This is a genomic window from Acinetobacter piscicola (genome assembly GCF_015218165.1).
GTDB classification, from domain to species: domain Bacteria; phylum Pseudomonadota; class Gammaproteobacteria; order Pseudomonadales; family Moraxellaceae; genus Acinetobacter; species Acinetobacter piscicola_A.
This window is the reverse complement of the sequence record NZ_CP048659.1, coordinates 1,499,462-1,557,132: the sequence shown is the minus strand read 5'-3', so window position 1 is coordinate 1,557,132 and position 57,671 is coordinate 1,499,462. Positions and strand designations below refer to the sequence as shown.

Annotated in this window: 68 protein-coding genes and 1 pseudogene (1 of these 69 cut by a window edge); 24 read left to right on the top strand and 45 right to left on the bottom strand. The window is 38.4% G+C overall.

All coding sequences use genetic code 11. The features are described from left to right. On the bottom strand, positions 1-40 hold the start of the coding sequence (locus tag G0028_RS07540) for a phage regulatory CII family protein (protein WP_130075340.1). 461 nt of this gene lie to the left of the window's left edge; the window shows 40 of its 501 coding nt (coding positions 1-40); it begins with the start codon at positions 38-40; the stop codon falls past the left edge of the window. A 68-nt stretch (positions 41-108) separates the two neighbouring features. Next, on the bottom strand, positions 109-297 hold the full coding sequence (locus tag G0028_RS07535; protein WP_180045377.1) for a Cro/CI family transcriptional regulator: 189 nt from the start codon (positions 295-297) through the stop codon (positions 109-111). Positions 298-413: 116 nt separating this feature from the next. Between G0028_RS07535 and G0028_RS07530 the strand changes: the two genes are divergently transcribed. From G0028_RS07530 to G0028_RS07515, 4 genes are read left to right on the top strand one after another with little or no spacing between them, the layout of a single operon-like run. Beyond that, the gene (locus tag G0028_RS07530) at positions 414-1,169 is read left to right on the top strand and encodes a S24 family peptidase (protein WP_180045376.1); all 756 of its coding nucleotides are present in this window, start codon (positions 414-416) and stop codon (positions 1,167-1,169) included. A gap of 51 nt (positions 1,170-1,220) precedes the next feature. Further along, positions 1,221-1,523 (top strand): hypothetical protein, encoded by a 303-nt coding sequence (locus tag G0028_RS07525; RefSeq protein WP_180045375.1) that lies wholly within the window; start codon positions 1,221-1,223, stop codon positions 1,521-1,523. 38 nt (positions 1,524-1,561) lie between these two features. Next, entirely contained in the window at positions 1,562-1,783 is a 222-nt protein-coding gene (locus tag G0028_RS07520) for a hypothetical protein (protein ID WP_180045374.1), read from the top strand. A gap of 44 nt (positions 1,784-1,827) precedes the next feature. After that, the gene (locus G0028_RS07515) at positions 1,828-2,001 is read left to right on the top strand and encodes a hypothetical protein (RefSeq protein WP_180045373.1); all 174 of its coding nucleotides are present in this window, start codon (positions 1,828-1,830) and stop codon (positions 1,999-2,001) included. On the opposite strand, the gene G0028_RS07510 is transcribed toward G0028_RS07515, so the two are convergent. Next, a complete protein-coding gene (locus G0028_RS07510) occupies positions 1,998-2,177 on the bottom strand; it encodes a hypothetical protein (RefSeq protein ID WP_180045372.1) in 180 nt (59 codons plus the stop codon). The genes G0028_RS07515 and G0028_RS07510 overlap by 4 nt on opposite strands. Before the next feature lie 127 nt (positions 2,178-2,304). Between G0028_RS07510 and G0028_RS07505 the strand changes: the two genes are divergently transcribed. After that, positions 2,305-2,508: a hypothetical protein gene (locus G0028_RS07505; protein ID WP_180045371.1), complete on the top strand. Its 204-nt coding sequence runs from the start codon at positions 2,305-2,307 to the stop codon at positions 2,506-2,508. A 1-nt stretch (position 2,509) separates the two neighbouring features. Here G0028_RS07505 and G0028_RS07500 read toward each other — a convergent pair whose 3' ends face one another. Then, positions 2,510-2,725 (bottom strand): hypothetical protein, encoded by a 216-nt coding sequence (locus G0028_RS07500; protein ID WP_180045370.1) that lies wholly within the window; start codon positions 2,723-2,725, stop codon positions 2,510-2,512. A gap of 141 nt (positions 2,726-2,866) precedes the next feature. Here G0028_RS07500 and G0028_RS07495 point away from each other — a divergent pair, with 141 nt between their 5' ends. From G0028_RS07495 to G0028_RS07455, 9 genes are all read left to right on the top strand, one after another. Beyond that, positions 2,867-3,628 (top strand): pentapeptide repeat-containing protein, encoded by a 762-nt coding sequence (locus tag G0028_RS07495; protein WP_180045369.1) that lies wholly within the window; start codon positions 2,867-2,869, stop codon positions 3,626-3,628. 61 nt (positions 3,629-3,689) lie between these two features. Continuing rightward, the gene (locus tag G0028_RS07490) at positions 3,690-4,154 is read left to right on the top strand and encodes a hypothetical protein (RefSeq protein WP_180045368.1); all 465 of its coding nucleotides are present in this window, start codon (positions 3,690-3,692) and stop codon (positions 4,152-4,154) included. After that, positions 4,154-4,519, top strand: coding sequence for a hypothetical protein (locus G0028_RS07485; protein ID WP_180045367.1), 366 nt, complete (start codon positions 4,154-4,156; stop codon positions 4,517-4,519). The genes G0028_RS07490 and G0028_RS07485 overlap by 1 nt, the downstream gene beginning before the upstream one ends. Next, the gene (locus G0028_RS07480) at positions 4,519-5,250 is read left to right on the top strand and encodes a DUF1071 domain-containing protein (protein WP_180045366.1); all 732 of its coding nucleotides are present in this window, start codon (positions 4,519-4,521) and stop codon (positions 5,248-5,250) included. The genes G0028_RS07485 and G0028_RS07480 overlap by 1 nt, the downstream gene beginning before the upstream one ends. Before the next feature lie 10 nt (positions 5,251-5,260). Next, positions 5,261-6,859: a hypothetical protein gene (locus G0028_RS07475; RefSeq protein WP_180045365.1), complete on the top strand. Its 1,599-nt coding sequence runs from the start codon at positions 5,261-5,263 to the stop codon at positions 6,857-6,859. Then, on the top strand, positions 6,856-7,059 hold the full coding sequence (locus tag G0028_RS07470) for a hypothetical protein (protein ID WP_130073635.1): 204 nt from the start codon (positions 6,856-6,858) through the stop codon (positions 7,057-7,059). The genes G0028_RS07475 and G0028_RS07470 overlap by 4 nt, the downstream gene beginning before the upstream one ends. A 9-nt stretch (positions 7,060-7,068) precedes the next feature. Further along, positions 7,069-7,413 (top strand): hypothetical protein, encoded by a 345-nt coding sequence (locus G0028_RS07465; protein ID WP_180044823.1) that lies wholly within the window; start codon positions 7,069-7,071, stop codon positions 7,411-7,413. Positions 7,414-7,550: 137 nt separating this feature from the next. Beyond that, positions 7,551-8,345 carry a hypothetical protein gene (locus G0028_RS07460; protein WP_180045363.1) on the top strand — a complete coding sequence of 265 codons (795 nt, stop codon included), beginning with the start codon at positions 7,551-7,553 and terminating at the stop codon, positions 8,343-8,345. Further along, a complete protein-coding gene (locus G0028_RS07455) occupies positions 8,342-8,563 on the top strand; it encodes a hypothetical protein (RefSeq protein WP_130072514.1) in 222 nt (73 codons plus the stop codon). The genes G0028_RS07460 and G0028_RS07455 overlap by 4 nt, the downstream gene beginning before the upstream one ends. A gap of 128 nt (positions 8,564-8,691) precedes the next feature. Here G0028_RS07455 and G0028_RS07450 read toward each other — a convergent pair. The 4 genes and pseudogenes from G0028_RS07450 to G0028_RS07435 all read right to left on the bottom strand — a co-directional run. Next, positions 8,692-9,144 (bottom strand): annotated as a pseudogene (locus G0028_RS07450) (SOS response-associated peptidase family protein); the annotation flags it as partial. Between the two features lie 121 nt (positions 9,145-9,265). Beyond that, positions 9,266-10,489 carry a CaiB/BaiF CoA transferase family protein gene (locus G0028_RS07445; RefSeq protein ID WP_180045362.1) on the bottom strand — a complete coding sequence of 408 codons (1,224 nt, stop codon included), beginning with the start codon at positions 10,487-10,489 and terminating at the stop codon, positions 9,266-9,268. Between the two features lie 50 nt (positions 10,490-10,539). Then, a complete protein-coding gene (locus tag G0028_RS07440) occupies positions 10,540-11,964 on the bottom strand; it encodes an MFS transporter (RefSeq protein WP_180045361.1) in 1,425 nt (474 codons plus the stop codon). A gap of 244 nt (positions 11,965-12,208) precedes the next feature. Continuing rightward, positions 12,209-13,432 carry an acyl-CoA dehydrogenase gene (locus G0028_RS07435; RefSeq protein WP_180045360.1) on the bottom strand — a complete coding sequence of 408 codons (1,224 nt, stop codon included), beginning with the start codon at positions 13,430-13,432 and terminating at the stop codon, positions 12,209-12,211. A 253-nt stretch (positions 13,433-13,685) separates the two neighbouring features. On the opposite strand from G0028_RS07435, the gene G0028_RS07430 reads away from it, so the two are divergent. Then, positions 13,686-14,627, top strand: coding sequence for a LysR substrate-binding domain-containing protein (locus G0028_RS07430; RefSeq protein WP_180045359.1), 942 nt, complete (start codon positions 13,686-13,688; stop codon positions 14,625-14,627). A gap of 90 nt (positions 14,628-14,717) precedes the next feature. Here the strand turns inward: G0028_RS07430 and G0028_RS07425 are convergent, their stop codons facing one another. Beyond that, entirely contained in the window at positions 14,718-15,056 is a 339-nt protein-coding gene (locus tag G0028_RS07425) for a hypothetical protein (RefSeq protein WP_130072527.1), read from the bottom strand. A 122-nt stretch (positions 15,057-15,178) separates the two neighbouring features. Here G0028_RS07425 and G0028_RS07420 point away from each other — a divergent pair, with 122 nt between their 5' ends. From G0028_RS07420 to G0028_RS07400, 5 genes are all read left to right on the top strand, one after another. Next, a complete protein-coding gene (locus G0028_RS07420; protein ID WP_180045358.1) occupies positions 15,179-15,607 on the top strand; it encodes a guanosine-3',5'-bis(diphosphate) 3'-pyrophosphohydrolase in 429 nt (142 codons plus the stop codon). Positions 15,608-15,749: 142 nt separating this feature from the next. Then, positions 15,750-16,649: a LysR family transcriptional regulator gene (locus tag G0028_RS07415; protein WP_180045357.1), complete on the top strand. Its 900-nt coding sequence runs from the start codon at positions 15,750-15,752 to the stop codon at positions 16,647-16,649. Positions 16,650-16,742: 93 nt separating this feature from the next. Beyond that, on the top strand, positions 16,743-17,825 hold the full coding sequence (gene trmA, locus G0028_RS07410; RefSeq protein WP_180045356.1) for a tRNA (uridine(54)-C5)-methyltransferase TrmA: 1,083 nt from the start codon (positions 16,743-16,745) through the stop codon (positions 17,823-17,825). Between the two features lie 243 nt (positions 17,826-18,068). After that, positions 18,069-18,296: a hypothetical protein gene (locus tag G0028_RS07405; RefSeq protein WP_180045355.1), complete on the top strand. Its 228-nt coding sequence runs from the start codon at positions 18,069-18,071 to the stop codon at positions 18,294-18,296. Positions 18,297-18,452: 156 nt separating this feature from the next. Further along, positions 18,453-18,701, top strand: coding sequence for a hypothetical protein (locus G0028_RS07400; protein WP_130072538.1), 249 nt, complete (start codon positions 18,453-18,455; stop codon positions 18,699-18,701). A 91-nt stretch (positions 18,702-18,792) separates the two neighbouring features. Here G0028_RS07400 and G0028_RS07395 read toward each other — a convergent pair whose 3' ends face one another. From G0028_RS07395 to G0028_RS07385, 3 genes are all read right to left on the bottom strand, one after another. Then, entirely contained in the window at positions 18,793-20,958 is a 2,166-nt protein-coding gene (locus G0028_RS07395; protein ID WP_130072541.1) for a malate synthase G, read from the bottom strand. A gap of 384 nt (positions 20,959-21,342) precedes the next feature. Further along, on the bottom strand, positions 21,343-22,491 hold the full coding sequence (zapE, locus tag G0028_RS07390; RefSeq protein ID WP_180045354.1) for a cell division protein ZapE: 1,149 nt from the start codon (positions 22,489-22,491) through the stop codon (positions 21,343-21,345). 100 nt (positions 22,492-22,591) lie between these two features. Further along, positions 22,592-23,602, bottom strand: a complete 1,011-nt coding sequence (locus G0028_RS07385) for an AraC family transcriptional regulator (protein WP_130072547.1) — start codon at positions 23,600-23,602, stop codon at positions 22,592-22,594. A gap of 152 nt (positions 23,603-23,754) precedes the next feature. On the opposite strand from G0028_RS07385, the gene G0028_RS07380 reads away from it, so the two are divergent. Both G0028_RS07380 and G0028_RS07375 read left to right on the top strand, forming a co-directional pair. Continuing rightward, positions 23,755-25,284, top strand: a complete 1,530-nt coding sequence (locus tag G0028_RS07380; RefSeq protein WP_180045353.1) for a flavin-containing monooxygenase — start codon at positions 23,755-23,757, stop codon at positions 25,282-25,284. 44 nt (positions 25,285-25,328) lie between these two features. Next, positions 25,329-26,237: a lysine exporter LysO family protein gene (locus G0028_RS07375; protein ID WP_180045352.1), complete on the top strand. Its 909-nt coding sequence runs from the start codon at positions 25,329-25,331 to the stop codon at positions 26,235-26,237. A gap of 147 nt (positions 26,238-26,384) precedes the next feature. Here G0028_RS07375 and G0028_RS07370 read toward each other — a convergent pair whose 3' ends face one another. From G0028_RS07370 to G0028_RS07230, 29 genes are all read right to left on the bottom strand, one after another. Then, a complete protein-coding gene (locus G0028_RS07370) occupies positions 26,385-26,567 on the bottom strand; it encodes a hypothetical protein (RefSeq protein WP_180045351.1) in 183 nt (60 codons plus the stop codon). Between the two features lie 100 nt (positions 26,568-26,667). Beyond that, positions 26,668-27,348 carry an orotidine-5'-phosphate decarboxylase gene (gene pyrF / locus G0028_RS07365; RefSeq protein ID WP_180045350.1) on the bottom strand — a complete coding sequence of 227 codons (681 nt, stop codon included), beginning with the start codon at positions 27,346-27,348 and terminating at the stop codon, positions 26,668-26,670. Between the two features lie 160 nt (positions 27,349-27,508). Next, the gene (locus tag G0028_RS07360; RefSeq protein ID WP_180045349.1) at positions 27,509-27,874 is read right to left on the bottom strand and encodes a LapA family protein; all 366 of its coding nucleotides are present in this window, start codon (positions 27,872-27,874) and stop codon (positions 27,509-27,511) included. A gap of 18 nt (positions 27,875-27,892) precedes the next feature. Beyond that, positions 27,893-28,198 (bottom strand): integration host factor subunit beta, encoded by a 306-nt coding sequence (locus G0028_RS07355; RefSeq protein ID WP_130072563.1) that lies wholly within the window; start codon positions 28,196-28,198, stop codon positions 27,893-27,895. A 161-nt stretch (positions 28,199-28,359) separates the two neighbouring features. Then, positions 28,360-30,036, bottom strand: a complete 1,677-nt coding sequence (gene rpsA, locus G0028_RS07350; RefSeq protein ID WP_130072566.1) for a 30S ribosomal protein S1 — start codon at positions 30,034-30,036, stop codon at positions 28,360-28,362. Between the two features lie 104 nt (positions 30,037-30,140). After that, positions 30,141-30,833, bottom strand: coding sequence for a (d)CMP kinase (cmk, locus tag G0028_RS07345; protein WP_180045348.1), 693 nt, complete (start codon positions 30,831-30,833; stop codon positions 30,141-30,143). Between the two features lie 13 nt (positions 30,834-30,846). After that, positions 30,847-31,281 carry an SRPBCC family protein gene (locus G0028_RS07340; protein WP_174492892.1) on the bottom strand — a complete coding sequence of 145 codons (435 nt, stop codon included), beginning with the start codon at positions 31,279-31,281 and terminating at the stop codon, positions 30,847-30,849. 56 nt (positions 31,282-31,337) lie between these two features. Then, complete coding sequence (gene tadA, locus G0028_RS07335; protein WP_180045347.1) at positions 31,338-31,859, bottom strand: tRNA adenosine(34) deaminase TadA; 522 nt, start codon at positions 31,857-31,859, stop codon at positions 31,338-31,340. A gap of 8 nt (positions 31,860-31,867) precedes the next feature. Continuing rightward, positions 31,868-32,992, bottom strand: coding sequence for an enoyl-CoA hydratase/isomerase family protein (locus tag G0028_RS07330; RefSeq protein WP_130072585.1), 1,125 nt, complete (start codon positions 32,990-32,992; stop codon positions 31,868-31,870). Beyond that, positions 32,989-33,702: a uracil-DNA glycosylase gene (gene ung, locus G0028_RS07325; RefSeq protein WP_130072588.1), complete on the bottom strand. Its 714-nt coding sequence runs from the start codon at positions 33,700-33,702 to the stop codon at positions 32,989-32,991. The genes G0028_RS07330 and ung overlap by 4 nt, the downstream gene beginning before the upstream one ends. A gap of 86 nt (positions 33,703-33,788) precedes the next feature. Further along, on the bottom strand, positions 33,789-34,385 hold the full coding sequence (locus G0028_RS07320; protein ID WP_130072591.1) for a 6-pyruvoyl trahydropterin synthase family protein: 597 nt from the start codon (positions 34,383-34,385) through the stop codon (positions 33,789-33,791). 206 nt (positions 34,386-34,591) lie between these two features. Further along, positions 34,592-35,539: a type II secretion system minor pseudopilin GspK gene (gene gspK / locus G0028_RS07315; protein ID WP_130072594.1), complete on the bottom strand. Its 948-nt coding sequence runs from the start codon at positions 35,537-35,539 to the stop codon at positions 34,592-34,594. Positions 35,540-35,551: 12 nt separating this feature from the next. Then, positions 35,552-36,196, bottom strand: a complete 645-nt coding sequence (gene gspJ / locus G0028_RS07310; protein WP_130072596.1) for a type II secretion system minor pseudopilin GspJ — start codon at positions 36,194-36,196, stop codon at positions 35,552-35,554. Positions 36,197-36,210: 14 nt separating this feature from the next. Continuing rightward, positions 36,211-36,600, bottom strand: coding sequence for a type II secretion system minor pseudopilin GspI (gspI, locus tag G0028_RS07305; RefSeq protein WP_180045385.1), 390 nt, complete (start codon positions 36,598-36,600; stop codon positions 36,211-36,213). 109 nt (positions 36,601-36,709) lie between these two features. Continuing rightward, positions 36,710-37,276 (bottom strand): type II secretion system protein, encoded by a 567-nt coding sequence (locus G0028_RS07300; RefSeq protein WP_180045346.1) that lies wholly within the window; start codon positions 37,274-37,276, stop codon positions 36,710-36,712. Positions 37,277-37,279: 3 nt separating this feature from the next. Beyond that, entirely contained in the window at positions 37,280-37,894 is a 615-nt protein-coding gene (locus G0028_RS07295) for a TetR/AcrR family transcriptional regulator (RefSeq protein WP_130072600.1), read from the bottom strand. Between the two features lie 48 nt (positions 37,895-37,942). Then, on the bottom strand, positions 37,943-38,716 hold the full coding sequence (locus G0028_RS07290) for a TatD family hydrolase (protein ID WP_180045345.1): 774 nt from the start codon (positions 38,714-38,716) through the stop codon (positions 37,943-37,945). A gap of 31 nt (positions 38,717-38,747) precedes the next feature. Next, positions 38,748-39,089, bottom strand: coding sequence for a PilZ domain-containing protein (locus G0028_RS07285; protein WP_130073031.1), 342 nt, complete (start codon positions 39,087-39,089; stop codon positions 38,748-38,750). A gap of 15 nt (positions 39,090-39,104) precedes the next feature. Continuing rightward, a complete protein-coding gene (locus G0028_RS07280; RefSeq protein ID WP_180045384.1) occupies positions 39,105-40,085 on the bottom strand; it encodes a DNA polymerase III subunit delta' in 981 nt (326 codons plus the stop codon). A gap of 18 nt (positions 40,086-40,103) precedes the next feature. Beyond that, positions 40,104-40,865 carry a 3-deoxy-manno-octulosonate cytidylyltransferase gene (gene kdsB, locus G0028_RS07275; RefSeq protein ID WP_180045344.1) on the bottom strand — a complete coding sequence of 254 codons (762 nt, stop codon included), beginning with the start codon at positions 40,863-40,865 and terminating at the stop codon, positions 40,104-40,106. A 1-nt stretch (position 40,866) separates the two neighbouring features. Next, positions 40,867-41,886 carry a tetraacyldisaccharide 4'-kinase gene (gene lpxK, locus G0028_RS07270; protein WP_130072605.1) on the bottom strand — a complete coding sequence of 340 codons (1,020 nt, stop codon included), beginning with the start codon at positions 41,884-41,886 and terminating at the stop codon, positions 40,867-40,869. Positions 41,887-41,892: 6 nt separating this feature from the next. Next, positions 41,893-43,617, bottom strand: a complete 1,725-nt coding sequence (msbA, locus tag G0028_RS07265) for a lipid A export permease/ATP-binding protein MsbA (protein ID WP_130072607.1) — start codon at positions 43,615-43,617, stop codon at positions 41,893-41,895. Between the two features lie 3 nt (positions 43,618-43,620). Beyond that, positions 43,621-44,043 carry an ExbD/TolR family protein gene (locus tag G0028_RS07260; RefSeq protein WP_130072609.1) on the bottom strand — a complete coding sequence of 141 codons (423 nt, stop codon included), beginning with the start codon at positions 44,041-44,043 and terminating at the stop codon, positions 43,621-43,623. Positions 44,044-44,058: 15 nt separating this feature from the next. Further along, a complete protein-coding gene (locus G0028_RS07255; protein ID WP_130072611.1) occupies positions 44,059-44,703 on the bottom strand; it encodes a MotA/TolQ/ExbB proton channel family protein in 645 nt (214 codons plus the stop codon). A gap of 47 nt (positions 44,704-44,750) precedes the next feature. After that, positions 44,751-45,635: a ParB/RepB/Spo0J family partition protein gene (locus tag G0028_RS07250; RefSeq protein WP_130072613.1), complete on the bottom strand. Its 885-nt coding sequence runs from the start codon at positions 45,633-45,635 to the stop codon at positions 44,751-44,753. Beyond that, complete coding sequence (locus G0028_RS07245; RefSeq protein WP_130072615.1) at positions 45,632-46,414, bottom strand: ParA family protein; 783 nt, start codon at positions 46,412-46,414, stop codon at positions 45,632-45,634. Before G0028_RS07245 ends, G0028_RS07250 begins: the two co-directional genes overlap by 4 nt. Positions 46,415-46,438: 24 nt before the next feature. Further along, a complete protein-coding gene (gene rsmG / locus G0028_RS07240; RefSeq protein WP_130072617.1) occupies positions 46,439-47,071 on the bottom strand; it encodes a 16S rRNA (guanine(527)-N(7))-methyltransferase RsmG in 633 nt (210 codons plus the stop codon). 105 nt (positions 47,072-47,176) lie between these two features. Beyond that, on the bottom strand, positions 47,177-47,866 hold the full coding sequence (gene murU, locus G0028_RS07235) for an N-acetylmuramate alpha-1-phosphate uridylyltransferase MurU (protein ID WP_180045343.1): 690 nt from the start codon (positions 47,864-47,866) through the stop codon (positions 47,177-47,179). After that, positions 47,867-48,880: an aminoglycoside phosphotransferase family protein gene (locus G0028_RS07230; RefSeq protein WP_180045342.1), complete on the bottom strand. Its 1,014-nt coding sequence runs from the start codon at positions 48,878-48,880 to the stop codon at positions 47,867-47,869. Between the two features lie 119 nt (positions 48,881-48,999). On the opposite strand from G0028_RS07230, the gene G0028_RS07225 reads away from it, so the two are divergent. Then, entirely contained in the window at positions 49,000-51,486 is a 2,487-nt protein-coding gene (locus tag G0028_RS07225; protein ID WP_180045341.1) for an LPS-assembly protein LptD, read from the top strand. Then, the gene (locus G0028_RS07220; protein ID WP_180045340.1) at positions 51,486-52,796 is read left to right on the top strand and encodes a peptidylprolyl isomerase; all 1,311 of its coding nucleotides are present in this window, start codon (positions 51,486-51,488) and stop codon (positions 52,794-52,796) included. The genes G0028_RS07225 and G0028_RS07220 overlap by 1 nt, the downstream gene beginning before the upstream one ends. Positions 52,797-53,420: 624 nt before the next feature. Here G0028_RS07220 and hfq read toward each other — a convergent pair. The 4 genes from hfq to tsaE form a co-directional block, all read right to left on the bottom strand. Then, on the bottom strand, positions 53,421-53,939 hold the full coding sequence (hfq, locus tag G0028_RS07215) for an RNA chaperone Hfq (protein ID WP_180045339.1): 519 nt from the start codon (positions 53,937-53,939) through the stop codon (positions 53,421-53,423). A gap of 93 nt (positions 53,940-54,032) precedes the next feature. Further along, positions 54,033-54,977, bottom strand: a complete 945-nt coding sequence (gene miaA, locus G0028_RS07210) for a tRNA (adenosine(37)-N6)-dimethylallyltransferase MiaA (RefSeq protein ID WP_130072628.1) — start codon at positions 54,975-54,977, stop codon at positions 54,033-54,035. A gap of 6 nt (positions 54,978-54,983) precedes the next feature. Beyond that, a complete protein-coding gene (mutL, locus tag G0028_RS07205) occupies positions 54,984-56,993 on the bottom strand; it encodes a DNA mismatch repair endonuclease MutL (protein ID WP_180045338.1) in 2,010 nt (669 codons plus the stop codon). Positions 56,994-57,001: 8 nt separating this feature from the next. Then, positions 57,002-57,472 carry a tRNA (adenosine(37)-N6)-threonylcarbamoyltransferase complex ATPase subunit type 1 TsaE gene (gene tsaE / locus G0028_RS07200; protein ID WP_180045383.1) on the bottom strand — a complete coding sequence of 157 codons (471 nt, stop codon included), beginning with the start codon at positions 57,470-57,472 and terminating at the stop codon, positions 57,002-57,004. Between the last annotated feature and the right edge of the window lie 199 nt (positions 57,473-57,671).

Here is a 57,671-nt window from a genome sequence, read left to right as displayed (position 1 = left end):
TAGCCGTTTGCGCTTCCCGACTAAGTGAAATTTCTTGCATTGTGAAATCCTTGTTTTCTTTCACATATATTTTTTACGAACAAAAATTGATACTTCAATCATCAAATTTTAAGAAACAGGTTTGTTTACAACATGAGGAATATCTGGTTTAAGAATCAAAAGACCTCGAGCCGAAATTTCAGGAACATATTCTCCCCATTGGCTAATTGCAGCTCTAGATACACCCAGACAGCGAGCAAGGTTCGCTGCGTCCGCATATGCAGCAATGGCATCTGCAGTTTTAATGATAACTTCCATCCCGAAATCCAAACAATTAAAATGTTAAGCAAAGTTAACCATACTTTATTTAAATTATCAAGCACACTTAATTATAATAAAGTTAAGCTAGCTTTACTTTGTAAGGTAGAGTTATTATGAGCACCCTTCAGGAAAGATTTGCTTTAGCTATAAAGCACTATGAGGAATCAAGCGGCAAAAGATTCGTTAAAGCCCATCTAGCAGATTATTGTGGCGTAAGCAGACCAGCTGTTTCTGAATGGATTGATAAGAATGTCCAGACTCTCGAGCAGGATAATGCTGAGAAAGCAGCTAAGTTTCTGGGTGTAAATCACAGGTGGTTAAATGGCTTAAGCTCATTAATGTTAGAGGATGTTCATAATTCTTCTAAGAATGCTCAGCAGAATGAAGGTATACCTGTTGTTGCGTGGGAGTCGCCAGATGATTTGGATCCGAATATTTATGTAATTATTCCTCATGTTGAAGTGAAATTTTCAGCAGGTAACGGCTATTTAGCAGCTTATGAGCCAATTCAAAGAGATATGGGGTCTGCGCATTTATTAAGCTGGGTTCACAAGAAAAAAGTATCCCCAAAAAACTTAATAACTGTTGATACTGATGGTGACAGCATGGAACCAAACATTAAAAGTGGCAGTGTTGTTATGCTTGATAAGTCGGTTAATACGCTTGATCAAATTCAATCTGGAAAAGTCTATGCTATTCGTTACGGTAATGAATTGAAAATTAAAAGACTTTCTCGCCGATTTGATGGCGCCTTAATTATCGATAGTGATAACCCGCAATATCAGCGTGAAATTGTTGAACCGGATCAACTTGAGCATATAAGTATTATTGGGAAGTATGTTTCCCACACATATGATGGTGAGATATAGCTCGTCAGTTTTGACGAACTTAACTAAAAACTTCAAATAAATGAGAACACCATGATTGCAACACTCAATAAATCTAAAACCGCGTTAACTATTAATCGTCAAGAGTTTAAGTTGGCATTGGCGAAAATTGATGAAGGGATTAACAAGCAAATAGCTTCACTTAAAAAAGCCAAGCAAAGCTACGATGCTGCTGAAATGGCGCGTGAGGTTATTAATGAGGCAAATATCTTTGAGGCTATTGTTGAAGGCTTTAACGAAGCTGAAGGTACCAGTCTAAAACTAGCTGATATTACTAACCTTGAAGTGGCGCAGGGTTGGGTCGATGATTTTTTAGAGAAGTATTCTGAGAAATAAGTTTTTTAATTAACTTTCGTTAAGTATTGGAGAAAAACGTGGACAACTCAACACTACCAATCAATCAAATTATTACTCGAATTAATGATGCAGCAGCAAATAATGAGGCGATCGTCCTTACAGCAGAAGAAGTAAAAATCTTGTCAAAGGATATTGGAGAAACGTATTTCATACCTGTCTTAACTAATGAGCAGATTGTTCAACTTTGTGAAGAAGGAAAGTTAGGACAACCAATGCTTCCTAAGGAAACAGATAATTAAAACTGCGAACCCGACGCAGCTTACTGATCGGGTGGAGAAAATACATGCCAACAATTGAAGAAAAGCACCTAGCCCTTGAGATGGCAGATAAAATTATCAAAACTCGTCTTGCATGCAAAGGCTCACAGTACATGAGAGAAAATATTCAATCTGGTGATATTAGCTACTGGGAGCAGATTTATAATGAGTGCCTAAAAATCGTTACAAAATCAGACTAAGTATTACCATTAGAGACCTTCTCCATTAGAGCTTTCTGATCACTTGGTTGAAAATCTTTTTGATCAAAAGTAAATGCTTCGGCAATTTTTACATACTCTTGAATTAGTACATGATCTTGCATACCTGATGCAACGTAGATTTTATAAATATCCGCCCTAAATTCAGTTCTAGTCATTTTAATAAACTCCATAACCCACCCAGTGTGGGTTTTCTTTTTAAAAATCCATACTTTCCCTGATATCATGAAGTTGAGACTCTGCACCAACATTGTTCTCAAAACATCCATAAATATCGGAGAAAATATGAAACCTGAAATTATAGAAGCCCTAGCACTTGAGCTAACCAAAGCTAGAATGAAGAATAAAGACAGTGTCTATTCTGACATCCAAAGTGCTGAACTTTGGGTTGAAACCTATCAACAAGCCATGGAAGATATTGAATCTGAGTTTAAAAAGTCGTGCAAAAATAATCCGCCAATGACTGGCGGTATGACTGTTTTTGATTAATTTAAGCCATGCTCTTGATTAAACCTTCGAGAGCATGCTTTTGCTTTTCATTATCGATTTCAACAATAAAATCATCCTGAAAAACATATTTTTCTAATTCTTTTGCTTCTGCAACTGCTTCATCCACTATTAATTTACGAGCCTCAATCAGTTGCATAACGGTGTTGTAACGCCACTCTTTGCGATTCTGAACAATCTTCATCTTAATAAACTCCATCTAACCCATCCTTGTGATGGGTTTTCTTTTGTCTTTTATAGCATAAAATTAAATACACTTTACAATTTAATTGTTAATTGAACTTTACTTTATTTTACTTGTTAAGTATGCTTATCACACCAACCACTCTCCGAGATAAAAATGGAACTTCAAAGTTTACGTCTACAAGCACTACACATTGCAGAGGGCAACATCGAAAAAGCCAAAGCAATGGAAAATTATGTTTTGGGTAATCAGGAAGCTGGAAAAGTGACTGAAGCTCAAGAAAAACCAGTGTCTATTAGCTTAGGCGTGTCAGATGTTAAGCCTACTGATGGCGACTGGAACACTGGCGACTGGAACACTGGCAACCACAACACTGGCAACTGGAACACTGGCGACTGGAACACTGGCTACCGCAACACTGGCGACTGGAACACTGGCGACTGGAACACTGGCGACTGGAACACTGGCAACCACAACACTGGCAACTGGAACACTGGCGACTGGAACACTGGCAACCGCAACACTGGCGACTGGAACACTGGCGACTGGAACACTGGCGACTGGAACACTACGAATTTCAGCAATGGTTTTTTCAATACAGAAGAAGTTGAAATTATTAATGTCTTTGACAAACCGTGCATGAAGTCGGTGTGGGATGAGGTAAATAAACCAGGTTGTTTATATTTTTCTTTAACTCAATGGATTAATGAATCTGAAATGTCGGATGTGGAAAAACAAGAAAATCCTAGTTTTTCATGTACTGGTGGTTATTTGAAAAAATACGACTACAAAGAAGCTTTTACAAAATCCGTAACAGAAGCATCAAAAGAAGATCGTGATTTGATTCGAGCACTGCCGAATTTTAACAATGAAAAATTCTTGGAAATCTCAGGCGTTGATCTAAGTCAACTTGATTAATTAATTAAATGCCCTGCGGTCTTGGCGGATTTCAGGGCAACTCAAATAAGCGAGATAGATTATGAATGCAAAACCAAATTCCATCAACCCCACTGTTACACACAGTGTACAGCCAAAGCGCTTTTTCCAAGTATTCGCGCTCAGTGCTCTAATCACAACTGGTGTAGCTGCTTTCATTCATGAGCCTAAGGCAACTGAATACAAACCGCCTTTAGCATCTGAATACATCCCTTCGACTTATGCTGTGCAAACCGTTGAAATCACATCAATGAGCACAGGCTATGCGGTGATTCAACTTGATGACTTTACTGTGAAGTTCCCTTTTAGCTATGAAGCACATAAAGACAGCAACGGCGTACCAGGTTATGACTTCACAGCTGTAGAAATTAAAGAACTCGGCGAAATCAAAGTCTTTGATGAAAAAGGCAATCCATATCGCGACTTCACCGACCAGATCGACCACCGCAACTTTAATAACGTGCTCGTGGGTTTTATTGAGAAAAATCATTTGGTGGAGGCGATCTGATGGAAAACTCATTGTTTAAAAAACCTGTTTTCTTTTGTCAATTTGACAGTGAAACCGATTTGGGTGCTCGCTACCGTGTGGGTATTGAAGAACCTACTTTCTATGTCTTAAAACCCAAAGCTCAAAAAAATTTTGCTTTAAATGGCTTCTTACAAACTTATGATTTATATCGTGAATACCCAAATTCACTTTATCAGATCCAAGACAATCAGGTTTCAGAAAAGCTAAATAAAATGCTCACAAAGGCGGCTACTGCAAAAGCCAATTCTGATTATTACGAAGTACTGAATAATCTTGGCCACTTTTCATCTCCTGAATATAAACAATGGAAACGTGCACGTCGTGGCTTAGGAGGTAATTACTAATGACTAATCCTAACAACCAAAACTCGTCTGAAAACGTGAATAATTTCTCAAAGCTCGCAGCTATTAATGTTTCTGGACATATTGAAAAGAAAAATGGCTTGTCTTATTTATCGTGGGCTTGGGCTGTTGACCAATTAATGCGCCTAGATCCTCAGGCAAATTGGGTTTTTCGTGAGCCAGTTATTTACCCTGATGGTTCAATGATGGTTCATTGTGATATCACTGTTTACGGGAAAACAATGTATATGTTTTTACCTGTAATGAACTATAGCAATAAGGCAATTGCTAACCCTAATGCTGTTGATATTAACAAGGCAATGATGCGTTGTCTTGTTAAAGGTATTGCTGTACACGGTTTAGGGCTTTATATCTACGCTGGTGAGGATCTACCAGAAGAACAAAAACAAGCAACTATGTACGAGCAAAATCAAGGCTCACAACAATCTAATCAGCAACAAAACCAGAACATGCAACAGCCTGTTCAACAACAAACTACCCCACTAAAACCCAAGGATACTCGAACACAGCAACAGATCTATAACTCTGCCTTAGCTGCAATTCAAAAGACTGAAGATAAGAGTGTTTTGCTCACCGCTGCTAAGACATTTAAAGGCACAAAATATGAAACACATATTAATAATGCCTGTCGTGCTCGAGCAGATCAAATGGGTTGGCCAACAAAACAAACCCAACAAAATCAAAACTCACCACAACAAGCAATGCACCACTGAGGGATAACAAATGGATATTTTAAACGCTAAACAAGCTTTTGAAGCAATGTCATCTGGTCAAGCAGTGTTGTGTCGTGCAGTCGGGCAACTGCTCGACTTTGGCGAGTTGAGTCAGTTCCCTGCTACTGTGTTCTTTGGTGCTGATTACGAGTTTTGCCTTGCACCTCGTTTTATGACGATTGGTCAATTAGATCTAGAAGTGCCTGAGTGTATCCAAGGTGCAGATGATTTAATCAATTCTGCCATGTATTACGCACCTAATCTTTTAGATGTAAATCGTCCTATTGAAATTTTAAGCACGACTGACAATGCTACTTATTTAAAACGTTTGATCGCATCAAAGCTTTTACATAAGACTGCAGATGACGCAATTGCGCATGCACGTGCATTCATTACTTTAAACGGCGGTTCATTAGATCCTATCGAAGTTGAAGCTGTTGCTGAGCCTAAACCAACACCTACTATTGTCATTGGTACACCAGATGACTATTTTGCTTGCATTGAATCTAAAATCTATAAAACAAAGTCACCTGAAGATATTCAAAAAATCAGTGATGAAATTAATGCTGATCCAAAATTAAATGATGATGATCGTAAAGACTTATTCAAAATAATGGATGCATTTCATGCTACGGAAGAAGTTTCTGATCTTGTACCCACTAAGATTGTTGAAAAAAAGCCTATTAAAAAGCGTACACGTAAAGCCAAAGAGCCTGTGGTTGAAGCGGAACCAACACCAAAAAGTAACCCTGCTTTCACCGTTGAAGATGTTGATGCAATAGAGACGGATGCAAACGCAATAATTGAAAAGTTCACCACTCAAATTGCCAATTGCACCACGACAGATGCAGTGCTTTCATTGCGCCCAATATTTCTCGCCAATGGTCATTTGGAGCGTAAACAGCATCAATACTTGTGCAAACTAACTGAAGACAAATTACTTGAGTTAGATCCTGAAACGTATACACCACAGTCCAATATTGAGATTGCAAGCCAAGAAAATGTAACTGTTTCAGAAGACAAACCAAATGAGGATTTTTCTCTAAGTGGTGATGAGGAAAAATCTCGCATAAGCGCTGAAATCAAACAGGACCTAACGTACAAAATTTTTCAAATGAGCGCTGAGGAATTGGATGCCATTACGACTGAGATTCACAACAATCCTAAGTTGATATTTACACACAAAAATCATCTTGATGGGCATATTGAACTTCGTAGAAAAGCTTTGGCTAAAGAAGCAAATGCGGAAGCTGAACGTGAATATCAAACAAAACTTACAGATTTAATCAATAGAGCAAGTCAAGCACAAAGTCCTGCTGAAGCTAATGCTTTGGTTCGATATACAAATAAATGGTCAGCTGAACAACGCCAACCTTTATTACAGGCAATTCATAAACGCTTAAGCGAGTTGAGTGTTGATGCTCAACCTATTGAACAACCACCATCATTGATGGTGCAGATCCAAAATGCACCCGACCTTACCACGTTAGATGCACTAGAAATTGATGTTGGTAGTCGTCATCCAGACATTCAGCCGAAACTCATGGGCTACATTCGTGCACGTCGATTTGAGTTAGAGAATGGACCTAGTGGAGATGCTCAACAATGAAAACAGTCGTCAAAGCTAAAAACCTTCTGGCCTTTCGACTTTGGCTAGAAAAATTGGGATATAAGGTAAAAATTTTAGCCGATGGTAAAGCATTTAATTTCCGCTTTAAAAAACAGTATGGACTGGTCACTAGTGAGTTAAATGGCAATGCTCTTGCTATGGCTTTAGGTGCTGAATTTGAAGAACATTTGAGAAGTTGAGGTTGTGTGATGGGAATCAATCAATTAAAACCTGCGGCAATTGTTCGTGATGAAATGGGCGTTTGGTCACATCCTGATTACTGTGCTTATTTAGACAAACATCATGTAGATGAAGAGTCAATATCTAAGAAAGATTGGGATGAGATGCTTCGGTATTTCAATATTGAGACAGTAGTCTTCTTTTTGGAAAGCTCTGTTTCAAGTGATGATTGGGAAAAGATGATGGATGAATGTGATATTTCAAAATGGAACCCGGTCGCTCCAAATGGATTCTTCTTGATTGATATTCACTTTGGCGAAGATGATGCCTACGCACTTTTTGCACGTGAAATTCGTGCAGAAACCGCAAGCTAACCACGTTTGGCCACATTAAAAATAGTGTGGCCAACCAAGACAAGGAAGTTGTATGCAATGGTTAATTTTTTGGTTAGAAATATTTTTGGTAATTAACGGCTCACTGGTTATACAGTACGAAATATGGAGTTGGTAATATGAACTCAGCAGCAGAATTAAGGCGTTTTAATAACAATCAGGCATTCTTACAGGCTAAGGATAAAATTACAAAAGCTTTAGAAGATGATCCACTTGGCTTATCTATTTCACAGTTAATGACTATTTGTAAATTAAGCATTAAGACTGTAAAAGAGGTTGTGCTAGGTACAGATTTTAAAAGCGAAGATGGTGTATTTTTTTTGGCAAATAAAGAAAAAATTCAACCTGAATTGGTAAATAAGCCGCAGGAAAAAGTTACCAAAAAAGTTGAGACAGTAACCGATACAACAGAAAAAGTTACCGAAAAATCTGAACCAGTGACGAATACGGTAGATAAAGTTACCACTTTGAATGAACCAGTTACCAAACCTGAAAAAACATTCTTACAGCGTATAGAAGAAATGTTTCTCTTTCATCCTGAAGGTGTGACTTTAGGTGAAGCACTTGAAATCTTGGAATGCGATCGTAAAAAATTTGACAGCCAACTTTGGTCATTCAAGAAGAAATACTTCAATGTTGAACTCAAAGAAGTTGCTGATGGCATAAAACGATATGTGCCATGTAAAGAACCTAAATTAAGCAATCTTGAATCAGATCTGCCATCTGCAGCAGATTTACTGAAATCTCAAATTTCAACAGTTGTGACACGTAAAAGCCAATTATCGTTAGATGTTAATCAGTTAAAAATTCTTTTGTCTGAAATTTTTGGATTAGATGATATTCAGTTTTGGATCGATCATGGGCAACTAACTGGTGTTTATTTGGTTGGCGAAGTAAAGGAGGAAATTCGATGAATATCACTATTGATTTAACCAATACTGAGAGACGCGTATCTACTGCTGAGTTTGCTCTACGTATGAATATCTCTGAAAAGGAAATATATGCTCGAATTAATGACGGTCGTATTCAACAGCCCTATAAAGATGGTCGTAAAAACTATTGGCTAAATAGTTATGTTTTGGGATGTATTGTTAATTCGGATAATGCTAATATTTCCACATTAGATGCATAAAAATAAGTATCAAGAAAGGTCGCATTCAGCGATCTTTTTTTACAATAAAAATAAATGTGAGTAACATAGTGAGTAATAATAACAATAAACAAAAACATAAGTATAAATATCAATAATTTAATTCAACAATAATCAATTGCATCCATGGTCAGCATACATGCCGAACGGATAATCTCTCCATTGATCTTGGTGATTTCATACAATGCGGCAATAAAAAAAGCTTGACCATCTTTACGTTTTACGCCCCAACGCTGCGCTTTTCCATTGATATACTTCGCCTCATAAAACTCTGTGACTGGAATCAGTCCAAATTTACATTTGAGCAATGCCTCTCTAAAACTGGCTTTTTCTAATAGCGTTTCATTTCGTGCATTATAGGTTCGTTTTGCAACATCTCGACTTTCAGCCCATTTTGGAATCAAACCAAAATTGACCAACCGCCACTCCAGCCCTAGCGCTGATTTAAACAATAACGGCGTTTGGAAACTAGGGTATATTTCTTCAGGATATGAAAATGGAATTTCTGGTAAATTTAAATCGGCAATTTGCGCTAAAGTTGCTGGTTTATAATTTGCACACATAATCTAAAACACAATCATGATATTCGTATGACCGTATTTCAACAGATTACGTGTGCTTTGCAAAGTTAACTTTAATAATGATGTGTCTGACATCACACAAATATGGGGATTTCATCCCTATTTATCCATTTTCAATAATGCCTTGTTCACACAAATTATTTAGGTATTCTTTAGAATAAAATTCTTGTAAAACATGTTGGGTATGTTCTCCTAGACGCGGGGGGGCTCGATGATATTGGATAGGTGTACCTGACATTTTGATAGGCGATGCGATGACTTTAAAATTCGGATTAAAAGCATGTGGAATATTAACCACCATCTTGCGATGTCGAATTTGCGGCTCATCTAGCGCATCCGCAATTGAATTAATTACCCCAACAGGAACTTTCAGCGCATGAATGGCATCAACCCAATGCTTGGCAGTATTGCTTAGAAAATACTCTTCCAATAGAGCAATTAATTCAGCACGATTTTTCACACGGTCTTGATTGCGAACATAGTTTGGATTGTCTAATAACTCAGGTTTACCAATCGCAATACACAGATCTTTGAATTGTTTATCATTCCCACATGCAATAATAAATGCTCTATCTTGCGCCTGAAATGTTTGATAAGGCACAATATTTGGATGACTATTGCCCATACGTTTGGGTACAACACCTGAAGTTAAATAGTTCATGCCTTGATTGGCTAAAGCCGCAACCTGAACATCAAGTAATGACATATCAATATGCTGTCCCTTTCCTGTTTGATGACGAGATAATAACGCCGCTTGGATCGCAATAGTTGAATACAAACCAGTCTGTAAATCGACCACAGCCACACCTACTTTTTGTGAGCTTGCACCTCGCTCTCCGTCTTTTTCTCCTGTAATGCTCATCAACCCTGACATACCTTGGATAATAAAATCATAACCAGGCTCTTCAGCACGTGGACCATCTTGCCCAAAACCTGTGATCGAACAATAGACCAATTTTGGATTGATTTGACTTAATGTCTCGTAGTCTAAACCGTATTTGAGCAAAGAACCTGCCTTAAAATTTTCAATGAGCACATCGGCTGTTTTCACAATTTCCTGAATAATTTTTTGACCTTCCGCAGAAGAAATATCCACAGCAACCGACAATTTGTTACGATTTGCACATTGGTAATAACCCGACTCTTTGGTTACTTGTCCATCTTGATCTAACATCCAAGGGGGTCCCCACATTCGGGTGTCATCCCCTACTTTTGGTCGCTCAATCTTGATAACTTCTGCGCCCAAATCTGCCAAAATTTGCCCACACCAAGGTCCGGCTAAAACTCGGCTTAAATCTAAAACTCGAATTCCTTGTAATGCACCCACTTTTTATTCCTCTTAGACAAGGGCATTTTATTGCCCTGACTGCTCATATTTTAAGTTACGACTTGATTGGTTTTTTTCGTTGTTTTTAATGCTTGATTGTTTACAGTATTATGCTCAACACATTCAGACTGTTCAGTGGACACCAAACTTGATTGTTGTGGGTCATACTGACGCTCACAAATAAATAAAGCGGGGATCACACCTGCAATAAAATATGCCGTGCCCATCACAATAAATGCCATAGTGAATGAACCGCCTGCTGCGATCATGCCAATCGTTGCTGGCGCAATTGCTGCACCTAAACGTCCCATATTGTAAGCACCACCAATTGCAGTACCTCGTACATCTGTCGAGAATGATTCTGCCATATAGGTTGCATTTACACCGTATGGAATACCGTATAAAAATCCAAAAGTAACCAATAAATAAGCAATATTATCTGGCGTATTAAAGAAAATAATCACGGGGAAAAATGCGGCTGTCGCGACTGTACCAAAGACAAATGTTACTTTTCGTCCTAATTTATCTGCTGCATAACCTGCTAATATTTTCCCTAAAATCATCGCGGTATAAGCACCCACCATATAACCAGTCAATGATTTGAAATTCATGTGCAATTCAGTTTCAAGATAGGTCGGCATCCAGTTATTGACCCCGTAATAACCAAATTGTAAAAATGCAGCTGTCATCATCCAAAATAAAAACATTTTGCGGTGCTGCATATTGCCAAATATACGCTTGTAAATACTTTCACTTTTAACTTGTGACTGCTGAACATTCACAGACTGAGTAAGTTGTAAGTCAACTCCTTGTGCCTGTTTAATCTTCGCTTCTTGCCATGTTGCTGGCTCAGGCACAAAGCGCATGAAAATCAAAGCAAATCCTGCTGGAATAATGGTCACATAAAACAACATCCGCCAACCATGTTCAGGAATAATTGCCCCTGCCATCAAGGTTGCCACGATATAACCTACAGTTTGACCTGTTTGTAAGGTACCTAAAACCGTGGTTCTATATTTGGTGGGAACATACTCAGCCATCAGGGTATTACACGCCATGTATAATGAACCTAAGCCAAATGCTCCAATAAAACGCAACACCATAAACTGTTCATAACTTTGTGTTATTCCCAAAATACACGTCATGATTGAAAAGAAAACCACCGACCATGCAATCGTCCTTACACGACCAAATTTATCACATGCCCAACCACCAGAAATACCACCTAAAGCCATCCCTGCTAGCGATGCACTGCCTAACATACCCGCTTGAAATGTCGTTAAACCAAACTCAGCTTTTAAACTGGTTAAACTGAACGACAACAGCATGATATCCACACCATCAATCACGAGAGACACAAAAGCAAAAATAAATGCCAACTTCCATGTGCCACGATGAATCTTATGGGTTGTGCCTACATTCGATGGTAGTTTATAACTGAGTACATTGGACTCAGTATTTAAATCTTTATTCATTCCTTTACCTCATTTTCCCAAATGAGTCATCGCAATTCCGTTGCTCTACATCGACCTAAATCTTTGTCATTTTTTATTCTATTTATATTCAAAATTTAGACTGTTACATCTGTAGATTCTCAAGAGGTTATTCACGATGAATCCTTTATGTTTTTCTATATTGACCTTTTTTCAGGCATAGGCGCTCTAAGGATGCTCAATGAGGAACACCCTAAAGAATTTTAAAAATTTGATTTAAATAGATTTAATTACAAAATGCAGCAATACCCGTTTGCGCGCGGCCTAAAATGAGTGCATGTACATCGTGCGTACCTTCATAGGTATTGACCACTTCAAGATTAACCAAATGGCGTGCGACACCAAACTCATCACTGATACCATTTGCCCCCATCATGTCACGTGCGACACGGGCAATATCCAGTGCTTTACCGCAGTTATTACGCTTAATCAATGACGTCCCTTCAACTGATGCAATCCCCTCATCTTTCATACGACCAAAACGCAATGCAATTTGCAAACCAAGTGCAATTTCAGTTTGCATATCTGCTAATTTTTTTTGAATCAATTGATTCGCTGCCAATGGACGACCAAACTGTTTACGGTCCATGGTGTATTGGTGTGCTGCATGCCAACAAAACTCTGCTGCACCCATTGCTCCCCAAGCAATCCCATAACGTGCACTATTCAAACAGGTAAATGGACCACGTAAACCTCGAATTTCAGGGAAGGCATTTTCTTCAGGAACAAAGACATTATCCATCACAATTTCACCCGTGATCGAAGCACGTAAACCAACTTTGCCGTGTATTGCAGGTACTGAAAGCCCTTCCCATCCTTTTTCAAGAATAAAGCCTCGAATCTCGCCTACATTGCCCTCAGCAGACACTTCTTTTGCCCACACCACAAATACGTCTGCGATTGGGCTATTGGTGATCCACATTTTTGTGCCTGTTAAACGATAACCACCATCCACTTTTTTGGCACGTGTAATCATACTCCCGGGATCAGAGCCATGATCAGGTTCAGTTAAGCCAAAACAGCCGATGTATTCCCCTGTTGCCAGTTTAGGTAGGTACTTTTGTTTTTGCTGTTCTGAACCAAATTCATTGATCGGTACCATGACCAATGAGCTCTGCACACTCGCCATTGAACGATAACCTGAATCCACACGTTCAATTTCACGTGCGATCAGACCATAACTCACATAATTTAAGCCTGCACCACCGTATTGTTCAGGAATCGTCGGTCCCAATAGCCCTAATTCCCCCATTTCACGAAAAATAGATGCATCCGTTTGCTCATGACGAAACTGTTGTAAAACACGTGGCATCAATTTGTCTTGAGCATAGGCTTGTGCTGCATCTCGAATCATACGTTCTTCTGATGTTAATTGTTGCTCGATCAAAAACGGGTCTTGCCAATTAAATTGTGCATGTGATTTCTTAGTTGAATTTAACATTTGATTCATTGCGTCCTCTGCAAATAATATGTTTGGCTTCTATCTGATGCTATGTCCAATTTAAATTTCTTTCAAACGATTAATTTGCATCTAGATATTCCATTTTCGCATAACTTATGTTTTTATAAATCACAAGATTCAATCGATTCACAGTGAATTTCATCACAATATTGATCTATATCAAAATATGTAGATAATGCATTTATCTTAAATTGTATTGCATTTTCAATCTATTATTTAAATAAAAAGCATGGAAATGGTTATGCGTAGAATGATTCCATCATTACAAGCACTACTCTGCTTCGAAGCTGCTGCAAAACATTTAAGTTATACCTTTGCAGCACAAGAGCTGCACCTCACTCAAAGTGCCGTTTCAAGACAAATCCAACATTTAGAAGACTATTTAGGCTTGGCGTTGTTTAACCGTACCCGCCATGGTGTCGCACTCACGCATGCAGGTGCACAATATTATCAAACGATCAAATCTCATTTACTCGCAATTGAACAAAGCACTTTAGATTTAATCTCACATAAAGGTCTAGGAGGCACACTCAAATTAGGTGTTGTCCCCACTTTTGCAACACGTTGGCTATTGCCGCGACTATATAAATTTAATGAGATTCATCCTGAAATTACCATCCATTTAGAAACCAGTACCAAACCTTTTTTATTTAGTGAACATATTTTTGATGCCGCAATTTATACAGGCACGGCGCAACAAGTTGAAAATTGGCCTGATACCAAAGCACATTATTTGCTTAAAGAAGAAGTTGTACCTGTATGTTCACCAAGTTTAATTTATAAGTATTTTCCTGAACTTCAAGCAACAAAAATCACTGATATTTCTCTGAGTGCGGCACAAATAGCCAGTCTACCTTTGCTGCAACAAACCACACGTCCAAACATTTGGAAAGAATGGTTCGATGTATCGGGCTATGACCATCCCCATGCTCAACATGGACAACGGCATGAGCTTTTTTCTATGCTCGCAGTGGCTGCAACACATGGCATGGGTGTTGCCCTCATTCCCCAAACCTTGTTAGAAAAAGAACTTAGCTCTGGTGAGTTAATTATTGCATCGAAAATTCAATTAAAAGGCGTACGTTGCTATTATTTTGTCTACTCAGCACAACATCAAAGTCCTTTAATCGCTAAATTTGTAGAATGGTTAGTACAAGAGGCTGCGCAAACACAAACGAAATAGTCCTATCGTGTGCAACAAAATATTCTATATCTATAATCACTTAGATTTCAGATTTGAATATTTTGTTGCATATTTCAACTGATTTAAATATTAAATTACAGCATTTGGGCTAAAGCCAATATAGCGATATAAACCTTCTACCCCTAAATCCATTTTAAACATTTGATAATCAGCATAAGTTGCTTGTGAAATTTCAGCAAAAATCTGAATGCCTTGCTCATCATTGGCATGGATTTCATCTACAGTGCGTGACATACTTTGCTCAAAGCAATCTGAGATAAATTCAAAGCCTAAATCCATCGCAATAAATAAAGTATGTTCACAGGGTTGAATATATTGTTCTTGCGACCAATCCAAAACGGCATGTTGGCAATAAGGACATGTTACATTTTGCTCAGGATTATTGAGCTCAATCAGTTGAAAAGCCATCTTTTTCAGCACAAAATAAAACGCTAGTTTAAACGATTTTTTCGCGAGTTCGAAATATTGATCACATCAATTTATCACTTTCCAATCACAGCGCCTACATGATCGATCAACAAAAGGATTTTATGTCAACCATCGAAAAAGCCATTGCTTTCGCTGCAAAAAAACATGCAGGACAAGTCGACAAAGGGAATCAACCGTATATTTTCCACCCATTGCGTTTGATGCTCAAAGTTAAAACACCACAACAACAAATCGTCGCGGTATTGCACGATATTTTAGAGGATACCGATACAACCCTCGTCGATTTAATCTCTTTGGGATTTGAGCAAGAAATTATTGATGCCATTCTTGCTTTAACCAAAAAATCAGGTGAAAGCCGTATTGATGCTGCATATCGCGCTCATCAAAATCCGATTGCCTGTGCAGTTAAACTCGCGGATATTAACGACAATATGGATTTATCAAGTATTCCACATCCAAGTGAAAAAGATTTACAGCGCTTAGAAGAATATAAGAAGGTTCATGCTATATTGCGTTCTGAAATGTTGTAATCCATACATTTTTATAGTGTAGAATCTGTAGGTCAACATTCATATTTTAAAATGAAACGACAATTCCTACATATTTTATGCATTGACATGTAATCACTCATTATTTTTAAAATACATCATTCTCATATTTTTGGAATCATTAATGCTCTCTGATTTAGATGATTTTTACTGTTTTGCCTTGGTTGTTGAACATGGTGGATTTAGTGCAGCAGAACGGGCAACAGATATTCCTAAATCAAAACTCAGCCGCCGTGTCTATAACCTAGAAGAAAGCTTAAATGTACGCTTAATTCAACGCAGTTCTCGACATTTTGCTGTGACTGAAATTGGTATGAATATTTACCGTTATGCCCAAGTGATGATGAATGCGGCACAATCAGCACATGATTTAGTCGATCATCTCAGTGAACAGCCTCGCGGTTTAATTAAAGTGAGTGTTCCCGTTTCCATTGCACAAAATGAGATTGCCCGCATTTTACCAAATTTTTTAAAAAATTATCCCGAGATTAAGGTACAACTTTTAGTCAGCAATCGCCGTGTCGATATTATCAATGAAGGCATTGATCTCGCTTTACGTGTACGTGACAATCTTGATGATGATCCAAATTTAGTATTACGAAAATTTGAACAGATTGAACAGCATTTATTCGCAAGCCAAGCCTATTTAAATGAGTTTGGTCTGTTAAAAAAACCTGAAGATTTATCTGAACATCGTACTTTAAGTATGATGGATGAACATATTGACCAACAAATCGTATTGCATGATGAAGAAGGCCATCAGAAGAAAGTGAAGATCAACCCTGTCATCATGGGTTCTGATCTACTGATGCTCGCAAAACTTGCCAGTCAAAATTGTGGTGTCGTACTTTTGCCTGATTCTATGGTCGAGGACTATGTGGCAACAGGACAATTAGTAAGAGTTTTACCTAATTGGAAAGTACCACAAGGGATTTTTCATGCCGTTTATCCTTCTCGCCGTGGCTTATTGCCTGCTGTACGAGTATTTATCGACTATATAGTTGAACATTTAACAAAAAGATAGTGTTTACTGATTTTGAATCGCAGTTTATTGCAGCTAATTTGACTAAACTTTGTTACCATTCTCACTGCTTTAAACTTGTCTTTTCGAATTTATATGACTTCCACTTATCAGCTTCAGCTCGATGCCAAAATTGAGCGTATTCGCAATCAATTTAGCAAATTCAATCCACCAGAATTAGAAGTTTTTGCTTCTCCTGAACAAAACTTTCGTATGCGTGCAGAATTCCGAATTTGGCATACCGAAGATGATATGTTCTATGCCATGTTTGAACGTGATGCAGATCAGCAAAAAAAGGTGATTCGCATTGATGAATTTCCGATTGCAGACCAAAGCATTAACACGCTAATGCCCATTTTATTGGCTGAATTAAAAAGCAGCGACATCTTGTCTAAACGTTTATTTGAAGTGCATTTCCTTGCAACTTTAAATGGCGAAATGCTTGTGTCTCTAGTGTATCGTGCCCCACTCAATGAAGAATGGGAAGCTTTAGCCAAACAACTGGCAGAAAAACTCAATATTAAAATTATTGGTCGCAGCCGTGGTCAAAAAATTGTCCTCAGCGATGAATTTGTAGTTGAAGAATTGCAATTATTTGAACGTAAATTTAAATATAAGCAAATCGAAAGCAGTTTTACCCAACCCAATGCACATGTTTGCCAAGACATGTTGGAGTGGGCATGTGATGCAGCTCGACAGTCTGAACGTGATTTGCTCGAACTGTATTGTGGTAATGGCAATTTTACCCTTCCCCTTTCTTTACGTTTCCGCCGTGTACTCGCAACAGAACTGGCAAAGTCTTCCGTTTATGCTGCACAGTGGAATATTGAACAAAATCAAATTAATAATATCCAAGTTGCGCGTTTGTCTGCAGAAGAATTTACCCAAGCTTATCAAGGTGAACGTGAATTCCGTCGCTTACAAGAAGCTGAAATCGATATTTCAAGTTATGACTTTGACACTGTTTTTGTCGACCCACCACGTGCAGGGATCGACCTAGACACCTTAAAATTAATACAGGGTTTTGAGCGTATTCTTTATATTTCATGTAACCCTGACACGTTATTTGAAAATTTAGAAATCTTAAGTCAAACCCATAAAATCCAAAAATTCGCCTTATTTGACCAATTTCCATACACACATCATATTGAATCAGGCGTATTGCTAGAAAAAATTTAAACAACTTATTTCAATGGTAACTTAGGCTACACGCATGTAGCCTATTTTATAAACACGAATATTTATATTGCTTATCAATGGCTTAATTTTTTAATGCAAAAAAACCTGTCATCATTCCGTTAAATTTTTACTTTATAATCGTTAAAATTCATGTTTTTTATTCAAGCTCGACCTTCGCATAGCTTGTATTTTATTTTAAACCCACTATATTTCAAGCTATGTTTGGTTGCATTAGAAGGCTCTATGAGTTTTTGGCAAAAGCTGTTTACAAAAGATGCGCAGCAAAATGAGCATAAAAATCAGATTGCTTGCGTGGAAAATGATTGCTCTTGTAAATCCAATGATCAGCTTCTTTTGGCTTTATCTCAAGCGAAAGACGAAGATACGATGCTTGGCATTAAGAAAGTTCTCATCTCGCGAGGCTTTAGTCGTAAAGAGCTAAATGAACTTCAACATCCACCGATTCAATAGTCATGGATGACACAAAAAGGCATTCAAAATGAATGCCTTTTTTAATACCTGTCATTTACAGCTCTTTTTTCATTATGTTAATGTGTTGAATAATTCTTTTGATTTATTACATCATCATTTAAATTTTATATCATTTTACAAAATCGAGCTAAAACAATGAAAAAAATCTATTTTGCCCTAACGATCAGCAGTTTACTTTTGAGCGCCTGTAGCAGCAATAAAATGCCAAAAGAATGTGAAGAATCATGGCAACAGATTGAAAAAATGGCCAAAACCAGTGGTATTCCTGAAGAAGCAATTAATAATCAGAAAAAGGCTTTTGAAGATGAAGTAAATAAAATGGGTAAAGAAGAAGCCACCAAAGTATGCAAAACACAAACCGCAATACTGGGTATGGTTAAATAAATTTCTATATGTTCTTAATCTAAGCGATCAGCATTTTAATACGCTCAAATAAAAAAACCCTGACAAGTCAGGGTTTTTAATCGCTTACAGATTAGTCACCTGTATAGCCTTTCAATTTTAAACGGTAAGCATGAAGCAATGGCTCTGTATAACCAGATGGTTGCTCAGCACCTTTGAACACTAAGTCATAAGCGGCTTGATAAGCAAAGCCATCAAAACTTGGCGCCATTGGTGTGTACAGTGGATCGTTTGCATTTTGCTCATCCACAATCTTCGCCATACGCTTAAATACTTCTTCAACCTGCTCTTTGGTCACAATACCGTGACGTAACCAGTTCGCAACGTGCTGAGAAGAAATACGCAGTGTCGCACGGTCTTCCATCAAACCAACGTTATTGATGTCAAGAACTTTCGAACAACCCACACCTAAGTCAACCCAACGAACAACATAACCCAAGATACCTTGTAAGTTATTTTCAAGTTCTTTGGTTTTCTCTTCTTCAGTCCAGTTGGTATCTGTCGCTAAAGGAGGAGTTAACAAATCATCTAATGGCAACGCTTCTGTTTTCAACAATTCTTGCTGGCGTACAGACACATTACATTGGTGATAATGGATTGCATGAATTACTGCACCCGATGGAGATGGAACCCATGCACAGCTTGCGCCCGCTTCAGGATGTTCAATCTTAGTTTTATACATGTCTAAAAGCATGTCTGGTTTTGGCCACATGCCTTTACCAATTTGTGCTTTACCACGTAAACCCGTTTGCAAACCAATCATCACGTTACGGTTTTCGTACGCTGGGAACCAAATTTGACCTTTCACTTCACCTTTACGAACGAATGGACCTGCTTCCATGAAGGTATGGATTTCATCACCTGTACGATCCATGAAGCCTGTATTAATAAAGATCGTACGATCTTTTGCTTGTGCAATACAGTTCTTCAAGTTTACAGACGTACGACGCTCTTCATCCATAATCCCGATTTTTAAGGTTTTCGCAGGTAAACCTAGTGCTTGTTCAGCACGTTCAAACAATTCAACTGCAAATGCAACTTCTTCAGGACCGTGCATTTTTGGTTTAACGATATACATCGAACCTTTGCGAGAGTTTTTGTTTTCGTTTTGACCTTTGATGTCTGCAAAAGTAAGCAACGGCGTAATCAATGCATCCATGATACCTTCGTAGATTTCAGCACCATCTACTAGGATCGCTGGATTTGTCATTAAGTGACCTACGTTACGAAGTAACATCAATGAACGACCATGAAGCGTTGTTTCACCACCGATCAAGTTTTTATGAGTACGGTCTTTATTCAAAGTACGCGTAATTGTTTTACCATTTTTCTCGATAGACTCTGAAAGTGTACCTTTCATTAAGCCTAACCAGTTACGATAACCTTCAACTTTCTCTTCAGCGTCAACTGCAGCAATTGAGTCTTCTAGGTCTTGAATTGTCGTTACAGCAGCTTCAAGCACTAGGTCTTTTACGCCTGCCGCATCAGTTTTACCAATTGGGCTTGTTGCATCTACTTCAATAATAACGTGTAAGCCATTATTTAAAAGTACAATTTCATTTGGTGCAGCTTCATCACCATTAAAACCCACAAATTGAGATTCTTTCGCTAATGTTGTAGTCGAACCATCTTTAAGTGTTACAGCTAATTTTTTGCCATCAACAGCATATTTAGTTGCATCAGCATGAGAACCATTTGCCAATGGGAAAGTTTCATTTAAGAAATTTTTAGCAAATGCAATAACCTTTTCACCACGAACTGGGTTATAGCCACCTTTACCTTTTTCCGCGCCACCATCTTCTGGAATCACGTCAAAACCGTAAAGTGCGTCATAGAGTGAGCCCCAACGTGCATTCGCAGCGTTTAAGCAGTAACGTGCATTACGCACAGGTACAACCAATTGTGCGCCTGCCAATAATGCAATTTCTTCGTCAACATTTTCTGTCGTGATTTGAAAATCTTCTACTTCTGGTAATAAGTAGCCAATTTCAGTCAAGAAAGCTTTGTAAGCTTCTAGTTCAAATTTATTGTTGCGGTGCCATTCATCAATTTTAGCTTGAATGTCATCACGCTTAGCCAATAATGCTTTATTTTTTGGACTAAGATCGACAACAACTTGCTCGAAATCTTTCCAGTATTTTTCGCTGTCTAGACCTGAGCCTGGTAAAGCTTCATTTTCAATAAAATCGTAGAGTTCTTTAGCAATCGCTAACTTGCCTTTTTGAATACGTGCAGTCATTGTCTTTCCTGATATTGCTACTTTTTATAACAAGAGATTCTTAGTATACCGATTTATACCTTGCTGAATAGTAATATCACATTCCTAAATAGTAAGCATTTTAAATTGAATACATACCGATATCATGCAATTAAATACAGTTCAAGAAGTGAATAACATCAACAATTTGAATACTCTTTCCACAGTGTATAAAGTTTTTAAAATGTCGAAATTAGACTTAAGTGCCGAAAAGGTCATTTATTTGATCATTTTAATGTCAATATACTTTTTTCATCCCCCGATTAAGCCATGAAAAATACACAATGTCGATAAAAGCTTGTGAACAATCTGTTTCATTGAACAAAAAAAAGCACTCTGACGAGTGCTGAATAAGATATAACGTACTTATTCCACTTGTAATTCTTTGCCTTGAATCTGGCGATGTTCAGACTGTAAATATTCATCTGATTGCATTTCTAACAAACGTGAACGAGTACGTTCAATTTCAAATGCTAATTTTTCACCCTCATAAATCTCAATGATCGAATCTGCTGAAGTCAGTAATAATTTCACTCCACGATCATAAAACTCATCGACCAAATAAATAAAACGACGCGTTCCTTCTGACAACAAATCATCCAAATGCGGGACATTGCTGACTAAAACCGTATTATAAATATTGGCAATTTCAATAAAGTCAGATGGACTACGCGGCTTCATACATAATTCACGAAACTCACACCACAATACATCTTCAGTATGCCCTAGCGTTTCAACCTCACGATTATTGATGATGATCGAACTTTTAGACACCGATTGTGACAAGACTAAAGCATTAAAGCGCTCAGCCATCCATGCCGTATTTTCATCATTTAAAGGTGACTTAAACAATTGTGCTTGTTTTAATACACGTAAACGATAGTCTACACCTGCATCGACATTTAAAATCACACAGTTTTTCTTGACCATTTCAATGGTTGGCAGAAAACGATCACGATGAATACCATTTTTATATAAACCATCGGGTGCAATATTTGATGTTGCAATCAGCGTAATACCGCGTGTAAATAGTTTTTGAAATAAATCACTAAGAATCATTGCATCTGTAACGTTTGACACAAAAAATTCATCAAAACAAATCACTACAGCATCTTTATAAATTTGATCTGCGACCAAATCAAGTGGATTACGTTGACCTGAAAGCTTATTTAACTCTTTATGCACATACTGCATAAAGTGATGAAAATGCATACGGGTTTTACGGCGAAATGGAATTGACTCATAGAATTGATCCATCAACCACGTTTTTCCACGCCCTACACCACCCCACATATAGACACCTTTAGGTGAGGTCTGGCGGCGAAAACGACGAAATGCTTTTTTAGAAGCTTTATAACGTTGAATAAGTTCTTGCCAAACACGATCTAGCTCATGCACTGCTTGCGCCTGTGCTTCATCGGGTAAAAATTGCCCAGATGACAAAGCTTGAGCATAACGCTCAGCAGGAGATACGGGTGTAAATGCGGTGCTATGTGCTGATTTTCTGTCTAACATATTACGAATACTTTTAGAGGCTGATGGAAGTATAGCGAAAATTACAAGCTGATAAATAAGACTTTCTCATTAATTTATCTTTGCTATACCGAAAATTGTTTTATTTGCCATATTGGCGTGGGCTTTGCCCAAACCAACGTTTAAATGCATGATTAAATGCCGCAGGTTCAGAATATCCCAATAACTCAGCAATCATCTCAATTGAATATTCTTTATATTCAATCAGACGCAATGCCTTATGCTTAATTAATTGCTCTCGAATCACCTTATAACTCGTATTGAGTTGTTGTAATTGGTGGCGTAATGTTCGTTCTGGCAAATTCAATGCCTGTGCTGTTTCTGCCATTGTCGGCATTACACCTTGTTGTAACTCTAAATAATCCTTTACACGTTGAATCAATACAGGTGTCTCATTTTCAACATCACTTAAACGCTGAATCTCTTCAACACATTTAACCTCATAAATACGATTGGTCATCTGATCCGCAGATGGAATTTTAACATCGAGTACATATTTATCTAACCAAAATGCAGCCGCCTTACCACCAAAGTGTAAGTCCGCACCATAATAATCCTGAAACTGTTTCAAAGTTTCAGCATCTTTAGGTTGAGCAAAAGGTAACTCAATACGTATATCTGGAGTAGGCAAACCCATCATTTTATAAATATCTTGTAAAAACTTATATGTTCCTGAAATTTCACATTGTGCCCGTAACAATCCCATATCAGTCGTGAGATCAATAGGTTGATAGCTTAAAGCAACTTGATATTGGTTTTCTATCAAATTTAAAACGCCATATAAATGTGTTAAACCTTGAAAATGAATACCATTTTTGATTGCATCACCAACCGTCTGACACGTCACCAACAACATGAGCAAAGGACCATAACCCGCTAAAGCATAGTGCTGTCCAATAAATACCCCAGTTTCAGGCTTAACGCCTTGCCCAATGACTTTTTGAATATCCCATTCTAAACTCGGATGAATAATTGAACTGGGCTCAAGGGCATCAGACTGGATACCAATACTCGCAAGACGTGCATCCACATCAATACCTGCATTACGCATGCCCTGAATTAAGTACATCAAACCAAGTATCGATCTTTTCATCTTCATTACAATATTTTTTACTGGCTATTTTTTACTACACTATTACTGATTTGAAAATTGCCGAATTGATCAATTTTTCTGTTGCTATAATCATATTACTGTCTAAAAAATTTCATTAACCTAAACAAAATCAAAAAAACTGGATTTAAAAAATGTGTGCAAAAAACACGATCAATCATCAACAACCAACCCAATCCACACAAATTGCGATCATTGGCGCAGGCTTTGGTGGTTTAGCGATGGCTATTCGTTTACTACAAGCCAATATTCATGATTTTATCATTCTAGAAAAAGCCGATGATGTCGGTGGTACATGGCGTGAAAATCAATATCCGGGAGCTGCTTGTGATGTACAATCACACATGTATTCGCTCTCATTTGCACCGAAGAAAGACTGGTCAAAACGTTATGCTGAAGCGCCTGAGATTTTTGATTATATCCAAGACCTGATAAAAGAATATCAGCTAAAAAAATACATCCAATTTAATCAAGAAGTCATTTCAACACGCTACGATGAACAACAATGTCATTGGCATTTAGTGCTAAAAAATGGACAAAAAATTGAGGCACAATTTGTTATTTTTGCTTCAGGTCCTTTGCATGTCCCACAGATTCCAAAAATTAAAGGCATTGAAAAGTTCAAAGGTGAAGTTTTCCACTCGTCACAATGGAATCACCAATATAATTTAAATGAGAAAAATGTAGCATCGATTGGCACAGGTGGTAGTGCGATCCAATATATTCCCGAAATCGCAGCCAAAGTTAAAAATCTTTATGTGTTGCAACGCACAGCAGCATGGGTAATTCCACGCGATGAACGTGCTTATAATGCTTTAGATCAACACCTATTTAAACGTTTTGAATGGTTTAGAAAGTTACATCGTGCACGTTTATATTGGTCAAATGAATCGCGCGTCGTTCCGATTGTACAACCACAAATCATGAAATATGGGCAAAAATTGGCTGAAGCTTTTATTAAATTTCAAGTAAAAGATAAAGCGGTTGCGAAAAAACTGACTCCAGACTATGTCATGGGCTGTAAACGTATTCTGATTTCTAATAAATATTTCCCAACCTTTAACCGTGACAATGTAGAACTCATCACCGATGCGATTCAAGAAGTGACTGAAAACAGCATCATCACCAAAGATGGTAAAGAACGTCCAATTGATTGCTTAATTTATGGTACAGGTTTTATTACCGACCCGCGTATTTATCTAAAATCATTTGAATGCTATGGTTTAAATGGTATTGAACTCAAAGATGCATGGAAAGATGGTGCAGAAAGCTATTATGGAATTACAACCAAAAATTTCCCTAATTTATTCCAATTGTTAGGACCAAATACCATACTTGGTCATAATTCTGTAATTTTCATGATCGAATCACAAGTGCAATATATTTTACAACTCATTCAATTGGTTAATAAAACTCAAACTCAAGCAATCACCATCAAACCTGAAGTACAAGATTCATTTAATGAACGTGTTCAAGAACAACTCAAAGGCACTGTTTGGCAGTCTGGATGTGTGAGTTGGTATCAACAAGATGGTGGCAAAAACTTCTCACTTTGGCCAACGTATACATGGAAATTCTGGCTACAGACTCGAACAGTTAACGCTAGCGATTATTTATTATTAGGTCAAAAACAAATGTCTAATAAAAGCACACGTGCTGCTTAAAACTTCAGCTATAATGGGCAAATAGTGACTATTTGCCCATTTTTATGCAATCTCTTTGGCTGATCTTCCAACTTTTATTTTGTTTATTTTTAGGTTTTATTCTGGCACGTCGATTACCCGCTTGGCTGGAAACTATCGCCTTTAAAATTCTGCCTTATTTTACTTATATCTTATTGATTGCCATTGCCATTGAGTTCGCACAAACCCTTCATAGCATCGCTGAACCTGCACAAATTGTGAGTGATGCCATTAGCATTGCTTTAGCAACATCGGTAGGGGCATTTCTATGCTGCTATATATTATTTAAAGTGATTGGCTTTCAACCTACACAAGGTAAAGTTTCAGCAGAACTGTTGATGGGTTCATTACTCAATATTAGCTATGCTTTTATCGCCTTAGCTTTAGGCTATGGTTTATCTGAATTATTTGCTTATTTTGACTATCAGCCACAGATCAGCACATGGTATTTACTACTCGTCTTCATGCTGCTGATTGGTTTAGATCTCGCTTACTCTCCATTAGATCGCTCTTGGCTAAACTGGAAAATATTACTTGTACCCATAGGTTGTATTATTGGTTCTATTTTAGGTGCTGTCCTGTGTTCTTTAATGATCAATAGCATCAACTTAAAAGATTTGATCATGTTGTCACAAGGTTATGGTTTTTACTCTATGACAGGAATCGTGGTCACTGAACTCAGAAATGCTCATCTCGGCAGTATTGCCTTAATTAATGATTTATTCCGTGAAATTTTCGCCATTTTATTTATGTATATGATCGGTTGGCGTTATCCACGTTCTGCTATTTCTTCTGCAGGTGCAACCGCAATGGATGTGACTTTACCCATGGTTAAACAAGCCTGTGGCAACGAGTTTATACCGCATGCCATGGTCAGTGGTTTTGTTCTTTCGGTACTCGCACCTATTGCTGTAAGTATTTTGGCAGCTTTATAGTTTTTCAAGCCTATAAGTATAAAAGAAATCGCCAATGATGGTGATTTCTTTTTTTTAACCAAAATTCAGAACTAGATTCAAAAAATGAGAAATATGCAACTTGAACTAGCACCAATAGAAACACACACTAAAGTAAATATCACCCACTCAAAAATTTTTTAATGCATTCAAAAACGCTCTAACCCACTCAACAGCGTCAATACCTGAACCCCATTCATTATTTCCATTTTGAGCATGTTCTTCCTCTTGTATAGCTTCTTCTGAAAGTTGTTGCAGATTGTCGATCACATATTGTGGTGTATCATTCATTGATAAATTTTGATCAGTCATTTTATTTGTCTCATAGATCAATTTACAACTTCATCATAAACAAGAAAGCCTTTCGATTGAAAGGCTTTCTGCAAAATAACTGTATACCAAATCAGAACGATTACAATGTCACCAAAATATCTTTCAACATTTGACTTGGATTCTCAGATTGAGTAATTGGACGACCAATCACCAAATGTGTAGAACCATCTAACATCGCTTGTTTTGGGGTCACAATACGCTTTTGATCATCCGCATTTGAACCTACTGGCCGAATACCTGGTGTAACCAAAGAAAAATCTTGCCCTAATTCTTCACGCAACATTTTCGCTTCTTGTGCAGAACACACAACACCATCTAAACCACTGTCTTTGGTCAATTTTGCTAAACGTTTCACTTGCTCAAAAGGCTCAATATCCAAACCAATATCACGTAAATCTTCACGTCCCATTGAAGTTAATACTGTTACAGCAATCAATTGAGTTTTATAGTTCCCTGCTTGTAAACGCTCAACACAGGTTTCCATCATTTTACGACCACCTGACGCGTGTACATTCACCATCCAAACCCCCATGTCTCCCGCAGCACATACAGCTTGTGCTGTAGTATTTGGAATATCATGAAATTTTAAATCTAGAAATACTTCAAAGTTACGATCATGCAATGCTTTAACAATAGATGAACCTTCATGTGTAAAAAGTTCTTTACCCACTTTTAAACGACAAAGTGATGGATCTAGCTGATCAGCGATTGTTAATGCGTCATATTGGCTTTTGGCGTCTAAGGCAACAATAATACTCAAGAGATTCTTTCCATCACAATAAGGTGCCTTATTATAGAGATAATCCTGATGAGTACAAAGAATTAATACTTTACTTGGTGATTATTCGAATAATTATTAGAATGCAGAAATGATAAAACCCTCAATCTTTCATTATTATCATGATTGAGGGTTGATAAAATTATAATGGCTTAGAATTTTTATCTTCTGGATAAACATCCATCACTGTTTTTTCATGACGCACACTTGCTGCGGCTTCCGCTGCAGCCAATTGAGCGCTTTGGATTTGCTCCTTACGTAAATGATCAATATCTTTACGTAATCTGCGAATTTCCCAATTATTTTGAAATACTCGGAAAATCTGCACACCGATCAACAACCCCAATACAATACCAATGGCTAATGTTAACAACAACAATAAACCCAAACGCATTGCAGGCACTTGAGTAAACCATAAATCCACAGGTAACTCAGTTCCATTGATCAGTACCAGTGCTAGAGAATAAACAAACACTACGACCAAAAGTAAACCTAAAATAAAGCGCATAAACACCCCATTCGAATTTTATTTATTTGCAGATTCGTTTACTGCGTCACGTAATGCTTTACCAGGTTTAAAATGTGGTACTGCTTTCGCTGCAACCTCAACTGATTTGCCTGTTTTTGGGTTACGTCCCACACGTGGCTCACGATGATGTAAAGCAAAACTACCAAAACCACGAATTTCGATACGATCATCTCCTGATAGTGATGCAATCATTTGATCGATCATAATCTTCACTGCTTCTTCCACCAATGGCTCAGCCAAATGTGGATTTTTAAGTGCAATTCTTTCTATTAAGTCAGATTTGTTTAGAGCTTCAGTTGTCATCTACGACCTCAATTCATTTTAATGCTATTTAGCCTTGCTTCAAATAATATCCTTTTTAAATACAAAAAGGTAGCGCAGTGATCGTATACTACGCTACCTTTTACAGTATTTGTATAAAAAGTATTAATTAATTACATTTAATAATACTTTTTTACAGCAACTTAGTGATTCATTTGAGCTTTGATCAAGTCACCAATAGTTTTTGGACCATTGTCTTGAGCAGTTGTAGCTGTTTTCAAGTTCGCAACCGCTTCTTTCTCTTCAGCTTCGTCTTTCGCTTTGATCGACAAGTTGATAGAGCGAGATTTACGGTCAACGTTGATGATTTTCGCTTCAACTTCTTGACCAACTTCTAAGAATTTAGTTGCATCTTCAACGCGATCACGGTTGATTTCAGATGCTTTCAAAGAAGCTTCAACTTCGTCAGCTAACTTAACAGTTGCGCCTTTAGCATCAACTGCAGTTACTGTACCTTTAACCAACGCACCGCGTTCGTTAGCAGCTAAGAAGTCATTGAATGGATCGCTGTTCAATTGTTTAACGCCAAGGCTGATACGGTTACCTTCTGCATCTACAGACAAGATAACTGCTTCAACTGTGTCGCCTTTCTTGTAACGACGAATCGCTTCTTCGCCTTGTTCGTTCCAAGAAATATCAGACAAGTGAACTAAACCGTCGATACCACCGTTTAAGCCAATGAAGATACCAAAGTCAGTGATAGATTTGATCGTACCAGAAACTTTTTCACCTTTCTCATGAGCTTTAGCAAACTCTTCCCATGGGTTAGCACGAGTTTGTTTGATACCAAGAGAAATACGACGACGTTCTTCATCAACTTCAAGAACCATCACATCAACTTCATCACCAATCTGAACAACTTTAGATGGGTGGATGTTTTTGTTTGTGTGGTCCATTTCAGAAACGTGTACTAAACCTTCAACGCCTTCAGCGATTTCAGCGAAACAACCGTAGTCAGTTAAATTAGTTACACGTGCTTTAACGATAGAACCTTTAGGATAACGGTTCATGATCGCTAACCATGGATCTTCACCAAGTTGTTTAAGACCTAGAGAAACACGGTTACGTTCTTTGTCAAATTTAAGTACTTTAACAGTAACTTCTTGACCCACTTCAACAACTTCTGAAGGGTGCTTGATGCGTTTCCAAGCCATATCAGTGATATGAAGAAGACCATCAATACCGCCAAGGTCAACGAAAGCACCGTAGTCAGTAAGATTTTTGATTGTACCAGTAACTGTTTGGCCTTCTTCCAATTGAGAAAGAAGCGCTTCACGGTCAGCTGAAGATTCAGCTTCCATAACAGCACGACGAGATACAACAACGTTGTTACGTTTAGCATCAAGTTTGATGACTTTGAATTCTAACTCTTTACCTTCAAGGTGAGTCGTGTCACGGATTGGACGAGTGTCTACCAAAGAACCTGGTAAGAACGCACGAACAGGACCGATGTCAACAGTGAAACCGCCTTTAACCTTACCAGAGATAACACCAGTAACGATTTCGCCGTCTTCAAAGATTTTTTCAAGTTTAGTCCAAGTTTCAGCACGTTTTGCTTTTTCACGTGATAAAACTGTTTGACCCATACCGTTGTCAAGCGCTTCAACAACAACATCTACTGTATCGCCAACTTGAACTTCAAGTTCACGTTGTTCGTTTAAAAATTCAGCACGAGATACAATGCCTTCAGATTTAAGGCCAGTATCAACAGTTACCCAGTCAGAATCGATACTAACAACGATACCTTGGATGACTGCACCCTTTTCAACGTTGAGGTTTAATTCGCTTTCTTCAAAGAGGGCTGCAAAAGATTCGGTCATGATATACCTAGAAAAGTCAGCGGTCTTGGATCAGACAAGGCCGGTTTAGTTAAGTCTCCACATAGTCCGTATAAACTGATCAAGCTATGCTTTCACTGAATTTGTTATTTCGCTAACTGTGCATCGATAAAATCAGTCATCAATTTGAATACTTCATCGATATTTAATGTAGAACTATCAATAATATATGCATCTTGTGCTGGCTTCAATGGAGCGACTGTACGCTCCATATCACGCTTATCACGTGCCTGTATGTTAGCTAAAATGTCGTTTATTTTAACATCCAAGCCCATCGCCTGCAACTGTTTTAGACGGCGTGTCGCACGTGACTCTGCCGATGCAGTCAAGTAAATTTTTGCTTGTGCTTCTGGAAAAATTGAAGTCGCCATATCTCGACCATCTGCCACCAACCCCGGTGCTTGGGCAAATGCACGTTGACGGGCAAAAAGCGCTGTTCTAAGCACAGGAATTGCTGCGACTTTTGAAGCAAATTCACCAACACGTTCAGTACGAATAGTTTCAGTGACATTTTCATCATCTAAAAACACTTGTGTCGCTGAGTTTTGTTCACTGACAAATTTGATGTCTAAATTTGTTGCAATTTTCTCGCATTGCGTTAACACATCTGCATCATTTAAAGCATCTAGCAGATTATTTTTATGTAATGACAATCCAAGTAAACGATAGATCGCCCCTGAATCTAACAAGTGAAACTGATAATGCGCTGCTAACTTTGCTGCGAGTGTGCCTTTACCTGAACCACTCGGTCCATCAATCGTAATAATTTGAATTGTCATTGAAATTCCAGTTTTAAGCCATCGACTTTGCTAATTTCTTAAAGCCAAGTGTAATCGCTAGTTTGAGCTGTGCAAGTATTAATTTACTAACAAAGGGTGCACGTGCCTGTAATTCGATCGTATAGTCGACTTGTGTTTTATTTGCACCAAGTTCAGTAAATTCAATGATTCCAATATGATGTTTGATCAAAGGATTCTTGATTAATTTATATTCAATACGTTTATTTACGTCCAACAAGGTAATTTGTTCTTGGATCGGTTTAATCGGACCAAGCCCCATACGACGTATAGACCCTAAGCCATCAGGACGTTCAGGATCAGCCGCATCTTTCACGCGTACCACTTGGATTGGAGCAAAAGCAACATTATAAGTCGCATGTTTTGATAACAAATCAAAGACTTGATCAATGGGTGCATTGAACTCTTGTTTTACTTGAATTGAATTCATTTTTATTTCCTTTATAAAGTGACAATACAGATTGTCAAATGCCTAATGATTTTAACTTACTTTATTTGACCTTTTAATGACTTTTCGTATAAACGTTGCTGCTTTTTTTGCTCACGACGCATCTTAAAAAACTCAGACAATTGATTTGAACACTGTTCTTGCAAACATCCACCTTCGAATTGAAAAATATGATTGTAATAACCATTGTCCAAAAGTTGGCGACTGCTCACCAAAGACCCTGCTTTAGGCTCAGTTGCAGCAAATACCACACGTTTCACACGTGCGTGAATTAATGCCCCTACACACATGGTACAAGGCTCTAAGGTCACATATAAAGTCGCGTCATCAGGTAAGCGATAATTTTGAATACTGAAACAAGCATGGCGAATCGCTTGAATCTCAGCATGGGCGGTTGGATCATGAGCAGAAATAGGCATATTGTAGCCTTGCCCAATGATTTGATTTTGACTCACAAGCACTGCACCTACAGGGATTTCACCCTGAGTTGCAGCATATGCAGCCTGCTCGAAAGCCTGCTGCATCCAATATTCATCTTGTATTTTTTGTGTTTCGCTCATTTAAACAATCATGCAATAACATCATAATGACGAAGTAATGCATTCCAGCTTTCGATCGTTGTGATCGGTGGATGACTTGCAAGAATACCTTTGAGCGTCATTGATTCAACTTCTTGCCATTCAGGTGATAAATCCTTATCCACCAAACGTGCACGAACACCTTCCACAAAATCAGGATGACGGATCTTCCAATCAGAAATTTGTGCTTCTAACTCAAACACTTCACTCCATGGATGAACTTGACGCCCCCATTGCCATAACAACCAAGTCAGTGCAGCAGTACTTGGTGACCCCTTTTGCAAGTTCTCGCTGGCTTGACGTAACCAATCACTACGCGCTTCACTCAAACCAATAATCGCATCATAATCTTGTTGGAAGTTCACACCACGACAAACACTATGAATCACATCCAACGAGTTTTGCAAAGGACCAGGCGATACTGGACGGTGTAAACTGTTTAAGGTGTCATCCAATGCGCGAAAATCACCCGCAGGATAATGATCCCAGTCAATATCAATAAGCTTTTGTAATACGACATCACGTTGTGCATCACAAATATGGGTCGCCCAACCAATCCCATAACCACCTGCCGCAGTCATGATCGATCCCGTTAAACCTGTAAACAAACCAACAGGTCCACGATCTGCAAGGAAGCGTGTCGCACCAACATCAGGATATAAACCAATATTGACTTCAGGCATCGCTAAACGTGAGTAAGGGGTAACTAAACGGAAAGGGGCAGCCATAAACAAGCCTAAACCACCGCCCATCACATAACCTTCCCCCCAAACCACGATGGGTTTAGCATAGTCATGTAAAAGTAAGTCAAGTGCATATTCTGTTTTAAAGAATTGATTGGCTACATCAACTTCATTATTAATCACAAGTTGGCGTAATTTTCGTACATCACCACCCGCACAAAATGCTTTAGGTGTAGTTGAATCTAACCAAATTGCTTTAACTTGATCATCTGTATGAAAATCTTCAAATAATTTTAATAAAGCTGCAACAATGGACTCATCCAAGGCATGCAACGATTTTGGACGATTTAATCGAATTACACGCCAACCATTGGCTGCTTCTTCAATAATTAAATCAGGATGATAGAGATTACTTTCGGGAGAATTTGTCATGCGTCCAGCTGCCAGTCTATTGGCTCAATGCCATTTTGTTTCAGATAATTATTTGTTTTGGAAAATACCTTACAACCAAAAAAACCACCACGATTTGCTGCCAAAGGTGAAGGGTGGGCGGCTTTTAATACGAGATGTTTTTCTTGGTCTATACGTTGTCCTTTACGTTGTGCATAAGCACCCCACAAGATAAACACGACATGGGTACACTGCTCATTAATCACATCGATCACAGTATCGGTGAATTCTTCCCAACCTTGTTTTTGGTGTGAAGTCGGTTGCCCTGCTTCGACGGTCAATACACTATTGAGTAAAAGTACACCTTGTTCTGCCCATCGAGTTAAATCGCCATGTTTTGACACCGCAATGCCGAGGTCATTATGCAATTCATGAAAGATATTACGCAAAGATGGAGGTAATGCAACCCCCTTTTGTACTGAAAAACTCAAACCATGCGCTTGATTTGGGCCGTGATAAGGATCTTGCCCCAAGATCACCACTTTAACTTTATGCAAAGGTGTTGTATCCAATGCATTAAAGATTAGGGAGTTTTCAGGATAAATTTGTTTATTTTCAGCAAATTGTGATTTTAAGAATGCACGTAAATGATCCATCTTTGGACCCACTAAAAACTCAGCCAAACCTGCTTTCCAACTTTCATCCAAGCGAACTTGATTTAATTTTGCTTGCTCTTGTTCAGTGAATTGCACTGTGTTCAATCCCTCATTTACTCTTAGCCCTGAAGCCAATCCATTTTCGATCTAAATTTTGATCTCATTTATAATGCTATAAAAAATTACAATTTAACTTGTAAATCTACCGTAGGATTTTGAAATTTCAAACCTTTTTTCAGGTTCTCATACATTTCAGGGTCATGCCATTCTGCTTGAACTTGTTCTGAAAAAACAATGTCCTCTAAACTTAAAATGCCCATTTGTTCATTTTCAATATCTTCAATAAAACTTTGTGCATAGCCTGTATCGGTTTCATGCACAATCACTGAATAGACTTCAACATCGCCTTCGCCATTTTGAGTAATGGTCGATTGAAGAACCTGCTGTGCCAAAAAGAAAAAAATACGGGAAAATTGCTCTGCTGAAGGAGATACAGGTAAAGCCACCCAACGCGCACTAAAAGTTTTGCAAGCTTGAATGTACTCAGCACTATCATCTTGCCAAAAACAAATTGCGTGATCAAAACTATCAAAAATGTCTTTAATCACACCCTTGAGCAACCCAAAGTCATAGACCATTTGACCATGATCAAGCTTCGAAGCTTTAAGCAACAATTCTACTTTATAACTGTGGCCATGAATCGAACGTTTACAACGATCCGAGGTACAGTTACGCACAATATGTGCATTTTCAAATTTAAATAACTTACGAATTAACATGTGTCAAATTTTACAAAAAGAATAGTGAAGAAATTTGATTATAAAGCAAAACACTGACGCTGAGGATTAATTTTAACGTTCATTGCAATAGGTAAAAGGTATAAACAAAAAATCATCAGATTCATCCCCTGCTCTTCGTGATTTTATCAGCATATTTTATTTTACAATCGCATGTGGTGATATTGTCCAACAATTTAGTATTGAATTTAAAATGGTGCCAAACTACGAGCATACACGACCACTGTATTGTTTTTACGCATCAAATAACTACTCATTTGACGATTTCGATTGTTTAATGCCACTTCGATTTCTGCTTTAAAATAACCACTTTTTACATCAAAAACTTTTTCTGCCATGGCTTTGTTTGCAGGGTCTATACTTTTAAATGCATCAACACCCAATAGATCTTGCACACTATTAAAGTTTTCCATTTTTTCGAGCTTTTGTTTTTGTAAGCTTGCGACACTTGCAACATCGAGTTTGGGATCTAATGCAGCCAAAACTAAGGCAGGTGCAGTATTGATGTTAATTTTACTCGTCACATCAGGTAATGCAGACACATATTGTTGGATTAAGTCGTATTTCGTGCCTTCAAAGCCTCGTACAAGTTTCAATTCTTCCACACTAAAAAATGGACGATTTGCCGCAGAATATGAGGGTTGTAAGCCGTTGTAATAATTACTTTCTGCACCCATCGCCCCCATAGGAAGATCATCTTGATCTTGCCAATCGATCACCGCTTGGCTAATTTCCGCAGCTAAGCCTACACGGACTAAAATACGCTCAAAATAGACTTTATTTTCCTCATTCACTTTTCCATCTGTTGTAAATAAGCTATTTAAATTAAATTTTCCAGACTCATCTTTGAGTGTGCCTGTGATAAAACCACCTTCAATAGGAAAGGCAGGCATTGGCTTTGCCCAATTTTCTTGCAAATTATCCGTATTTGGACTGTTTTGTGCATCTTGAATCAATAATTCGGAAAAAAAATCTTCAGCACTTTTGGCATAATTCAATGCTTGATTTTGACGCATCAATACTGCGGTATTTTCATTAGCAGCATATTGGCGTTTAGCAATACTTGCAGCAAGAATAGTTGCTAAAGCCACCATGACCAAAATGGTAATTAATGCGATTCCTTTTTGCTGCTTCATATTTTTCTCAAATCATGATCCATTATTGACAGGTGTACTCGCACTCGTTTGCTCACGCAAAAACTCAGTATCCAATAAACTAAAAATCCACTCATATTCAACATCACGGATCATCACTTTAATTTTAATGCCTCGTGGTAATTGACGCTCATTAAAGGCATTTTCATCAGGCCACCGCTCACCTTCGTTCGGGTTTAGCGTACTGACCTGATATTGATCGACATCGTTGAGCAGTACACTCGATAAAGGCTGTGCAGCAGCAGATAAATTCAAATTGCTATATTTCAAACGATATAATTTTTTATCTTGTGCGCTATAAACATATTCAACGCGCTCAAAACTGGCAAGTCCCTGCTTCAAAGGATCAGTCATCCCTGTTTTACTAAAACTCAATTTCTGCTGATCGAGTTGCAATGCAGGCAATATTTGTTGTCCCATACTCGCTGTTACAGGAATAATTTGCAAGGTATCGCGTTGCATTTGCTGATATGCTTCTTGTAGTTGTCCCAAATTTTGCTCATGCATCGCATTTCGTTCTTTGACTTTATTTAGATAATCAAAAATTTTCCAACCCAACGCCGCCAAAACAGCAAAGATTGCAATGGCAACCATCAGTTCAATCAATGTAAATCCTTGTGTTTTTGTTTGATTAGACATGAAATACACTCAAACTAGGATTGAACATTTTTTTGTGGATTGTTAAAAAACACAGCATTGGTAATACCTGCTTCCACTTTATGAGTTTCAGGATTATATAAACTAATTTGGATCTCTATTTTTTGAATGTTTGGACTGATCGTGCTTTCAGCTTTTTTATCGACTTGCCAGGTTTCACCTTGCGACGTAATTTGTTCAGACTGGGTTCCTGTCAATTTCGCTTGATTAATTTCCATCAACGCGACTTGATTTTGTGCCACAAATTGCGCTTTTGTTCTTAAAATCGCATTTGCTGTAGACTGAGTATATTGCATTGCTACTTTGGTCAGCGCCATGGCAGCCACCACAAAAATTGCCAATGCCACCACAACCTCAATGAGGGTAAACCCTAAAATACGATTCAAGTGCACACGGCTTGATGGTGTCGGACGTCCAAAAATAATATTAAATGAAAAAGCATCAGTAAAACCATATTGTGCCTGAGTACGAGATAAGGAATCACACTTCATTTTTTTATTCTTCATCTGTGACTTTTCCCAAATAATCCAAATCAATCAAAGCACCAATTGGCTTTTGATCATAATACATTTGAATTTTGACAGGTTTCGCCTCACCATTACCAAACCAAATGACTTTAGGGGCATTATTTCCCAACAAATCAGCATTATTGGCATTTACAAAACGATGTTCTTGGCTTTGTACAACAAATGACACGCGTTCAGGCAAGCTACGCAAATCAAAATTTTGTACATCTTTCCATGGTTTTCCTTCGATCACTCTTAAACTTTTATCAGCACTTTCAGTAAAAGGCTGATATTGCACAAGCTTATAGCGAAATGGTGCAACATCCGTAGCTGGTAAAATATCAAGCGCATAGATCTGTGCTTGATCATTGGCATCACGGTTTATTTTCTTTAAATCCAGCAATAAAAATTCACGTGCTTGCAAGGCTTTACGATGATCCACACCATCAATATTGAGCATGATCAAAGATGCCATAATGCTTACAATCACAATGACCACCATCAACTCAATCAAGGTAAACCCTTTTTGTAGAATAAATGATGATGGCTTATTCATGACTTAGCCAAACTCGCCAACAGATTGGGCATGTTTTGGCATCAATAAAGCTTGATCAATCAACGCCACACGCAAAGTGTCTCTTGAACCCAAATAACGTTGGTAAAAACTCGAGTTAAGAATTGCAGCACCACCATGGGTGATTGACCAAATTGAAGCCAAATAATCACGCCCTGACATTTGACTGTCAATGTCTGCCAAATATTGATCAGTCATACGAATGATAATGCGCAATCGTTGCTTACGCACTTGGTAAAGCTCATGAAATAAATCATGAATCCCTTGTCCTGTCGTCGATAAACGTTCTTCAATTTGATGAAATAACACAGTACGTTCAGGATGATGCAAATGATGCAACATAAAAAAAGCCAAATGCTCAGGAAATTCCTTTTCTGTATCTTTGACCATTTCCAACAACATGCGCTCATTACGAATAATCAGCAACATGTACAATTCATCTTTACTCTGAAAATGTTTATAGAGCGTCCCTTTTGCGAGATCTAGTTCGGCTGCCAAAGCATCAAGCGTCATGCCTGACTCACCATTTTCTAGCAATAACTGTTCAGCCACCTGAAAAATTAATGCTTCTCTTGCTCTAAACTGAGCCTGACGATCCATCTTCACTCGATAAACTCTCTTCTTAATCTTATATCTATGGCATTAAATTTAATTTTGTCTGAGTAAATTTTCAAAATTTTGTGATGTGATTAATCCAATTTCCTCAAGTGTTTTATCATATACATCACTTAAGGCTTTGGCTACATAGGGAACGTATTTTGGCTCATTGCTTTTACCCCGATATGGCATCGGCGCAAGATATGGACTGTCCGTTTCAATTAAAACTCGATCGAGTGGCACTTGCTTCGCAACATCGCGGAGGTCTTGTGCATTTTTAAATGACACAATGCCAGAAAATGAAATGTAATAACCACAATCCAAAACAGCTTTGGCAGTTTCCCAATCTTCAGTAAAACAATGCAAAATACCATGTGTAGATTTTTCAGCACGAATAATATCTACAGTGTCATGTTTTGCAGAACGGGTATGTACCACCACGGGTTTTTTGATCAGATGTGAAGCATGAATATGGCGGGCAAAACATTCTTTTTGTTCTGCAATAAACGCTGTACTATGAAAATAATCTAAACCAGTTTCACCCAATGCCCAAACATTGTCAGGCTGTGCCAACTCAACTAACTTTTCAACAGTTGCACGTTGCATTGTGGCAATATCTTCACATGGGTGAACACCCACACTATATCCCACATCAGCATGACGTGCAGCAATGGCAGATAGCGCAATATGATCATCCAAATCTACAGAGATTGCCATAAATTTGCACACACCACCATCACGTGCTTGTTGTAATGCTGCATCCAAATCCCCCGCATAAGGCGCAAGATCTAATAAAGTTAAATGGCAATGGGTATCAACAAACACGATTTTTTCCTAAATTTCTAACGATGGCGACTTACATGGTAAAGCTATTACGTTCAGAGGCTTTTACCCCCGCCAATAATTTTTCAGCTTCATTTTTGTAATATACGCCTTTTTCACCACTGAGTTGGATCGCAAAACCTTGTGGCTTTTTGCCAGATTGTTTTTGCGAAATCCAAATGACTTTTCCTGTTAATGGAATCTTTTGTGATTGTTCAGGTAAAGTCGCCAACAAGAAAACTTCTTCACCCATTTTCACAGCTTGATTAGAAGGCACAAATAAACCACCGCCTTGCACAAAAGACATATAACTTGCTTGTAAAGTTGCACGATCTGCAATAACAACTTGTAATAAACCGCCCATACGTGGTTGCATCATTATTTCCCCAAATTATGAAACATTCATTAATTGTATAGAAAGTTGATCAATAATTAGATTGGTTTGCACATTTTGATCAACTTTTCTTTTTGATTGCTGCAAACCTTCATAGATTGAAAATAATACCTCTAAAACATACTGCTCTGCGAGTGTATTTAAAGTCAAATCGGTGTTTTTTATCTGTTGTTGTAATTTTACCGCGATCATATCCGCCAATAAATACTCAAACATTTCAATAAAATCTTGAAAATTGAGTTCTTTATTCCATTTGGTCGCAAATTGCATAGGCATACTTTTTTGCGTGACTAATTTTTGCCAATCTTGCACAAATTCAGCACGACGATTTAACCATTCTTTTTGGGCTAACTGCATGGCTTGTAATGGCATTTGATTCGACAAATTCATTAACAATTGAATTTGTTGTGTAGATGCCGTCGTTAAATGTTGTTGTAAATAATGCTGTGCTTGCTCAGGTGCAATACGATCTAAAGCAAAATGCTGTAAACGACTGCGAATGGTCGCAGGTAATTTTAGATAATGCGCTGCCAATAAAATAATCAGCACCTTTTCGCCGGGTTCTTCTAATGTTTTTAGCAATGCATTACTTGATGCGATATTCAATGCTTCCGCAGGCTCAATCACGATTACCCGCCAACCATCTACCGTTTGCTGCACAAAAGGCAAAAGCTCACGAATTTTTTCGATTTTAATTTTGGCATTTTGCTTTTTATTGTCTTCATCCGTACTGATATGCACATAATTCGGATGTGTATCTGACTTGAGCCACAAACAACTACTACATTCACCACATGCTGCATCAGGTAGTTTATTTAAACATAACACCCACGACAAAAAATGCTGCGCAAATGCATATTTGCCACAGCCTTTTTTACCGTAAAACAACAAACCATGTCCAAGTTGTGGAAAACGCCCAGTTAACGTTTTCCATACTTGTTCTTGCCAAGGATAAACTTGATCATTGGAAGGATTCATACTCATTTTTGCAGCCAATTATTCAAAATTTGACACATCCATGGCATTTAAACGATCCAAATCTGCTTGTGTATCCACACCCGGTGGTAAATTCACTTGCGCAACATCGATGGCAATGCGATGACCATTCTCCAAAATACGCAACTGTTCTAGGCTTTCTAGCTGTTCTAATGTTCCCATATCCCAAGTCACATAATCTTGTAATAAACGCACACGATAAGCGTATAACCCTAAGTGACGATAAGCATGACGATGCAAATTTTTCACCTCTTGCTTTGCACCTTCACGGTCATAAGGAATCGGTGAACGACTGAAATATAAAGCTTCATTCAATTGACTCATCACCACTTTGACAATACTGTCACGCTCGAATTCTTCAAGTTGATGAATCGGTTCACACAACGTTGACATTGAACAATCTGGTTTTGCCACCAATAAATCAGCAACTTGATGTACCAATGCCGCAGGTAATAAAGGTTCATCACCTTGCACATTCACAATAATATCATCCGCTGCCCAACCTTTTAGGCGAGCAACTTCACTGAGACGGTCTGTACCTGACGGATGATTTGGATTAGTCATCACCACATCTACACCTTCCGCACGACATACCTCAGCAATACGTTCATCATCCGTTGCTACACATAAGTCATCAAAATCCAAAACTTTTTTTGCTTGATCTACCACACGTAAAATCATTGGGCGACCATGAATCAACAGCAATGGTTTAGCCGGTAGTCGAGAGCTCGAATAACGTGCAGGAATAACGATATGTTTCATTTTATTCACCTTGTGAAAGTGCAATACCTAGTTCAGCCAGTTGCTGATTTAAGACGTGATAACATTCATCTGAAAGCACAGCTTCCACAGGAATCACCCAAATTTCACGCTGAAAATGCGGGTGTTGTTTTAACAGCGGCAATAATTTTACGGCATCTTTTTCAGTCGTAATAATCGGGTTGCTATCTTCAAACTGTAAGTCTTGAATTTCATAATCATAATGGTCTGGAAATTCATGACATTGAAAATGCTGTACGCCCATACTTTCCAAGGTGTGATAGAAGCGCTGTGGAAAACCAATTCCAACCACAGCATAATAATCCAAACTGGTATCAAAAATCTCAGCTTGGTCATAGCTTGGATTGAGTAAATAGGGTGCCGCAACTTCTAAATGCATATTTAATGCAGACTGCGGTTGATGTGCATGTTCAATCACCGTACTCTGCCGTAAACGAGATACTGGCTCTCGCAAATAACCTTCAGGTAAGAGTTTTTCATTCCCTAACCCACGATTATTATCCAAAACAATCCACTCAATTTGACGGTCTAATGCCCAATGTTGTAAACCATCATCACTAATGATCAGATCAAGTTCATGCTGTTTTAATAACAATTCAACACTGGCTTTGCGATTTGAACCCACCACCATCGGCACATCAGTGGATTGCACAATCAAACATGGCTCATCCCCCACTGTTTCAGGCACAGAATCCAAAGTCACTTGCGCAGGAAAAGGACCATTCCCACCATAGCCACGGCTAATCACACCAACACGAACACCACTTTCTTGCAAATATTTAACCAAATGAATAAGCAATGGTGTTTTACCACTCCCGCCCACAGTAATATTTCCAATAATCATCACAGGCACAGGCGCACGATAACGCTGTTTAATACCAGATAGATAAAGCTGACGGTTGACCACAAAACCCAAACGATATAGCCATGACAATGGGCGCAAAACAATCAACCATTTTGCTTGTCGGTTCCAAGCATTTTGAATGATTTGCGCTATAGACATAAGGGGTTATTCCTCAAAGCTACGTTCATGTAATTGATGATATGCACCATGTTGCGCCAAGAGTGCTGCATGTGTACCCTGTTCAATGATACGCCCTTTATCCATAACCACAATCACATCTGCATTCTCAATCGTCGAAAGTCGATGTGCAATCACAATCGTCGTCCGATGTTCCATCTGCTCATCAAATGCTTTTTGAATAAAATGCTCTGATTCATTGTCCAAAGCACTGGTCGCTTCATCCAAAATCAGAATTGGCGCATTTTTCAAAATCGCACGGGCAATTGCAATACGCTGACGCTGACCACCCGACAGGGTTAACCCCTGTGCACCCACCTCAGTATCATAACCACGAGGTAATGCCATAATAAAATCATGCGCATATGCCGCTTTTGCTGCAGCAATCACTTGCTCATCGGTCGCACCTTCAAGCTGACCATAAGCAATATTCTCACGAATACTACGGTTAAATAATACAACTTGTTGATTCACGATTGCGATTTGAGTTCTCAAACAAGTGATTTCGATGTCTTGAATTTGATAACCATCTAGTTCGATTTGCCCTGAGCTAATCTCATTATAACGCATGAGTAAATTCACCAAAGATGATTTACCTGCACCTGAGCGCCCAACGATTGCAACCGTCTGACCTTTCTCAATGGTCAAAGTAAAATCTGAAATGGCTTGATAACCATCAGGATAAGTCATATTGACATGCTTAAATTCAACACGACCTTGCAACTGCGGTGTCAATGTCCCTGCATTTTTTTCCTCAGGTAAATCAAGCAATTCAAATACAGAATGTGCTGCAGCCATACCACGTTGCAATTTTTCATTCACATCCGTCAAAGTCTTAATCGGCTTACTTAACATACCTGCCGCAGTGATATAAGAGACAAACTCACCCGCCGAAATATCCCCAATAATTTCGGGACGTAGTGCAATCCACATGATAATACTGAGTGCAATCGACATGATCAATTGAACGATTGGACTATTGAGCTGTTGCACCACCACCATTTTCAAACCACGCTTTAAGTTTTCTAAAGAGTGATCCTTAAAACGTGTTTGCTCAGCTGTTTGTCCACCAAAACCTTTCACCACCAACTGACCATTCACCGACTCTTGTACCACATGGTTCACATCCCCCATGGTATTTTGCACTTGGGTCGATAATTTACGCATTCGTTTAGAGGCTTTACGAATAATCACCCCAATTAATGGTCCAAAAATCAAAATACAACAGGTTAATTTCCAATTGATATACAACAAATAGCCCAATAGAGAGATAGTGATCAAGCCTTGTTGTACGATAGTTTTAAGTGATTCTGTAGATGCAGCTGTCAACTGCTCTACGTTATACATAATTTTAGCTGTGATATGACCACTGCTATTGTCTAAATAATACTGCGCAGGCAATCTTAACAATTTAGCAAAGACTTCCTGACGAATATTAAAGATTAAATTTCGTGAAATCACCGCAGTGAAATAACCACCCATAAATAAACCCACGCCACGGAAGAACATGAGCAATACCACTAAAGCAGGAAATAGCGTCGTAAAACTACGGTCTTTTTCTTGAATGGCTGTGATGATTTTTTCAAGTAGTTTTGCAACAGAAACTTCTGTTGCCGCGTTTATTGCAAAACCTAAAACGACTAAAATCGCTATGCCCCAAAATGGCTTTAAATAACTTAATAGTCGTAAATAGACTTTGAAATCTTGTTTCACTAATTAATAACCTCGGGATGGAACTTTGGTGCTGATGTTGATATTAACAAAACCGAGTTGACCTGCAACATCCATCACGCGAATGACATCTTGATGGGTTGCTTTTGCATCAGCAGCAATCACAAACATCAGATCACGCCGATCTTGGGATGTTTGTTTAATTGCGGTACTCAAATCTGCTGTTTCTTTAGATGAAAGGGCCTGACCATTCACAGCATAATGTCCACTTGAGTCTACCACGACTTCAATTTTATGTTGGTAGTCTTTCGGTGGCACACCTTGCGCGTCTGGCAGAGATAAATTGATACGGCTCTGCTGTGTAAATGTCGTAGTTAACAACAAAAACACCAAAATAAATAGCAAGCAGTCAATCATTGGCGTTAAATTAATGTGCAGATCTTCAACACTTTTTCTTTTAAATTTCATTGAAGTTGCCTATTTCTAACCTGCAATTTTTAAATCTTTATCAGTTTGTATTGTATCATTTTGTTGATAAAACAAAGCTGCGTGAAATAAAGTTGCTTGCTGCTCAAGCTCTGCTACATATTCTTGCACTAAACGTTGAAAATAACGATATGCAAACAATGCAGGAATTGCAATTAGCATCCCTGCCGCCGTGGTAATCAGCGCTTTTGAGATTCCAGGAATCATCATGGTTGGATTGGAACTTGATCCTAAATCAATCACCAAAAAGGATTCAATAATTCCTACAACCGTTCCCAACAACCCTAATAATGGCGCAGCAGCACTCAAGGTGCCTAAAAAATTAATATTTTTCTCTAAATATGAAATTTCACGAGATGCCGTAGCTTCCATTTGTGCGCGTGCAAATTGCTCACCCTTACTCGCTGCATCCAAACCTTCATGAAAAATAAATCCCAATGAACTTTGGCTCGCATTTTGGTCTGCTTTTAAGTTGTCAATCACCACAGACACTGGCTGATTTTTTTGAATCAGCAATTTTTTTGGCAAGACAACTACACGCCGCAAACGAATGAAACGTTCAATTGAAATAGCAACGGTAAAGATTGAGCACAATACAAGCGGCAGCATCAGCCAACCGCCCGCTTTGACGAGTTCCCACATGTTTATTTCCCCAAATTTAATTTTTAAAACATGATCTATAAATTTTATTATTCAGCTAAACAAATATTTAAAATGCCATCTAACTCATCCAGTGAGTTATAACTGATTACAAGTTTACCTTTTCCTTGCTTATTGTAATCAAGTTTGACATTTGCACTAAAACGCTCAGCAAGTTTTTGTGTTAACTGCTCAACGTCAGGTGCGATCTGTTTAACTTTATCTTGCTTCGGCGTATTCCAATCACGCACCAATTGCTCAGTTTGACGTACAGATAAACTTTTTTCGATGACTATTTTAGCAATCTGCAATTGATCTTTGGCTTTGAGGGTTAAAATAGCACGTGCATGCCCCATATCCAAAGCACCTTGCTGCATCAAATCTTTAATTTCATCCGCTAAACTTAAGAGACGCAATAAATTACTGACTGTAGTACGCGCTTTACCCACCGTCTCTGCAATTTCTTGATGGCTTAAACCAAACTCTTCATGAAAACGCTGCAATGCCAATGCTTGGTCTATTGGATTCAGATCTTGGCGCTGAATATTTTCAATCAATGCCAAAGCAATGGCAACTTGATCGGTCAAATCACGTACAATCGCAGGTATCTCAGTTAATCCCGCAATTTGCGCTGCACGCCAGCGACGTTCACCCGCAATAATTTCATAGGGTATAGCAGAATCATCAACAGGACGAATCACAATCGGCTGCATTACACCATGCTTTTGAATCGACGCTGCCAGCTCTTGTAAATCTTGTTCATGAATAAAACGGCGAGGTTGATACTCCCCTCGTTTTAACTGACTGACATCAATTTGTTTCAACTGACCATGATCTAAGGCTTGTGCTTCAAGTTGTAATTTTTCTTTTTGAATTGAGCCCAATAATGCATCTAAACCACGACCTTTTGCCAAGCCTCGTTTTTTAATGGTCATGCTTTGCTTCCTTTTTTCACTTTACTTTTTTTCAACATTTCTGCGGCTAAGTTAAGATAAGCAACCGCACCCTTAGAGCTTTTTTCAAAATAAATAATCGGTAAACCATGTGCAGGGGCTTCAGCCAAGCGTACATTACGCGGAATGACCGTTTCGTAAAGTTTTTTACCAAAATATTGTTCAAGCTCTGCCGATACATCACGGGTTAAGGCATTACGTGCATCATACATGGTACGTAACACACCAATAATCTCTAACTCAGGATTTAAAGCTTGTTGAATTTTATCAATTGTTTGTGTGAGATCTGCTAAACCTTCTAAGGCATAATATTCACATTGCATTGGAATCAATACACCATGTACTGCCGCCAAAGCATTCACAGTAATCAAACTTAAACTTGGTGCACAATCGACAATAATATAATCAAACTGATGCTCTATCTCTTTTAACGCTTCACGCAGAATAAACTCACGCCCATCCTGATCTGCGATCGCCAACTCGACACCCGCCAAATCACGATTTGAGCCCAAAACTTTATAACCCACTTCTGCTTTGCTAATCGCTGTTTCAATAGGCACTTCACCTAACAAAACATCCGTAACAGAATACAATAGGTCATTTTTTTGAATGCCTGAACCCATCGTTGCATTGCCCTGTGAGTCCATATCCACCAATAAAACACGCTTCTTTAAAACTGCCAAAGAAGCAGCCAAGTTCACTGCTGTTGTGGTTTTACCTACGCCACCTTTTTGGTTTGCGATTGCTAAAATTTGAGCCATGGTAACCCCAATGCTTAAGATGAGTTAAATTTGTTTTAATAAAAGAAGATGACGCTGTTCGTCTAAACGCGGCACATGCAATTCGATAATGTCACAACTAAACTGTGCTTTCAGCTGTGCAACTTCATCATCAGGAATGAGACCTTTCATCGATGCAATAATACTCTCAGCATGCATAAATGGTTTTGACGCTGCAACAAAGTCGGTGAGTGATGCAAAGGCACGGCTTGTAATAACATCAAATTGACCCAACGCTTGAATGCTGTCTTCATTTTCCACACGAGTTTGTACTGCAACGACATTTTGTAATTTTAAGTCTGCAATAAATTGTTTTAAGAACCGAATTTTTTTACCATTTGAATCTAGCAATACACATTGGCGTTCAGGCTGACACAACGCAATGATCATGCCAGGCATACCACCACCTGTACCAATATCGAGCAATCGACCTTCAGGTAAAACATTTAAAATGCTTAAACTATCCAGAAGATGTTTCACCAACATTTCTTTAGGATCACGAATCGCGGTTAGATTATACGCTTTGTTCCACAGCACAAGCGCATCTTGATACTTTAATAAAAGTCCGAGTGCTTCATCGCTGAGTTTTAACCCAAGCTTTTCACTGCCTTGCTTTAAGTCTTGAAAATATGGATGCATAAACACGCAACATCTCTAAAAAATTATTCAAAGTATACCGATTTCTTGAGCGTGGAACACTAGTAAACGATGAGTTAATACGCAATTAAGCAAATGAACTGCTACTTAAACGTATTCACCTTGTCGAATCTGCAAATCTAAAGCCGTTAAACGTTCAGGCGTACCAACATCCACCCAAGCTGCTGACATTTTTTCGGCAGAAATTTTCTGCTCTAACATCGCTTGCTTTAGTAATGGCGCTAAAGGTCGTTTCCCTTGTGCCAAACCATCAAACATTTTAGGATCTATCACCGATACACCACTAAAAGTAAGATGCTCACCCTCTACATTTTGATCAAAAGTATACGCTCGACCATTTGCCAAAATAAAATCGCCATTTGGATGCTGACTTGGATTTTCGACAAAAACCAAATGTGCTAAATCATCACCCAATTTTACATCTAATAATTGTGCAAAATCGAAAGTCGTCCACACATCGCCATTGAGCAAAATAAACGGTTCTTCACCAAGCAAAGACAAAGCATTAATAATACCGCCTGCCGTTTCTAAGCCCTCATTTTCACGCGTCCAACGAATGCTCACACCAAATTGTGAACCATCACCCAATGCCCCAATCAAGACATCGGCCAACCACGCGGAATTGATGATAATCTCAGTCACACCAATATTTTTTAACTTTTCGATATGCCAAACAATTAAGGCTTTTCCACCAACTTCAAGTAAAGGCTTCGGTTTGTATAACGTCAACGGACGCATACGATTACCCAAGCCTGCTGCTAAAATCATGGCTTTCATTTATGCAACAACCTCGTATTTACCATATTTTTGTTGAAAAGCAGGTAAAACTTTAACATGTATAAATTGCATAAATGGTTGTAGTTCTGCATACGGCTGAGACTCTTCCAGTAAATACCACATCACACGTGGTAAATCTTTAAGATAACCTGACTTGCCATCACGCTCGAACAAACGCACAAAAATACCTAAAATTTTAATATGACGCTGTATTGCCATGAGGTCTGCATCTTTTTTAAATTGCTCAAAATCGCGACCTTGTTTTTGTACTTCAGGCAACAAGTCATAGAACACTTTAAACCATGTATAAACACGCTCAGCATTCCACTGTACATAAGCATCACGGGTAATCGAGATTAAGTCATAGGTATCTGCCCCAATCACTGCGTCTTGGAAGTCAATCACACCAAGATCAGTCTCATTGTCTAACTTCATCAAGTTACGACTATGAAAATCACGATGCACAATGACTTGGGGTTGTGCTAATGCCGCATTCGCCAAAATTGCAAAAGTACGCTTAATCAAGGCACTTTCATCTGCACTCGGCTGAATCTTTAAAGAAGGCAATAACCAATCCGTGAGCAATTCCATTTCTGAAATCAGTTTTTCATATGCATACGCTGGAAAATACCCTTCACCTTGAATGGTTTGAAGTTGTACCAACTGTTTAAAACTTTGTAGATAATATTGATCTACAGTATCATCATTTAACAAAGTCGATAACAAAACATCACCAAAATCCTCAAGCAATAAAAAGCCTTGCTCAAGATCTTTAGCCACAATATGCGGTACACGTACACCATGTTGGTCAAAGAATTCATCAATCGACACAAAAGGTACACAATCTTCTTGTTCAGGAGGTGCATCCATCAACATAAATGTTTTATTATTCAAGCTAATTCGTGCATAACGACGGAAACTAGCATCGCCTGCTAAAAAGTTGATTTCAAATTGATCTGAATTGAGTACAGATGTTATCCATGTTTGTATCAATTGTTCACGTTGTGTTTTCATTTGCAATTAAATCTATTACAGGCTGTTTTTTTGAAGTGTTAAGTGTAGCTACTTATCAACTTTTTCTCTATGATTCGACAATAATTAATTGCGATCTGCATACTTGGTTAATGAGACAAATGAAGCATCAGTTTAAATTTAATCCTTTAGCGACTGCTATTTTGACACTTCTTTGCGGAAGTTCAGTATCCAGCTATGCCGAAGCTACGGACACTGCACCAGCGGTAGATAATGAAGCATTAAAGTCTGCCCTTCAGGAAAGTTATCCTGGACAGAATTTTTACGCTCAATACTATGTCAATAAAGATTCAGCACAAGCACAAGTGCGCAATATTGACAATGCTAGCAACCGCTACTGTGATGGTGTTTGGGTCACACCATTTAATACCGATCAAAAAGCAGCACCACCTGAAGAAACCACCTCCATCATTACAGCCGATCATGGCTATTACAATCCAAATGGTGACTCCACGCTTACAGGCGATGTCGTGATTGACCAAAATGGACGCATGGTACGTGCTGATGAAGTTGTGATCGACAAAACCCAAACTTTTGCTAAAGCCAAAGGCAATGTGCAAATGGCACAAGGTGGTTTAATCGCACAAAGTGACCAAATTGACTACAACTTAAAAGAACAAACTGGCGAACTCAATAATAGCTTTTATATTGCTGAAGCAACCCATGCCCATGGGCATGCAAAAAAAATTGAAAAAACCTCACCAAGCACAGTCGTACTCGAAGATGCAAGCTATAGTACATGCCCACCAGAACAATCACCAACATGGCAAATCAAAGCCAAACAGATTGAACTTAACCAAGATACAGGTCGTGGTGTTACTCGTGGCACGAAACTTTATATCAAAGATACCCCAGTTTTAGCTGTACCGTATTTTAACTTTCCTATTGATGACCGCCGTACAACAGGGATCCTCAACCCAACCTTCGGTTTTACCAATGATGGGGGTGTGGAGGTTGCCGTCCCTGTCTATTTAAACTTAGCACCAAATTATGATGCAACCATTACCCCTCGCGTGATCAGCGACCGTGGTGTACATGCATCAGCTGCATTTCGTTATTTGACAGAAGATTTTGGTGCAGGTCGTATTTGGGGAAGCTACTTACCTTCTGACAAAGAATATGATGATCAAGATCGTAAAGACTTACATTTACTGCATGCTTGGCAAATCAACGACCAATGGTCAACCAATTTAGAATATAACTACGTTTCAGATAAAGACTTTTTCTCCGACTTAGACAGTGACCCCAACTCACGTACCGAGTTAAATCAACGTCGTGCTTGGGAGTTAAATTATGGGCATGGTATTCCGGGTTTAAATGCCAAATTACGTGTCGAAGACTTCCAAACCCTAGATAAAAGTATTCCTGATGTCGACAAACCCTATGCACGTTTACCGCAGTTATTGGTCAATTATGTCAAAGGAAATCCGCAAGGCTTACAATTTGAGTTTAATAACGATACTGCGTACTTCCAAAAAGATATTAATGATTTTAATCAGATCAATAGTACAAATTCTTCCGTCTACCAACCCAGTGGTACACGACTGTATAATGAGTTCACGGCACGTTATAATTTCCGTAACCCGTGGGGCTTTGCAATTCCTCAAGCCAGTGTACGTACTTTAAATACTTTTTATGATCAAAAAACCATTGATCGTATCGATGCTGCAAATTCAAACCTAAGCAATGATAATAAAAATAAATCCGTAATCGTACCTGAGTTTACGTTCGATACAGGCTTAACCTTTGAACGTGAAGGGAAATATTTACAAACCATTAGCCCACGTGCATTTTATGCGTACGCACCTTATGAAAATCAAAATGGTTATCCAAACTTTGACTCTACCACTGCATCGATCAGTTATGATCAATTGTTTAACCCACGTCGCTTCTATGGACATGATCGACTAGAAGATAACAACTTCCTCTCTTTAGGGGTAAGTTATAGCTTATTTGATACCGTAGGTTTAGAGCGTCTACGTGCAGGTATTGGTCAAAGCTTCTACTTTTCAGACCGCCGTGTAACCTTAAATGACTATGAAAACCAAAAGGATGAATTTGACACAGACCGCCAGTCTGGTCCTGTGCTTAGCCTATCTAGTCAACTAACAGAAAACTTTACAGTCAGCGCTAACTCAGCGTGGATGTCTAATGGCGATAATGCACAACGTGATTTCCAACTGTATTACACAGGCGATAAAGGTAACCTGTACAATATTGGCTATTTCTACCGTGATTATTTACCAGACCGACAAGACAAGTACGACCAAGTCGTTGCATCATTTATACAACCTGTAAAAGACAATTGGCGTATTATGGGCCATGTTCAATATGACATGGACAATAATGTCGCACGTGAATATCTTGCTGGTGTGAATTATGAGTCATGCTGTTGGGGTGTATCACTCTATGGCCGTGAATATTTTAATGATTTAGATAATGTAAATGACCCTGATGTCAAACCTAAACGTGCAGTCATGGTAGAATTTACATTAAAAGGCTTAGGTGGCTTAAATAACAAATTAAGCTCATTGCTTGAAAATCGTATCTTAGGCTTCGATAAAATTAATCAAACTTGGACACATTAATGAAGACGCAAAATTTAAAACAACTTTTTAAGGCTACCGCTCTCGCACTGTTTATTTCTTCATCAATGCCGACATTTGCTGCACCCACTGACCAAGTCATTGCAGTGGTTGGCGATCGTGCAATTTTAAAAAGCGACTTAATACAAGGAATGGCTGAAGCTACTCACCAGCTACAAGCACAAAAAAAAGAAGTTCCACCTGCACAGTTTTTACAACGCCAAATCTTAAATCAATTGATTATTCAAAATGCACAATTGGAACAAGTCAAACGCTATAATTTAAAAATTGACGAAAAAACTTTAAATGATGCAGTACTAAAAGTCGCAAATCAATCAGGTTCAAATTCACTCGAAGCATTTCAACAAAAACTAGATGCAATGGCTCCGGGCACTTATGAAGGTTTACGTAACCGTATTTCAGATGATTTACTCATTCAACGTTTACGTCAACAACAAGTCATGTCACGCATTAAAATTTCAGACCAAGACGTAGAAAACTTCTTAAAATCACCTGAAGGACAAGCCGCTGTTGGCAGTCAAGCACATGTCATTCATGTACGTATTTCAGGTGATGCCAATGCCAATGAACTTGAAAATGTAGCAAAGCAAATCAAAGCTGAGCTCAATACTAGCAATGACGTTAAAGCGCTAGAACAAAAATTTAGCAATGCACACATTCAAGTCGAAGGTGCTGATATGGGTTTCCGTCCATTATCAGACATCCCTGCTGAACTTGCAGCACGCGTGAGCGCTTTAAATGCAGGGCAAACGACAGACCTCATCAAAGCACAAGATGGCTTACATATTCTCAAGCTCATTGAACGTAAAGGTAACGAACAAAAAGCTTTAGTTACACAATACGAAACACGTCATATCTTAATTAAGACGTCTGAAGTCGTAACACCTGAAAATGCTAAACAAAGTGCTGAGAGTATTTTTAACCGCTTAAAAGCAGGTGATAACTTTGCCACACTTGCAGCTACATACTCAAATGACCCAGGTTCAGCACGTGATGGCGGTAGCTTAGGTTGGGTAAGCCCTGGGATGATGGTGCCTGAATTTGACAAAGTCATGCAAAATACACCCGCAGGTGAAATCAGCCAACCGTTTGAAACACAGTTCGGCTGGCACATTTTACAAGTGCAAGATATTCGCAAACAAGACATGACTGCCGAATATCAAAAACGAATGGCACGTCAAATCTTAGGTGAGCGTCAATTTGACTCTGAACTTGATGGCTGGTTGCGTGAATTACGTGCCAACACCTATGTTGAAATCAAAGATAAAAGCTTAGATGATAAAAATAATTAAGCTCAATAATTTTATCAACAATAAAAAACCAGTCTAAATTGGCTGGTTTTTTATAAAAGTAGTTAAATCGCACTTAAAATCAAAATGCAATATTTAACAAATCACTTTAAATGATTCAATATATCTTCAAAATAGCATCGCCATTTACAATATTAGATTTAATTAAAATCGTAGATTCAAAAAATTATCATTTTACAAACAATACAAATCCTTACTTTTTATGAAAAATTAAAATACTCAACAGCCTACTTATAGCACTTGCCATAAGCACAAACAGATGTTGAAGGTAATAATGTAGCAAAATAACGAAATTCCACTAGCTCATGCATAGGAATACTTTAAAGTTGTTCCATATGTACAAAAATTAAATATCAGTCAAATTCAACAATACAGTTTTTGCTGTGATTCACTCTACAGTGATTTACAGTCAACGCATTGGACATTTATTGGTTATCTATAATTGAATATTATTTTTAGTACAAACAAACTTGATCAATGAATTGAATAGCATATAGGTCTCTACAATCATTTTAGTGCTATTTTCAATATATAAAAAAAATGGGCGCTTTCAAAGCACCCATTTCAATACATCAATTAAAATTTAATTCATGTCAAAATTATAAATTAACGATTGTTTTCGTCATCTTGTGAATCTTCAAACTTCGTTTCGCCTTCGAAACCAGAAGCTGATTGACCACCGAAGCCACCTTGACCACCGAAGCCGCCTTGGTTACCACCGAAGCCACCTTGACCACCGAAGCCGCCTTGGTTACCACCGAAGCCACCTTGACCACCGAAGCCGCCTTGACCACCAAAGCCACCTTGGTTACCACCGAAGCCACCTTGACCACCGAAGCCACCTTGACCACCGAAGCCACCTTGACCACCGAAGCCACCAGCTGCTTGACCAGGTGCACCAGCAGGCGCACCAGCAGGACGTGGATTACGTGCTGGAACAACTGTAGAAATCGCATGTTTATAAACCATTTGGCTTACAGTGTTTTTTAATAACACAACGTATTGGTCAAAAGATTCAATATGCCCTTGTAGTTTAATACCGTTTACAAGAAAGATAGAAACTGGAATACGTTCTTTACGGAGAGAATTTAAGAACGGATCTTGTAAAGTTTGACCTTTAGACATTTTATACTCCAAAAAAAAAATTAAATATCAGCGCAAAAACTATCTTTATTTTTCAATTAAAATTTATAAAAAAGATAGTAGGTAAATTTTGCTTTATCCATGTAAGTTTCGCAAGTCTTCTTGAGCTTGCTTTATAGTCAAATAGGTTTTAAATTGGTGAGATTCTTGCAAAGAACGTAACCAAGTGTATTGACGTTTAGCTAATTGTCGTGTTGCGTATAATGATTTATCCTCCATTTCTTGCTTGCTTTTAAGACTTCTATCACTATTTTTTAGATAATCTAAAGCTTGACGATAACCTACCGAACGCGCTGATGGCAAATTATCATTAAGATTATATTTTTCAATCAAAGCCTCAACCTCATTTAAAAATCCGATTTCCCACATATTTTTTAAACGAAGCGCGATTCTCTGATGTAATTCTACCCGATCTGGCAGCAATGCATAATTATGAAAACTGTAACGGTATGCGACATTTTTAGGTTGTTCTGCTTGTAATTTTGTAATCGCTTGCCCTGTCAGCTTATATACTTCTAATGCACGAATGATGCGCTGTTTATCACTCACTTTGAATTTTTCACCCGCAAGCGGGTCAACTGCTTTTAATTCCTCATACACAGCTTGCCAACCCTCAGCTTCAGCTTGAGCTTCAATTTCAGCACGCACCGCATAGTCTGCACTCGGTAAATTTGAAGATAAACCTTCAAGTAGGGCTTTAAAATACAACATTGTGCCACCTACAAGCACAGGTGTTTTGCCACGTGCATGAATATCATCAATCAAAGCACATGCGTCTTCAACAAACTCAGCTGCAGAATATACTTGCAAAGGGCTAATAATATCAATGAGATGATGCGGATATTGTTGCTGCTCTGCTTTGGTTGGTTTGGCTGTTCCAATGTCCATATCTTGATAAACCAAAGCTGAATCCACCGAGATCAGCTCCACATTACCACGCTCATAGAGTTCACATGCCAAAGCGGTTTTACCACTTGCAGTAGGTCCCATTAAATTGATAACAGGCATTTGATTTGACATGAACAACTACTCTCCTCGAGCAAATAATTTATCTAATTGTGCCAATGGAAATGCCCGCCATGTTGGACGACCATGATTACACTGACTGGCAAATTCGGTTTGTTCCATCTGACGTAGCAAAGCATTCATTTCAGATAAACTTAACATTCGATGTGCACGTACCGCACCATGACATGCCATACCTGCCAAAATATGATCACGTTTTTGTTGCAGTGCTTGTGCTTCATCATTTGGGTCTAAATCATTGAGTAACTCTGGCACAAGTGCTGCAAAGTCCGCCTTATGTAAAATAGCAGGCACCCCTCTAACAATCACTTGTTCATCACCATATTGGTCAATATCTAGACCTAAACGTTCAAGTTGCGGCTTTAACTCTTCAACTCTTGTGGCTTGCATTCGGGTAATAGAAATCACTTTTGGAATCAACAGCTGCTGCGATGTCCAAAATTCAGGTTTATCCCATGCCATTTTCATTTGTTGCAACAAAATACGTTCATGGGCTGCATGCATATCAACAATGATCAAACCTTCTGTATTTTGCGCCAAAATATAAATGCCATGTAGTTGGGCAATTGCAATCCCTAAAGGATATTCATCAACTGTTGTTCGCTTCATCGCATTTAGCGCTGCAACTGATTGGTCAAATGAAGCTTGATCAGATACCCCGTTATTCACCCCTATATCGGATGTTTCACGTAAAGGCGTAAGATAACTTTTTAACGCATTATTGAGCTGCTGTGTGCCACGATATTGCTGTTGTGGTTGATAATGCACAGCGTGTGGTTGATTTGAACTAAAATCAGTCAAAGCTTCAGGTTCAAGAGAGTGGTTACTCTCCAGTTCGCTTAGGCTATTTTGCTGCATGAGTTGTGACGTTGGCGTCATATCTCGGTGCAATTGAAATTGCTCTTGATAACGCGGTTGAACGGATTGACTCTGCGCTTGCACCTGCTCAACTTTCATAGCACTCGATAAATCAGCTGTTGCGGTTTGAAACTGTGACAATGTTTCTTTCGCAAAATGACGTACAAATTCATGCACTTCACGTTGATTTAAAAAACGAATTTCGTGTTTGGTTGGATGCACATTCACATCAATATTTTCAGGATCAACTTCTAAAAATAACAAATATGCCGCATGTTGATGCCCATGCAAAATCCCATCATATGCCATACGCAGTGCATGAGAAATAGTTTTATCTTTAACGATACGCCCATTCACATACACATATTGTAAATCGGCTTGAGCGCGTGCATCGGATGGATGTCCAAGCCAACCTGACAGACGCATACTGATGCTATCTGCATCGATCCAATACGCATTTTCAGTGAATTGACGACCGAGCAACTGTTGCACACGTTGGAAACGCAGCTCACCACTGTCCGCAATGGGAAGATTCAAACGAATATTCTCGTTATGCTCCAACACAAAACGAATATCAAAATGAGTCAAAGCAAGACGTCGAACAATTTCTTCAATATGTCCAAATTCGGTATTGGGTTTTTTTAAAAATTTACGTCGTGCAGGTACATTAAAAAATAAATCTTGTACCCGAATATGTGTGCCCTTTTGCGCTGCAATGGCTTGAATTTCCTGATGATCAAAAGCTGTGCCATTGACTTCAACTTGATAACCAACACCTGATTCATCCTGACTACTGCTCAATGTCAAACGTGACACCGCCGCAATTGAAGCCAATGCTTCACCACGAAAGCCCAAACTCACAATCGCTTGTAAATCATCGGCAGTTTGAATTTTACTAGTCGCATGCCGTGTCACAGAAAGTGCTAAATCTTCTGCGTGAATACCTTGACCATTGTCAATGATTTCAATCAAGGTACTGCCGCCATTCGCCACACGAATGATCAGCTCAGTTGCACCCGCATCAATTGAATTTTCAAGTAATTCTTTCACCACTGAAGACGGGCGTTCAATCACCTCACCTGCTGCAATTTGATTGGCAAGCGCAGGGTGTAACGTATGAATTCTTTTTTGGCTAGATTCCACTGTCGACATGCCGAAACCTATGCGTAATGATCCTGTAATTGTGTATAAAGTGCAGCATCATTCAGTTCAAGAATGACCTCTCGCATCTCTTCATGATCCGTTTTTAAAATGTTTAAAATCAAATCTGCTTGTGGAATTTCACCCCCCCCCTTAGATGGCCATTCAAATAAAAATAAAGCATTTTCAATATCTAAATAGTCACGAATCCCCATAAGTTCAAGTTCATAAGGGTCATTTAAACGATATAAATCAAAATGAAAAACATCTTTATGGTTGATTTTATAGGGTTCAACCAAAGTATAAGTCGGGCTTTTCACTGCACCTTGATGCCCCAATTGTTGCAACCAATAACGTGTCAGTGTCGTCTTACCTGCACCTAAATCACCAATCAAATAAATCACACCTTTTGCAAAATTTTCCGCCAAAATACGGGCGAGTTTTTGAGTATCTTGTTCGTTGCTGAGATTTAATTTAACTGAATACTGCATATTTGGCACGGCATGGTGAAAACAGACTAACATCATAACATTTCATAGCTTTCAATGTAAAAATTACTGTAGTGAAACAAAATATTTCATGTAATTTTCATTTAAAAAAGATCGTGGCTTAGAAATGCCCTGTCATTTTTTTCACTTTCAAAGGTATTATTTTAAATGTAATACTGCATCTGGCTTCAATTTTATCTAA

Coding starts and splice junctions, on each gene's coding strand:
- G0028_RS07280 (WP_180045384.1), bottom strand. CDS start 40,085: ATGAATCCTTCCAATGATCAAGTTTATCCTTGGCAAGAACAAGTATGG.
- G0028_RS07530 (WP_180045376.1), top strand. CDS start 414: ATGAGCACCCTTCAGGAAAGATTTGCTTTAGCTATAAAGCACTATGAG.
- G0028_RS07515 (WP_180045373.1), top strand. CDS start 1,828: ATGCCAACAATTGAAGAAAAGCACCTAGCCCTTGAGATGGCAGATAAA.
- G0028_RS07400 (WP_130072538.1), top strand. CDS start 18,453: ATGAAAAAAATCTATTTTGCCCTAACGATCAGCAGTTTACTTTTGAGC.
- G0028_RS07405 (WP_180045355.1), top strand. CDS start 18,069: ATGAGTTTTTGGCAAAAGCTGTTTACAAAAGATGCGCAGCAAAATGAG.
- miaA (WP_130072628.1), bottom strand. CDS start 54,977: ATGTCAAATCAAATGCCTGTTATCAATTTAATGGGACCTACTGCAAGT.
- G0028_RS07440 (WP_180045361.1), bottom strand. CDS start 11,964: ATGAATAAAGATTTAAATACTGAGTCCAATGTACTCAGTTATAAACTA.
- G0028_RS07415 (WP_180045357.1), top strand. CDS start 15,750: ATGCTCTCTGATTTAGATGATTTTTACTGTTTTGCCTTGGTTGTTGAA.
- G0028_RS07430 (WP_180045359.1), top strand. CDS start 13,686: ATGCGTAGAATGATTCCATCATTACAAGCACTACTCTGCTTCGAAGCT.
- G0028_RS07485 (WP_180045367.1), top strand. CDS start 4,154: ATGGAAAACTCATTGTTTAAAAAACCTGTTTTCTTTTGTCAATTTGAC.
- G0028_RS07420 (WP_180045358.1), top strand. CDS start 15,179: ATGTCAACCATCGAAAAAGCCATTGCTTTCGCTGCAAAAAAACATGCA.
- tsaE (WP_180045383.1), bottom strand. CDS start 57,472: ATGCAGTATTCAGTTAAATTAAATCTCAGCAACGAACAAGATACTCAA.
- kdsB (WP_180045344.1), bottom strand. CDS start 40,865: ATGAAACATATCGTTATTCCTGCACGTTATTCGAGCTCTCGACTACCG.
- hfq (WP_180045339.1), bottom strand. CDS start 53,939: ATGTCTAAAGGTCAAACTTTACAAGATCCGTTCTTAAATTCTCTCCGT.
- gspJ (WP_130072596.1), bottom strand. CDS start 36,196: ATGTCTAATCAAACAAAAACACAAGGATTTACATTGATTGAACTGATG.
- G0028_RS07330 (WP_130072585.1), bottom strand. CDS start 32,992: ATGACAAATTCTCCCGAAAGTAATCTCTATCATCCTGATTTAATTATT.
- G0028_RS07370 (WP_180045351.1), bottom strand. CDS start 26,567: ATGACTGATCAAAATTTATCAATGAATGATACACCACAATATGTGATC.
- G0028_RS07495 (WP_180045369.1), top strand. CDS start 2,867: ATGGAACTTCAAAGTTTACGTCTACAAGCACTACACATTGCAGAGGGC.
- G0028_RS07360 (WP_180045349.1), bottom strand. CDS start 27,874: ATGCGCTTTATTTTAGGTTTACTTTTGGTCGTAGTGTTTGTTTATTCT.
- G0028_RS07425 (WP_130072527.1), bottom strand. CDS start 15,056: ATGGCTTTTCAACTGATTGAGCTCAATAATCCTGAGCAAAATGTAACA.
- G0028_RS07535 (WP_180045377.1), bottom strand. CDS start 297: ATGGAAGTTATCATTAAAACTGCAGATGCCATTGCTGCATATGCGGAC.
- G0028_RS07385 (WP_130072547.1), bottom strand. CDS start 23,602: ATGAAAAGATCGATACTTGGTTTGATGTACTTAATTCAGGGCATGCGT.
- rsmG (WP_130072617.1), bottom strand. CDS start 47,071: ATGCATCCATATTTTCAAGACTTAAAGCAAGGCAGTGAAAAGCTTGGG.
- G0028_RS07260 (WP_130072609.1), bottom strand. CDS start 44,043: ATGAAATTTAAAAGAAAAAGTGTTGAAGATCTGCACATTAATTTAACG.
- G0028_RS07460 (WP_180045363.1), top strand. CDS start 7,551: ATGAACTCAGCAGCAGAATTAAGGCGTTTTAATAACAATCAGGCATTC.
- rpsA (WP_130072566.1), bottom strand. CDS start 30,036: ATGACCGAATCTTTTGCAGCCCTCTTTGAAGAAAGCGAATTAAACCTC.
- G0028_RS07475 (WP_180045365.1), top strand. CDS start 5,261: ATGGATATTTTAAACGCTAAACAAGCTTTTGAAGCAATGTCATCTGGT.
- trmA (WP_180045356.1), top strand. CDS start 16,743: ATGACTTCCACTTATCAGCTTCAGCTCGATGCCAAAATTGAGCGTATT.
- G0028_RS07395 (WP_130072541.1), bottom strand. CDS start 20,958: ATGACTGCACGTATTCAAAAAGGCAAGTTAGCGATTGCTAAAGAACTC.
- G0028_RS07525 (WP_180045375.1), top strand. CDS start 1,221: ATGATTGCAACACTCAATAAATCTAAAACCGCGTTAACTATTAATCGT.
- G0028_RS07435 (WP_180045360.1), bottom strand. CDS start 13,432: ATGAATCAAATGTTAAATTCAACTAAGAAATCACATGCACAATTTAAT.
- tadA (WP_180045347.1), bottom strand. CDS start 31,859: ATGAGCGAAACACAAAAAATACAAGATGAATATTGGATGCAGCAGGCT.
- lpxK (WP_130072605.1), bottom strand. CDS start 41,886: ATGTCTATAGCGCAAATCATTCAAAATGCTTGGAACCGACAAGCAAAA.
- murU (WP_180045343.1), bottom strand. CDS start 47,866: ATGAAAGCCATGATTTTAGCAGCAGGCTTGGGTAATCGTATGCGTCCG.
- G0028_RS07245 (WP_130072615.1), bottom strand. CDS start 46,414: ATGGCTCAAATTTTAGCAATCGCAAACCAAAAAGGTGGCGTAGGTAAA.
- gspK (WP_130072594.1), bottom strand. CDS start 35,539: ATGAAGCAGCAAAAAGGAATCGCATTAATTACCATTTTGGTCATGGTG.
- G0028_RS07510 (WP_180045372.1), bottom strand. CDS start 2,177: ATGACTAGAACTGAATTTAGGGCGGATATTTATAAAATCTACGTTGCA.
- G0028_RS07505 (WP_180045371.1), top strand. CDS start 2,305: ATGAAACCTGAAATTATAGAAGCCCTAGCACTTGAGCTAACCAAAGCT.
- zapE (WP_180045354.1), bottom strand. CDS start 22,491: ATGTTAGACAGAAAATCAGCACATAGCACCGCATTTACACCCGTATCT.
- G0028_RS07455 (WP_130072514.1), top strand. CDS start 8,342: ATGAATATCACTATTGATTTAACCAATACTGAGAGACGCGTATCTACT.
- G0028_RS07295 (WP_130072600.1), bottom strand. CDS start 37,894: ATGGATCGTCAGGCTCAGTTTAGAGCAAGAGAAGCATTAATTTTTCAG.
- G0028_RS07480 (WP_180045366.1), top strand. CDS start 4,519: ATGACTAATCCTAACAACCAAAACTCGTCTGAAAACGTGAATAATTTC.
- G0028_RS07285 (WP_130073031.1), bottom strand. CDS start 39,089: ATGCAACCACGTATGGGCGGTTTATTACAAGTTGTTATTGCAGATCGT.
- G0028_RS07470 (WP_130073635.1), top strand. CDS start 6,856: ATGAAAACAGTCGTCAAAGCTAAAAACCTTCTGGCCTTTCGACTTTGG.
- G0028_RS07490 (WP_180045368.1), top strand. CDS start 3,690: ATGAATGCAAAACCAAATTCCATCAACCCCACTGTTACACACAGTGTA.
- cmk (WP_180045348.1), bottom strand. CDS start 30,833: ATGACAATTCAAATTATTACGATTGATGGACCGAGTGGTTCAGGTAAA.
- G0028_RS07465 (WP_180044823.1), top strand. CDS start 7,069: ATGGGAATCAATCAATTAAAACCTGCGGCAATTGTTCGTGATGAAATG.
- G0028_RS07230 (WP_180045342.1), bottom strand. CDS start 48,880: ATGAAAACACAACGTGAACAATTGATACAAACATGGATAACATCTGTA.
- G0028_RS07320 (WP_130072591.1), bottom strand. CDS start 34,385: ATGTTAATTCGTAAGTTATTTAAATTTGAAAATGCACATATTGTGCGT.
- G0028_RS07220 (WP_180045340.1), top strand. CDS start 51,486: ATGAAGACGCAAAATTTAAAACAACTTTTTAAGGCTACCGCTCTCGCA.
- G0028_RS07355 (WP_130072563.1), bottom strand. CDS start 28,198: ATGACAACTGAAGCTCTAAACAAATCTGACTTAATAGAAAGAATTGCA.
- G0028_RS07340 (WP_174492892.1), bottom strand. CDS start 31,281: ATGAATTCAATTCAAGTAAAACAAGAGTTCAATGCACCCATTGATCAA.
- G0028_RS07500 (WP_180045370.1), bottom strand. CDS start 2,725: ATGGAGTTTATTAAGATGAAGATTGTTCAGAATCGCAAAGAGTGGCGT.
- G0028_RS07225 (WP_180045341.1), top strand. CDS start 49,000: ATGAAGCATCAGTTTAAATTTAATCCTTTAGCGACTGCTATTTTGACA.
- G0028_RS07255 (WP_130072611.1), bottom strand. CDS start 44,703: ATGTGGGAACTCGTCAAAGCGGGCGGTTGGCTGATGCTGCCGCTTGTA.
- G0028_RS07250 (WP_130072613.1), bottom strand. CDS start 45,635: ATGACCATTAAAAAACGAGGCTTGGCAAAAGGTCGTGGTTTAGATGCA.
- G0028_RS07300 (WP_180045346.1), bottom strand. CDS start 37,276: ATGAATAAGCCATCATCATTTATTCTACAAAAAGGGTTTACCTTGATT.
- G0028_RS07375 (WP_180045352.1), top strand. CDS start 25,329: ATGCAATCTCTTTGGCTGATCTTCCAACTTTTATTTTGTTTATTTTTA.
- mutL (WP_180045338.1), bottom strand. CDS start 56,993: ATGTCGACAGTGGAATCTAGCCAAAAAAGAATTCATACGTTACACCCT.
- G0028_RS07380 (WP_180045353.1), top strand. CDS start 23,755: ATGTGTGCAAAAAACACGATCAATCATCAACAACCAACCCAATCCACA.